Raw genomic sequence first — 57,671 nt, 5'->3', positions numbered from 1 at the left:
GACGAGGCTGCTGATCGCCGACTGGACATCCTCCGACAAGCCGAAGGCCTTGGCGACTTCGCGGCCGGCCGAGCGGGTCCGGTAGGTGGTCACCCCAGCCGTCAGCCCGGCATGTTCTCTCTTGTAGGTTCTGTAGATGAACTGGATGACCTCTTCGCGCCGATCGTGCTCGAAATCGACATCGATATCCGGCGGTTCGTCACGATCCATCGAAATGAAACGGTCGAAGAGCAGCGTGCTCTTTTGAGGATCGACTTCCGTAATTTCGAGGCAATAGCAGATGACCGAATTTGCCGCCGATCCGCGCCCTTGGCACAGGACCTTGAGGTCATAACGGGCGTGATGGATGATCCTGTGAACCGTCAGGAAATAGGAGGCATAGTTCTTATCGCCGATGAGTTTTAGCTCATAATCGATCTGCTTCGCCACCTTGGCCGGGATACCCTCGGGATAGCGCCTTGCGGCTCCCGCCCGCGTCAGCCTCTCGAGCGTCTCCTGCGGCGTTTCGCCGGGATCGTTTTCAGGCGGATAATTATGCTCCAACTCCTTCAGCGAAAAGGTCAGTTTGCCGAAGAAGACCTGGGTATTTTCGATCGCACCAGGATAGTCCCGGAAGATCCGGACCATTTCACGTGAATCCTTGAGGTAGCGCTCGGCATTCGGCGCCAGCAGGAATCCGGCTTGCGCGATCTGCACATGCTCCCGGATCGCAATCACCACATCCGAAAGCGGCCGGCGTTCGGGATGGTGGTAAAGCGGCTGATTGGTCGCAATCAGCGGCACGCGATTGCGCGCCGCAAGCATGGCAAGCACCGCAAAGACCTGCCTGTCGCGGCCGTCATAGGCTGGCGCCAGCGCCATAAAGAAATCCTTGCGGAACCGTCTGCGAAACCGTTCCAGATAATCTTCCAGCGCCGACTGGCCCTCCTGATGATCGATAAGGGTGCGATCGGGAACCAGTGCGAGCATCATCTCGTCCCCCCATTCCATCAGCTCCGCTTCCGTCAGGATGCAGTTCCCCTTGACCGCTTCTTCCTTCAGATTGCCGGCGCTGAGAAGACGGCAGAGATTTGCCCAGCCCCGCCGATTGCGTGGGTAGGCGAGGATATCCGGCGTGTCATCTGAAAAGACCAGGCGGGCGCCCGGCTGAATCCGGATGGGCTCGAGAATCTCTTCCCGTTTCCCTTCCTTCTCCGCCTTGGCCAAGATCGCCTCTCTGTTCCTGTATCTCTCTTCGAGCTGCAGCGCCTGCGCATGCGCCCTGACCACGCCGGCAACCGAATTCCGGTCCGCAATGCCGAGACCGCCAAGCCGGAGATGAGCGGCCTGCACGACCATCTCTTCCGGACCGGAGGCGCCTTCGAGAAACGAAAAATTCGTCCTCACGCCGATCTCGAAAAATGCGGACCCGCTCTTCATGCAAACACACCGTGTATGAACCAGCGAGGATCGAGTTCGCGGCCATAAAAACCGCGACGATAGATCCAGAAGCGATGTCCGGTCTCGTCCTCGATGCGGAAATAGTCGCGCGCCTCGGCGTCATCCCCATCGATCCACCATTCCATGGCGATCCGTTCCGGCCCTTCGCTTCTTGCCACCTGATGCTGCAAGCGCCGCCAGCGGAAAATCTGCGGCGGACCATCGGGCACTTCGGCAAGCATGATCTCGACCGGCTCCGGCGTGGCGAAGAGCCGCAGCGGGCGCTCTTGGCGGAAAGGAAGCTGGATATCCTGCGCCGCCATCCGCTTGGGAAGACGATCCATCACGGGAACGGTGATGACGGCGCGTTCCGGCACGTGGCTCTCGCGGAGCTGGAAGCTTTGCAGGCAATCCGCACCCAGCCGGGCCGAGACCCGGTCGACGAAAACAGAAAGCGAGATCTCTCCCTGACGGTCGCCCTCGAAATCACCCTGCGCCTCATTGAAGGGATCATGCCGCAACACATTCAACCGCAGGATTTCGAAACCATAGCCCGCATCGAGATCGTCATAAACCGCCTGCAATCGCTCGGAAAAAAGCCCGGCAATGAATTTTGGTTCGCGAAGCGGCTGCGAAGCGCCGACGGCGATACGAAAAACCCTGCCGTCGACGCGGAACAGCACCAGTTCGAACACCCGCCCGCCAATCCCCCGCGTCTCCAGCGACGGCTGCAGCGATATGGCGACCTGCCGGGTGACGGCAAGGATCTGTTCTTCCGTGCCGATCGGCTCGATCAGGCGGCTTTCGGCCGAGAGGCTGGCGACAGGACGCCGCGGCGAGACCGGCTCCTCCTCGCGTCCCAGCGCCTGGTCGAGACGCAGAAGCAGTCCTGCGCCGAACCGGCGGGTCAGCGGCGCGCGCGGTGCATCGATGACGTCGCCGACATATTTCAGGCCAAGCTTCCTCAGCGCATCGACGGTTTGTCCTTCCAGCCGCAAGGCTGCAACCGGCAAGGACATCAGCACCTGCTCCGCCTCCTCGTCTTCGATCACGCCGCCTTGCCCGAAGCGCGACGCTGCCCAGGAAAGGCCTGGTGAGGATGAGATGGCGCCACGCGCATCGATCCCCATATGAAAAAGCCGCGACAGCACATCCTTGAGAAGCGCCTTTTCCCGCCGAAGAGATGGGCGCAGCCGCTAATGTCGAGAAACAGACCGTCCTTGCCGTCGAACGCCACCAGCGGCGTATAACGGTCGCACCAGTCGGCAATGGCCTCCAGCAACCGGCGGTCGGCTGCCGGATCGTCTTCGGCGACCTCGAGCGTTGGGTACATGGCGCGCGCTTCGGCAACGCCCTGATCCTTTTTCAGCCCCAGCCGCTCTGCCAACTCGTCCAGCGCCGTCAGCCGCATGGCATTGTTGAGCTTGCCGGAACAGACGATAGGCGGTGCCTCAGGACGCCCTGTCGAACGCCAGGAGAGCCCCCATCGCCTGCGGGCGATGCGGTCCGTTGGCAGATGCGGAAAGCTGAGCGCCAGAATACGCTGACGGCTCGCCTGGAGGACGAACGAGGTTTGGCTCGGCGAGAGGGAGAAATTCGCGTTCATGGGGGTTCCACTCCAGAAAAAAGCAGAGCGGGGCCGGATTACGGCCCTTCTCCAGCGTGAGACGGAAAATCGGATTGCCGATGCTGCCGGAAAGCTTCGATTCCCCCGGCAACGGCCGCAGAGCGGATGGACCCGGTTCGACATGCAGACGGAAGGCCGCACTGCTTGCCTCCTCCGCCCCGGCCTGGCGGACAAGAAAGAGCGGACGGCGGGCAGCACGCGCCCGAAGACTGAGCCTGCGGCTTTCGGTCAGGCCGAAATGGGCGGGATTGCCGCGCACTTCGAAGATGACGGCCGAGAAGGCAGCGCTTTCCAACGCGGTTTCCACCAGCCAGAGCGCCTCGTCCAGCTTGCGCGGCGCCGCATGGAGAAACCGCTCCGGGCTCAGCCCGAAATCCCGCAGCCCGGGAGCATAGGGACGACCGGCCTCCAGCGTGCCGACGGCATCGCCGATCCAGAGCAACGGCAGAAGCCTGCCGGCATCTGCTTCCTGCTTCTGCAGTCGCGCGGCGACAGCCATCGCCAGCCCGCTTGCCGCACCGGCATCACGCGACAGAGCGGAGCGGAATTCGGTGATCGCATCGAGGGGCAGGCCGCCTTCCAGCGCCTCGTCAAGACACTCCACCCCAAACGCCAGCGGCGGCAGACTGCATCTCCGAGCTGTCTTTCCCCCTCTGCCAAGGCTTCCCGCTCCGCTGCCGCAAGCGCCGGCGCGGGCTTCCCCTCCAGTTTGGCGATGGTTTCGCGGAGCGCAAAAAGCCGCTCGCGCGCCAGGGCGTGCTGCGCCATGGCGTTCTCCAATCCGTATTGTTCCTGTTATGTTCTTATAGATTCCAGAGAGCTAATGAAGAGTCAACGGCCATTTTCTATGAATTTATTCCTGCCTTTGATTCCGCACTCGAAAATCGGCGATAAAGGTTCTATATGGGCCCGCAAAGGAAGGAATATTCATGGCCCGCATAGACCAGAGCGATGATTGGCGGGACCGCCATGCGCCGACGATCAGCACCTTCGAGTCGCTGGCCATGGAGGCCTATAGCCATCTGCCGGATGAGTTTCGCCAGCTGACGACCAACCTTACGATCGAGATCGAAGATTTCCCCGATGACGATGTTTTCGAGGACATGGCGCTGGAAACCCCTTTCGATCTTCTCGGTCTTTTCGAGGGCAGGGGTATTTCCGAACGTTTCACGCTGGAAACCGGCGAGATGCCGAACCGCATCCGCCTCTACCGGCGCCCCATTCTCGATTACTGGGCCGAGAACGACGAGACGCTCGGCGATATCATCACCCACGTCCTGATCCACGAGATCGGCCACCATTTCGGGCTGAGCGACGACGATATGGAGCGGATCGAGGCAAGCGCCGAGGAAGCCGCCGAGCGCTAGCGCATCGGCCCCAAAATCGGAATCGATTTTCGGATAGCACGATGCGTAGATTCAAACTGTTACAGCGTCCTTTGCGCGTCTGAAGACGCGCGGCGCTGTAATACATGTCGCCCGGAAAGTGTGCAGCGGTTCCGGGATAACGACGTGCACAAACAAAGAGCTGAAGCCGTGCTTCCGGCAGGACGCGTTATTGCTCGGAGAGCTTTATCTCGGGATGGTAATCCTTGCCTTCGACCGTCTTGACGACGGCCTGGCCGCACTGCATCGCGCCGGTTGCGGCATTGAAGGCATAGGTCGGCGAGCCCTCCAGCGACCAGCCCTTGTTGAGGGCGGCGGTGACCTTGTGGCAGAAGGAAGCATCGTCGGGACCGGTCAGGAAGCGGTAGAGTTTCATCAGGCGGGCTTTCTTGCAGAAATCAGGCGAGCTTTATGAACCAGAGCTTCGGCTTGGACAAGATGCAGCCGCTCGATCATCCGCCCGCCTGAATTGATGACATTCAGCCCCTGGGAAGCCGGATCGGCAAAGGCAGCGATGATCGCCTCCGCCTCCGCAATCGCTGCCGGATCCGGGCCGAAATGCCGATTGGCGGCCTCGATCTGGGTCGGATGGATCAGCATCTTGCCGGCAAAACCCATGGCCCGGCCCTGCAGGCATTCGGCATCGAACCCCTGCTCGTCCCTGAAGTCGTTGAAGACGCTGTCGATCGCATCGAGCCCGTAGGCGCTGACCGCCAGGACGACCTGCATCAGCCACGGCACGAGATAGGTTCGTCCCGGCTGCGGCAGGACGCCTGTTTCCTTGCGCAGATCATTGAGCCCGACGACGAGGCAATCGAGCCGCGAGCCCGGCGTGCGGCCGGATTCGGCGATCGCTCCAGCATTCAGCACGCCGCGCGGCGTCTCGATCATCGCCCAGATGCGCAGTTCCTCCGGCGCATCTGAATCGGCGAGCAGATCGCCCATATCGGTGATATCCCGAGGTCCGTCGACCTTGGGAAGCAGAACGGCGTCGGGCAAAAGCGCCTTGACCAGATCCAGGTCCGCCGGCCCGAATTCGGATGACAAAGAATTGATGCGGATGATCCTCTCCCTGCCCTCAAGCGGCGGGCCGGCAAAAAAGGCGCGCAGATTTTCCCGCGCTTGCCCCTTCTTCTCGGGCGAGACGGAATCCTCCAGATCGAAAATAACCGTATCGCAATCAAGCGAATGGCTTTTTTCGAGCGCCCGGAGATTAATGGAGGGCACGCTCAGCACCGAGCGGCGCAGATTTAACGAACGGCGAGGGATGGTTTGGCTCATCGATCATTAGTGCCAAGCTTCGCAAAGCCCGGCAAGACAACAAAAAGCCATGCTTGCCTTGCAGAGAGGAAAAAGAAGGACCACATTCCTTTCCGAAGAAAGGTCTAAAACCCATGCAGAACATTCGCTCCATCTTCTTCATGCTTGCCGGCGCCACCGTTTTCGTGGCCATGCTGCTTTTCACCTTCTCGGTGACGCTTGCCGTCGGCGGTATCCTGACCGTGCTGATGGTCGGACGTGCGCTATCGATGAAGATGAAGCCCGCTCCGGTGCGCGCCAAGGCAAACAATGGCCAACGCGAAATGCGCATCTGGAACGACGGCCGCGGCACGATCATCGATCTCTGAACGGCTCACGCTTAAAAAACCTGACTGACACTGTCGCATCATGCTTCCATCATACGTCTTAGAAGCAGCCGAGCATTCTGCCGGCGCTTCAAAACGAATGGAGGAAGAGCATGGATGCGACGGAAAACAATCCGGTCAAGATGCCGCCGGTCAAGAATGGCCTGCTGCCCTATCTGACGGTCGGCGGTGCTGTGAAAGCCGCGGAATTCTACAAAAAAGCTTTCGGCGCCGAAGAAGCCTATATCGTACCGGTCGACGAGAGTGGCCGGACGATGCATGTGCATCTCTACATCAACGGCAGCTCCCTCATGCTGTCGGATGCCTATCCCGAATACGGCCATCCCTTCAAAGGCCATGAAGGCTTCGCTATCCAGCTGGTTATCGACGATATCGATTTCTGGTGGGATCGCGCCGTCGCTGCCGGCGCCGAAGTCGTCATGCCGGTCGAACTGATGTTCTGGGGCGACCGCTACGGCCAGCTTCGCGACCCGTTCGGTGTCGTCTGGGGCCTGAACGCACCGACCAAGTAACGGCACATACGCAGAGGGCAGGCCGCGCGAAACGTCGCGTGGCTGCCTTTTCCAAAGATTCTCCTTCATTTCGGCGGAAAACTGGACTAGATGCAAATTCAGAAAGTAGATTTGCTGAAATGGAGCATGGGTCATGGATAAATTCGTGAAGCTCACGGGCGTTGCTGCGCCACTGCCGGTCGTCAACATCGACACCGACATGATCATTCCGAAGGATTATCTGAAGACCATCAAGCGCACTGGCCTCGGCACCGGCCTTTTCGCTGAAGCCCGTTATAATGAAGACGGCTCCGAAAATCCGGATTTCGTGCTGAACAAGCCGGCCTATCGCGACGCCAAAATCCTGGTCGCCGGCGACAATTTCGGCTGCGGTTCCTCGCGCGAGCACGCTCCCTGGGCATTGCTCGATTTCGGCATCCGCTGCGTGATCTCCACCAGCTTCGCCGATATTTTCTACAACAACTGTTTCAAGAACGGCATCCTGCCGATCAAGGTCAGCCAGGAAAATCTCGACAAGCTGATGGACGACGCCTCGCGCGGCTCCAACGCCATCCTGACCGTCGACCTTGAGAATCTCGAGATCACCGGTCCCGATGGCGGCTCGATCAAGTTCGATCTCGACGAGTTCAAGCGCCACTGCCTGCTGAACGGCCTCGACGACATCGGCCTGACGCTGGAAAAGGGCAAGGCGATCGACAGCTTCGAAAAGAAGAACGCCGCTTCGCACCCCTGGGCTGCTTAAGCCATCCAACTGGTGATCGATCAAGCCGGGCCTTCGCCCGGCTTTTTCTTTGATATCAGGTCAGAGAAACTTCTCTTTCCAGAGCCGCAGCTTTTCGAGCGATACGCCGATGCCGCCGCAGACTTCGATCAGCGGATTGTCAAAGCGGGCAAACAGCTCGGCATGCACATCGGCAACGGCAAGTGCTGCACCGCAGGCCGGCTCGACCAGAATGCGCTGCGCATCGGCAAATTTCAGACAGGCGGCAACCGCATCGGCGTCGCTGACGAGAACACTTTCGATCGGATGCTGTTTCGGCAAGTCGAAGACATGCTGCGCCACCTGCCGCGCGCCGAGCGACGTGGCAATCGAGGTGATGGCGGGCAGGGTGATACGTTCATTCGCCTTGAGGCTGGCGTTCAGCGAGGCCGCCCCTTCGGTTTCGACGGCAATGACAGGCACATCGGCAAGCCCATTGCGCTTCAACCCCTCGACAATACCGGCAAGCAGCCCGCCGCCGCCGACGCTGGTGACGACGCAATCGAATTTTGCACCCTTCGCCACCACCTCGTCGATCAGCGTCGCATGACCATCCCACAGAAGCGGATGGTCGAAGGGATGCACATAACTCGCCTTGCGGCTCTCCGCGAGTTCGACGGCATGGGCATTGGCTTCGTCGAAAACCGACCCGTGGACGAGGACATTGGCGCCCGTTGCGGCGATCGTCTGCCGGACATCGGCCGCCGTCGTTTCCGGCACGACGATGGTGACCGGCACGCCGAGCGCCCGGCCGGCATAGGCCGCGGCAATACCGGCATTGCCGCCGGACGCACAGAAGATCTCGCGCGCGCCATTTTCCACTGCGTGCTGGCAAAGCCGGCCGACGCCGCGCAGCTTGAAGCTGCCGGAAGGCTGCAGCGCATCGAGCTTCAGCCAGAGCCGCTTGCCGCTGGCGCTGTAGTCAGGCGCTGTCTGAACCAATGGCGTATCGAGATGGAGCGGTGCTAAAGGCATGGGAAACATCCGGGGACATGGAAGGTAAGATGCCGTTCTAGCCTGTTTGCAAGCGCAGGAGCAATCATCACGACCGAAACCGAAGCGTACCGATTCACTGCTTCTCTCGCTTGAAATGCCCATTTCCGGGGTCTAAGAAACCGCAACTTGTTTTTCCAGGAGGGTTTCATGACTGTGCGCAATCTTTTCCTGCTGCCGGGTGACGGCATCGGTCCCGAGGCGATGGGCGAGGTCCGCAAGATCATCGCCTATATGAACGAGGCGATGGGTGCCGGTTTCGTCACCGACGAAGGCCTTGTCGGCGGCTCCGCCTATGATGCGCATGGCGCGGCGATCTCCGAAGCCGATATGGTAAAGGCGCTTGCCGCCGATGCCGTTCTCTTCGGCGCCGTCGGCGGTCCGAAATGGGATAGCGTTCCTTACGAAGTGCGCCCGGAAGCCGGCCTGTTGCGGCTGCGCAAGGACCTTCAGCTGTTTGCCAACCTGCGTCCCGCCATCTGCTATCCGGCCCTTGCCTCGGCCTCATCTCTGAAGCCGGAACTGGTCGAAGGTCTCGACATCCTGATCATCCGCGAACTGACCGGCGGCGTCTATTTCGGCGAGCCGAAGGAGATCATCGATCTCGGCAACGGCCAGAAGCGCGGTATCGACACCCAAGTCTACGACACCTACGAGATCGAGCGCATTGCCGGCGTCGCCTTCGAAATGGCCCGCACCCGGCAGAACCGCGTCTGCTCCATGGAAAAGCGCAACGTCATGAAGTCGGGCGTGCTCTGGAACCAGGTGGTGACCGAGACGCACAAGGCGAAATATTCCGACGTCCAGCTCGAACATATGCTGGCCGATGCCGGCGGCATGCAGCTGGTGCGTCAGCCCAAGCAGTTCGACGTCATTGTCACCGACAATCTCTTCGGCGACATGCTCTCCGATGTCGCCGCCATGCTGACAGGCTCGCTCGGCATGCTGCCGTCGGCCTCGCTCGGCGCGCCTGACGGCAAGACCGGCAAGCGCAAGGCGCTCTACGAGCCGGTGCACGGCTCGGCCCCCGACATCGCCGGCAAGGGCATCGCCAACCCGATCGCCATGATCGCCTCCTTCGCCATGTGCCTGCGTTACTCCTTCAATCTGGTGAAGGAAGCCGACGACCTGGAAAAGGCGATCGCCAACGTGCTCGACAAGGGCATCCGCACCGGCGACATCATGGCCGATGGCGCAAGGCAGGTCGGCACCGTCGAGATGGGCGATGCGATCCTTGCCGAGTTCAAGACGCTGTCAGCCTGATATATTTCACGTGAAACATGGGCCCTCCGCATGACATGCGGAGGGCTGTTTATGCGGGGAGCGCGAGCCGCAACCCGCTCGGTCGATTTCTCCGAAACGGACTATTCTCGGCCGCAATCTCGTGTATTTTTGCGCCGGATTTCAGCGAGCGCCTATCCCGGTAATAAGCGCGCCCTCGACGCGTCTTTCGGGCGCGCGGCGCTCAAGGGCGAATTCGAACGGACGATGGCAATGCGGGCATTTTGGGCTTCCCTGGACAGGCGCTGGCGCCGGAGCGGCGTCGGCATGCCGCCATTGCGTTGGAAGGCCTGCCTCTTCATCACGCTCAATGCCGTGATCCTCTCCATGCTGCTCTTCGATGCACCGATCGGCGCCAGCGAAGTTCCCGCACCGGTGAAGCACCTCGGCGAGATGATGACCGGTTTCGGCGATTCCGCCTGGCTGATCTTTACCAGCATCCTGCTGTTCTTTCAGGGCAGGGCGGGCTACAAGCTGGTGAAGACGGCGCGCTCCAAGGCGCAGGCGCTCTATGTCAGCTGGATCGGCGCCTATCTCTTTGCCACCGTCGTCTTCTCCGGGCTTCTCGCCAATCTGCTGAAACGGGCGATCGGCAGGGCCCGTCCCGACCATTTTTACGACTACGGCATGTTTTCCTTCACGCCCTTTTCAGGCCATGCCGCTTTCGAAAGTTTCCCCTCCGGCCATTCCACCACGGTCGGGGCCTTCTTCGCCGCCTTTGCCCTGTTGTTTCCGCGCTACCGCGTTCTCTTCATCGCCGGCGCCATCTGGCTCGGCATGACGCGCGTCATGGTCGGCGCCCACTATCCGAGCGACGTCATTGCCGGCCTTGCCTTCGGCGGCTGGTTTTCGCTGCTGACGGCGATCGTCTTTGCCCGCTGCGGCTTGCTCTTCAAACTGGGGCCGGATGGCTGGCCGATTGCGAAACACTTCTTCCCCGACATGAAAAAGCCCGGCGCCTTGTAAGCGCCGGGCCATTTACCTCAAGCGCTGAAGCGCCGCTCAGTCCATAGCGTGGATATCTCTGTTCTTCGTTTCCGGCAGGAAGATCAGGCCGATCACCAGGGTGATCGACGCAAAGACGATCGGGTACCAGAGACCGTAATAGATATCGCCCGCGGCAGCGCTCATCGCGAAGGCCGTCGCCGGCAGCAGGCCGCCGAACCAGCCGTTGCCGATGTGATAGGGCAGCGACATGCCGGTATAGCGAATGCGGGTCGGGAAAAGCTCGACCAGCAGAGCGGCGATCGGGCCATAGACCATCGTTACATAGAGGACGAGCACGAACAGGATCGCAATCGTGCCGATCCAGTTGACGCGGGCGGGATCGGCGGTCATGGCGAAAGCGCCGCCATTGGCGACGTTATAGACCGCCATGTCGGTGACGCCATTGGCCTCATCCGCCGTCAGCAGCTTGGTCTCGACCAGCTTGGCCGCCGGCATGGTTTCCTTCTCGCCGGCACGCACGGTATCGGCATTCAGCGACAGTTCCGGATTGGCTGCGATGAAAGCATCGAGCTTGGCATCCGGCACCTTGGCGGCGCCGCGCTTCAGCGGATAGCCGGCATCGTGGAGCGCGATATTGACGCCCTTTTCGAAAGCCGCGGTCATGCCCTTGGCCTTGTCGCCGGCGGCAACGACGTCGAAGCTCGGGATCGTCTCGTTGCCGACCTTTACCGTTGCCGGCTGACCGGCGGGACCGGACACGACATCATAAGGCACCGAGTTCTTTGTCAGGAACGCCGTCGCCACGTCGCAGGAGCTGGTGAACTTCGACGTGCCGGTCGGATTGAACTGGAATTTGCAATCCGCCGGATCGGCCGTAACCGTTGCCCGGATCGAGGCCTGTGCTTCGGCAAGCGCCGGGTTGGCCGTCCAGGTCATCGCCTTGAACAGCGGATTATACGTTACCGCCGCGATGAGAAGGCCTGCCATGATGATCGGCTTGCGACCGATCTTATCGGAGAGACCGCCGAAGATGACGAAGAACGGCGTGGCGAGGAAGAGCGCGATGGCGACCATGATGTTGGCCGACTGCAGGTCTACCTTCAGCACGTTCTGCAGGAAGAACAATGCATAGAACTGGCCGCCGTACCAGACGACCGCCTGGCCCATGGTGGCGCCGAGAAGCGCGATGATCGCAATCTTGGCGTTTCTCCATGTCCCGAAGGCTTCGGTCAGCGGCGCCTTGGAGCCCTTGCCTTCCGCCTTCATGCGCTGGAACGCGGGTGATTCGTTCATCTTCAGGCGGATCCAGACGGAAATGCCGAGCAGGACGACCGAGACCAGGAACGGAATGCGCCAGCCCCAGGCAGCAAATTGAGCCGCACCCATCAGATATTGAACCAGAACGATGACGATCAGCGACAGGAACAGGCCGAGCGTCGCCGTCGTCTGGATCCATGAGGTGAAGTAGCCGCGGCGCCCGTTCGGCGCGTGTTCGGCGACATAGGTTGCCGCACCGCCATATTCACCGCCCAGCGCCAGACCCTGGAGCAGGCGCAGTGCGATCAGGATGATCGGGGCTGCGATGCCGATGGTGGCGGCACCCGGCAGGATGCCGACGAGGAAGGTCGACAGACCCATGATCATGATCGTCACCAGGAAGGTGTACTTCCGGCCGACCAGATCGCCGAGACGGCCGAATACCAGCGCGCCGAACGGGCGCACCAGGAAGCCGGCGGCAAAGGCAAGCAGCGTGAAGATGTTGCGCGTCGCCTCGGGATATTGGGTGAAATAGGTCGCGCCGATATAGGTGGCGAGCGAACCGTAGAGATAGAAATCATACCATTCGAAAACGGTGCCGAGCGAAGAAGCGAAGATCACCTTCTTCTCTTCGCCGGTCATCGGACCGGCCTTCGCGCCGTCGATGCTTGCGACATTTGCCATTGTCTGTCCTCCACAGAGTGATGAGCACGCGCGCGACCTACTCTCCTCAAAGCAGACCCCTGGCCGCGACACGCCTGACGAGAGTGTGCCAGAAACGGCAGATCAAAAGAGAGATGCTTTGGGATTATGACTTTAGTCTAATGGCAACGCGCTTGGCAGGCAGCCGAGTCGTCAGCCGGCCTGGTTACGCTCTCAGCGCCTGCGCCGGCGATTGCCGGTAGGCGAGCACCGCCGGCAGCGCGGCCAAAATTGTCGCGAAGACGAGCAGCACCGCCGCAAGCCCGGCGTCTTCACGGGCGAAACCGACCGGCATGGCGATCCCGCTCGTCTGAGAGAACATGCCAGACAAGGTCAGCGCCGCAGCGTAACCGAACGTGAAACCGAGCCCGATGCCGACGGCCACCAGGAAGAAGAATTCCAGCCAGACGATGCCGAAAATCGCGCCGCGCGGGGCGCCGAAAGCCCGCAGCGCGCCGATCTGGCGCCGGCGTTGGCCGATATGGATGACCGTGACCAGCACCAGCGAGGCGGCGACGAGCGCTTGCGCGCCGGCGGCGACCGCAACAAGGATCTGTTTGGCGTCGCCGAGCGTGCCGTAGAGATTGGTCAGCACCTCGCCGGGGAAAACGGCGACGGTATTGCCGCTGCGATACTCCTGCCGCAGCTTATAGGCGTCGGCTATCGTCTTCGGCTTGACGAGGATGGCGGGAAGGCCGGGAGCATCCGCAGCCCACTTCTCGTCGATCACGGCATCCGGGTCGATTTCGCCGTGATGCTCATGTACATCGTGACCGGCGCCTTCATGCTCATGATCGTGTCCAGCCTCGCCTTCATGCTCTTCCGCCCCCAGACCATGGATATGCCAGACGGCCTGGATCGGAACCAGAATGGCCCGGTCCCAGGCCGTGCCGGTCGGCCGCAAGCGGCCGGCGACGTGATAGACGAGTTCGGTGTGGGTCTCGCCGCCTTCTTCCGCCACGCCATGCATCGGCTTGATCTCGGCCCCGAGCGGTAACTTGACCGCAGAGCCGATCACCGCTTCTCCCTCGCGGGCGAAAATCCTGCCCTCGGCAAAGCCGCCAGACAGGTTCTCCGCCAACGTCACCGTCGTGCCGACGATCGGATAGCCGGAGAAGGAATCACCGAAGCCGATCGGCGCCGCCCAGTCGACGCGGGGATCGGCGGCAAGCCTGGCCAGCACATCGCCCGGCATCAGCGGCAAAGGCGAGGGCTGCAGGAAAACGGAGGACAGCACGAGCTGCGTCTCGCTGCCGCCGGCGCCGATGACGAGATCGAACTTGTCGGCAGCGCGTGCGCTGCCGAGACGAAGCGCCCGCTCCTGCAGCACGACGCAAACGCCGAGCGCGGTCGCAAGCGCCACCAGCAGCACGACCACCAGCGACCCCGCCCAGAGGCGGCGAAGATCGGAAAAGATGAAACGGATCATATAGCCTCTCCCGCCGTTGCCGCGGAATCGTTGCTGACCCGGCCGGAACCGAAGGTGATACGCCGGTCGAGGCGGCCGGCAAGGCGCTGATCGTGTGAAACGACGATCAGCGTGCTGCCTTCGGCAAAGGCGAGATCGAGGATGAGATCGCCGACAGCCTCGCCGCTTTCGGCATCGAGGCTTGCCGTCGGTTCGTCGGCAATGATGACGCCGGGCTTGCGCAGCAGCGCCCGGCCGATCGCCACGCGCTGCATCTCGCCGCGCGACATGGTTTCGATCTTCTGGCCGGGGCGGGAAAGACCGACCGCGCTCAAAAGCGCATGCGCCCGCTCAATGACATCAGCCGTGGCGACACCCGCAAGCCGCGCCGGTAAAAGCACGTTCTCCAGCGCCGACAGGCCGGGAAAGAGATGAAATTCCTGCATGACCAGGCCGATATTGGCGGCACGGAACCGGTCGCGCCGGCTTTCGGAAAAACCAGCAATATCCTCGCCGTTCCAACGGATGCGGCCCTGGCGCGTCCGTTCCAGCCCGGCAACGATATTGACGAAAGTGCTCTTGCCGGATCCGGACGCGCCTGTAATGGCAACCCTGCTGCCGGCATCGATCGACAGGCTAGTGATTGCCAGCGCCGACGAGGACAGGCCTGGGAAGGTGACATCTAGGTTTTCGATATTGAGAGCGAGCATATCGGTTCAGACGGCGGAATATTCGGCCCGGCGGATCCGCAGCAGGCTGACGAAGCCGGTGTCCGGGTCCGTCCAGGAGCCATATTCCAGCATGCCGCGCACTTCGATCGTCTGGCGCGGCTGCACGAAGGTCTGTTTCTCCCCGAGATAGACGACGACGATATTATCCGGCCAGTCCGCATCCGAGGAGCAGAAGGGGCAGAGCGACATCGGCATCTCGGTGAGCACAAAGAACTGAGCCTCGGCCTTCAGGGGCGGCGCCATGAAACCTTTCATGCTGATTTCCTGCCCGGCAAGGCGCTTCACCTTGTCGGAAAATTCAAGGCCGAGCACGCCGAACTTGCCATAAAGCTCATCGAAACTGATCACGGAACCTGCTGCAAAACTCGGGCGAGCAACAGCGGCGAAAGCCAGCGTGCCGATGGCGCCGATCAGGCCGCGGCGGCTGAGATGCAGCGAAGGGAGCTTTTCCATGGCGATCTCCAAGAATTAAATCCCGGCCGCTGAACGGCCGGGACCATGATCGACGAAACAGGCAAAGCCGGCAAGCGACTGCCGGATCGGCCTCAGATCAATTCGTCTGCTTGGCGCCGAGAGCGAAGGTGTCGGCGAGCACGCGATAGACGTCGCTCTGTTCCATATAGCCATGGAACTCTTCAGAACCCGGACCGGCCGACTGCAGGACGACGTCGTCGACCGCATGGACGCCGCTGTCGCCGGTCTTCGGAATATTGCCCTGCACGAAGACCGCGCCGGGAACATCCTTGTACTGCTCGTTGGCGACATATTCCTTCTTTTCGTTCTGGACAGCCGGAACGAACGGACCATCGAGCTTCGGACGGAAGGTCTCGTAGTGGTCAGGGCCGTTGTTGGCGCTCAGGAACAGGCGACGGCTGACGTCGATCTTGTCAGGGTAACCGTCGCCGTTTTCGTCCTTGTAGTTCGGGAAGCCGGCTTCCGCATAGGTGCCGACCTTTTCGCGCATTTCGGTGCCGGGCTTGTCGTCATCGACGGTGCCGATGATCGATACACCGTGGGTGTGGTCGCCGGTGACGACGATCAGCGTGTCCGGATGGGCCTTCTGGAATTCGCGGGCAACGCCGATGGCCTGGTCGAATTTGATGGTTTCGAAGACGGCGCGATCCCAATCGAGCGGATGCGACATCTTGTCGATCGAGGAACCCTCGACCATCAGGAAGAAACCGTCCGGATTCTTGGAGAGGCGGTCGAGCGCAACCTTGGTCATGGCGACGAGACCCGGCTGGTTCGGGAACTTGTCGACGGTGCCCTTCTTCAGGAACTCGCGATCGAGCGTGACGTCCATATTGCCGGTGTGGAAGAGACCGAGGAGATTGCCTTCGGCCGATGCATTGGCGGCGAGCTCGTTCTTGTCGGTCGCAAGCTTGTAGCCGGCATCCTGGAACAGCTTAATGTAGTCCTGGTTGTCCTTGCGCTTGGAACCGGCGACCTCTTTGCCGAGGAAATAGGCCGAGCCGCCGCCGAGCAGGACTTCCGGCTTGACGTCGAGCAGCATGCCGACGACATCGGCCTTGTCGTTGCGGTTGCGGGTATGGGAAACGACGGCAGCCGGCGTCGCGTCTTCGACTTCGGCGGTTGCGACGATGCCGATCGACTTCTTCGTCGTGCGGCGAACAGCTTCCGCGAAGGTTTCGACGCGCGGGTCATCGAGCGAGGCCGGGGTGCGGTCCGCGTAGACGCCGAGCGCGTTGACGGCGGTCTTGTGGCCCGTCATGTAGGCCGACATGGTATTGGCGGAGTCCGTGGAGACGGCATTCGTCGAGGAGGTGCCGATGAAAGCCATGCGATCGAGATCGTCCATGTTCAGGCGGCCGTTCGCCTTGCCCTCGGTCATGCCCTTCGACATGATGCGGGCAGCGGTGCGATGCGCGACGGAAAGACCGTCGCCGAGCAGGAAGATGATGTTCTTGGCCTTCGGCTGGGCCGCGGTTTCGTAAACATTCCAGGTGACGGACTTCGTTTCGTCGCCGGCAGCAACCTCGACCTTGTAGGCGCCGGGAGCGGAGATCTTCAGGCCGCGCAGCAGCAGAGCGGAACCGAGAGCCTTATCCTCTTTGCCCTTTTCCAGTTCGACGAACTGCGCCTCGCCGCCGAGGACGGTCTTGTAGTCCTGGCCGTTGACCGTGATCTTCACGTCTTCGGGCTTGACCTGCTTGTTGAGTTCGACCTTGAAATCGAACGGCGAACCGGCAAGAATCGTGGCGCGATCGAGCGGATAGACCGTTGTCGCCTGAGCCGCGCCCGCAAGCATGGTGGTGGCCGCAAAGGCGGCAAGAAGCGTACGCATGGAAAACCCCCGTTTTCGTTGCAGTCATTAAATAACCGAGCCGGGATACCTCCCGGGGATGACAGCGGCATGACAAAACGCCGCAGCGTCGTGGCTGCCGCTTTCGCCTGCAGGCTCCGAGCGCAAAAACCTTGACTCCTGTGGAAAACCTTCTAAGAGCAACAGCGGAAAAGGAATCTCCATGGTTCGCGACGAACACGCCATTGCTGACCGCAATGACCGGGCACGGGTTGCCGGGGTGGATATTGCCGTTCCGGTTTCTGCCAAAACCAAGGCCAAAACGACGACGAAAACCGTCTGACGTCTCTGGCCTGCCGCTCTCTCCCCGGCTCGGCTGGGGACAGGAAGACGCGATCCGTCGCGCCTTTCCCCTCACCGGACAAGAGGAGAGAAGAGAAAGAGAGCTTGAGAAATGGGTTTCAAAGTAGCAATTGCGGGAGCAACCGGAAATGTCGGCCGGGAGATGCTCAACATTCTCTCCGAACGCGGCTTCCCCGCCGATGAGGTCGTGGCGCTCGCCTCCGCGCGTTCGCAGGGCACCGAGGTTTCCTATGGTGACCGGACGCTGAAGGTTTCCAATCTGGAGAATTACGATTTCTCCGACACCGATATCTGCCTGATGTCGGCCGGCGGCGAAATCTCCAAGAAGTTTTCGCCGAAGATCGGTCAGCAGGGCTGCATCGTCATCGACAATTCCTCGGCCTGGCGTTACGACGCCGACGTGCCGCTGATCGTGCCGGAAGTGAACCCGGACGCCATCAGCCAGTTCACCAAGCGCAACATCATCGCCAACCCGAATTGCTCGACCGCCCAGCTGGTGGTTGCGCTGAAGCCGCTGCATGACTTCGCCAAGATCAAGCGTGTCGTCATCTCGACCTACCAATCGGTCTCCGGCGCCGGCAAGGACGGCATGGACGAGCTCTTCAATCAGACGCGCGCCGTCTTCGTCGCCGATCCGATCGAGAACAAGAAGTTCACCAAGCGTATCGCCTTCAACGTCATCCCGCACATCGACGTCTTCATGGAAGACGGCTACACCAAGGAAGAGTGGAAGGTGCTGGCCGAGACTAAGAAGATGCTCGACCCGAAGATCAAGGTGACCTGCACGGCAGTGCGCGTGCCTGTCTTCATCGGCCATTCGGAATCCGTCAACATCGAGTTCGAAAACGAGATCACCGCCGACCAGGCCCGCGATATCCTGCGCGATGCACCAGGCTGCCTCGTCATCGACAAGCGTGAGGACGGCGGCTACATCACGCCTTATGAATCCGCCGGCGAGGACGCGACCTACATCTCGCGCATCCGCGAGGACGCGACGGTCGAAAACGGCCTCAACATCTGGGTGGTCTCCGACAACCTGCGCAAGGGCGCCGCATTGAACGCCATTCAGATCGCCGAGCTGCTGGTCAATCGCGGCCTCGTCAAGCCGCGCAAGCAGGCCGCCTGATACGATTTGTAAACCATAAGATGTTAAAGCCCTGCTCGGTGAGCGGGGCTTTTCCGGGGCAAATCAACTGTATAAGCGCTCGCTAAAAGGTGATCGTGACAAAATCGTGAGTGGCTGGCATTCTCTTGCCCGCCTGAAAACTATGCAGATCGAGAGCGGGGTTTCTCAATGCGCATGAAAAAGTTGTTTCTGGCGGCCGCTGCGGCAATGGGCGTCCTCCATGCGGTACCGGCGTTCGCGCAAGGACCGCAATGCGGCAATACCAGCGCCGGCTTCGAGGCCTGGGTTGCCGATTTCAAGCAGACGGCAGCAGCCAATGGCGTCAGCCAGGCGGTTCTGAGCCGCGCCTTTGCCAACGTCAATTACAACAAACCGACGATCGCCGCCGACCGCGGCCAGAAGAGCTTCAAACTCTCCTTCGACGCCTTCATGCAGAAGCGCGGCGGTGCCGCCGTCATCTCCCGCGGCCGCAGCATGAAAGCCGCCAACCAGGCGCTTTTTGCCTCGATCGAGCGCCGTTTCGGCGTTCCGGCCGGCCCGCTAATCGCCATCTGGGGCATGGAGACCGGTTTTGGCAGCTATATGGGCAACCAGCACACGCTGTCGGCCGTTTCGACGCTCGCCTATGACTGCCGCCGTTCGGACTATTTCACCGACCAGCTCTATGCCGCGCTCCAGCTCGTCTCCGAGGGTTATCTGAGCCCGCAGGCCAAGGGTGCTGCCCACGGTGAAATCGGCCAGACGCAGTTTCTGCCGCGCAATGTCGTGCGCTTCGGCGCCGACGGCGATGGCGATGGCCGAGTTGACATGGTCGGTTCGCGTGCCGATGCACTGGCCTCGACGGCGAATTTCCTCAAGGGCCATGGCTGGCGCGCCGGCGCCGGCTATCAGCCCGGAGAGCCGAATTTCGTCGCCATCCAGGGCTGGAACGCCGCCAGCGTCTATCAGCAGGCAATCGCTTATATCGGCCAGCAGATCGACGGCAAATAGGTCTTCTTCGACAACGATACCCGAAAACGCCGCTGGGACATGCGGCGTTTTTTATATGCGGGAATCAAAGCCGCCGCCGGAGGCCGTCTTGCGGCGCTCCTCCTGCGCCGGGACGATTGGCCCCGAAACGACACAATTGCGGCCGGAGGCCTTGGCGGCGTAGAGCGAGAGATCGGCGCGTTTGACCAGATCCTCGAAGTTCCGGTTGGCGGCTTCATTTGCCCGGCCGGCACATCCGAAACTTGCCGTCACCCTGAGAACCTCGCCACTCTCCAAGGGGATTTCCGCCGCCTCGATCGCCAGCCGCACGCGCTCGGCAACGATTGCCGCATCGTCGGGCGTCGAATCCGGCAGGAGCGCCAGGAACTCCTCGCCGCCATGACGGACCAGCAGATCGAAGGAACGGAAATTCGCGCGCGCGACGCCCGCGACATGCCGGAGCACGGCATCGCCAGCGTCATGGCCGTTGATATCGTTGATCTTCTTGAAATGATCGAGGTCGAAGAGCACGACGGAAATCCAGCGTGATCCGTGCTCGGCCTGCGTGAGAAGCGCCGATGCGGCAAACTCGAAGCCGCGCCTGTTGTAAAGGCCGGTCAGGAGATCGGTCTGGGCCGCGTTGCGCAACTCGCCGACCAGCGTCTCCCGGTCCCGCGTCAGCCGATCGATCAGGCGCAGACCCCTTGCCGCCAGCATCATCACCAAGGTCGCGAGGATGAGCAAGCCGGCGCACAGCGCCAGGATCCGCGTCTGGTGTATATGCGAACGCGTCGAAAAGTTTTCGCCGGTCTCGTGAATATCTCTCGCCGCCTCGATCATTTTCTGTTGCAGGAAAGTCATGCGTTCGCTCTGCGCAGCCGCCCAGACGTCGCGCACCTCAGGCGTCGGCCGCGATCCGGCGAGAATGGCGTCGGTGATCGCATTCGCCTTCACCTGGTCGCGGCGACCGAGATAGGCAACAATGTCGCGTACGATCGGCGCCGCCGAATGGAAGACCATGTGATCCATGCCCTCGCCGATCATGACCTTGCCCTGCACGAACAGCTCCACCGGAAATCTGGCGGACACGCCCTGGTCAAGGTAACGGCTGCCAATGCCGGTGATCAGCCTCTCCCCATAATAGGTCAGCATGATGCCCATCAGCTGGTTGGATTTCTCCAGCAGCACCGGGTCGCTGATCAAGGGTGAAAGCGCATCGACGACGGCAAGCTGCTTGAGAGCTGCGTACCAGTAGATCGACCCGGGATCGCTGCCGACATAACGGCCCTGGTCGACGGCGCCGCGCGCGGCGACGATGCGGCTGTAGGCAAGGCTGAGAATCGACAATTCTTCCGCAAGCCCTTCATCGAGCGTATCGCGGGAAGGCAGGCTGGCATAGAAGGCAAGGCGCTCGTCATCGAGCGTTGCCCGGCTTTTCTGCATATCAGCGGCAGTTTTGCTGCTCGGATGCGCGAGATAAATGCGAGTGGCACCGATTTCGCTCAGGATCTCCGTGGCGGCGATCGACCCGCCACGGGCAAGAACGTCGGCGAACTGCCGGTCTTTCTCGAGATCCCTGTATTGGTTGACTGAAGCCCGTATGACGACGACGCCTTCAATGAGCATGAAGACGAAGGGCAGCATGATGGCGGCCAGGATAACCCTTTTGATGGTCTCGAACTTCATCGCCAATCGCCACGGTACTCAAAACGTCGGTCGTGCGCGACCAATTGACGCCAATCTTAGCAGCAATTCTTAATAAACTGATAAAGCGGCAGATCCCTAGATTTGGGGACGAATGAAGTCACGTGTCTCGGCGTCCATCACCCAGAGTTCGCCGGTCGAAATATCGAACCACGCGCCATGGAGATGCATTTTTCCCGCTTCCTCGAGTGCCTTGATGTCGGGAAAGCTTCTGAGATTTTCGATCGAATTGCGGATCGAGACACGCTCCAGCGCCGTCTGCCGCTCTGCGGCCGTCATCACGTCATTACTCTGGATCTGCTCGGCAGCGGGCTTGACCAGCGACATCCAGCGGCCGATAAAATCGCCCGGCGACAGCGGCTCGGCATTGGGATCGAGCGCGGCGCGGATGCCGCCGCAGCGGCCGTGGCCCATCACGACGATATCCGAGACCTTCAGCGCCTGCACCGCAAATTCGAGCGCGGCCGACGTCGAATGGAAATGGCCGTCCGGCTCGTAGGGCGGCACCATGTTGGCGACGTTGCGGATAACGAAGAGCTCACCCGGGCCGGCATCGAAGATCAGCTCCGGTGCGGCACGTGAATCCGAACAGGCAATGACCAGCGTGCTCGGACTCTGACCGTTTTCGGCAAGCAGTCGATACCTGTCGCGGGCATCGGCATAACGCCCGTTCATGAAGTTGCGGTAACCGTCCAGAAGGGAATTTGGAAAACGCTGCATGCTTCTGGATTAGCGCGCGCGGAAGACAAGATCAACTGCTGCACTGCAAAATGAGTACATTGACGGATGCGTCATTTTTTCCGCCGCTGCGCCGGGTGCACGAGCCGGCGCATCTGCACCATGGCCATCGGCGTCGAGAGGCTGGACGCATCGCTCGCCAGCATCAACTCGTTGCTGCCGCGCTTGACGGCGCGTGCCAGCACCTCGAAGACGCTTGCTGTGGCAAGCTGAAGCGCCTTTTCGTCCTCGAGACCGGAAAGCAGGCGCGACAGGAAGACGGCAGCCAGCAGGTCGCCGAGACCGTTCGGCGGGTTTTCGACGACGCGGTGCTCGGCAAGAAGCGCGTGACGGCCGGAAAGATAGAGATTGCCGGTACCCCCTGCCATCATCGGCACGGCCGAGGTGACGAGCATGCGCGACGGCCCGAGCGCCAGCGCCGCCTCCATGATCGCGCTGTTGTCGTCAAGTGCTGCCCCGGACAGCCATGCAAGTTCGTAGCGGTTCGGCGTCGCCAGCGACGCGAGTGGGATCAGATGGTCGCGAATGGCCTCGGCGGTCGCCTCCGGCACGTAGAGACCGCCGAGATCACCCATGACGGGGTCGCAGACATAGAGAAGCTCGGGATTATCTTGCCTGAGCGCGGCGATCAGCCGAGCCACGGAGCGCGCCTGGGCGGCATTGCCGAAATAGCCCGAAAGCACCGCCTTGACTTCGCCGATCCAGGGCGCCCGGATCAGATCGTCGATCGCCGCGTCGAAATCCGCTTCCGCAAATGTAAGCCGCGTCGAGCGGCCGTGGCCGGGATGCCAGGGCAACACGATGGTCGGCATCGCCCAGACCGGATGACCAAGCGTCTCCAGGGCAAAGACGGCCGCCCGGTTTCCGACCGAGCCGCGCACCACATGGCTGGAGATGACGATGACTGCGCCCGCTGCATTTTCCGACATGAGACAAGATCCGAATGATGACCGCGTTTGATGATCTTTTTGACGCCACGCTGTCAACCGTTCTTCACGTGAACATGGAAATGTGCCGCGGAACGAAAAACAAAAAGAGGATCCTTCCGTTCGTTTTGGCCATGAAATCGGAAAAATCTCTGACAATTTCCCATTTCCAGCGTCAAAAAAGCATCAATACGATCCCTCAAGGCCGCATTTTAGAGATTTTTTCGCGAAATCTTCTGCTAGCTTGCAGAAAACCAGTCCATTGCGGGAGGCGATTCATGGCTGCCAGAAACAATCCGAAACGGGAAAAGCAGATCGAAAGCGCGCGCAAGATCGCCAAGGCGACGGGCGAAGCGCATCTCGATCCGGAAATTCTCTTCGGACGGGCCAGCAATGACGATCTCGAACTCTATACGCCTGAGATGCTGGCGCTCTCCGCCGTGCATTCGGCAAAGGAACTCGCCGCCTGGAACGGCAAGGCGCCCCGCGTCGGCATCGACACCATCGCCGATGTGACGCCCGGTGGCATTGCCGTTTCGGTGCTTTCGGTCACTGATCGGAACATGCCTTTCCTGTTTGAATCGGTCATGGGTGAAGTGACGAGCACCTATCGCGATCTGTTCATGGCCGTGCACCCCATCCTGGTCATGGAGAAAGGTAAGGCGCCTGCGCTCTATTCCGCCGATCACCCGAGCGACCCGGCCAACCGCGTCAGCCATATCCAGCTCCATATTGCGCCGCTCAACTCCGACCAAGCCTCTGATCTCGTCAAACGCATCGAAACCGTGCTCGAGCAGGTCCGCCTGTCGGTGTCCGACTGGAAGCCGATGCTCTCCAAGATCGATGGGGTGATCGCCGAGCTTTCAGCCAATGGCGCCAGCCGGAAGAAGGCTGATCGCGATGAAGCCGTCGCCTTCCTGACATGGCTTCGCGACGAGAATTTCACGTTCCTCGGGATGCGCGAATATGTCTATTCCGGCAAGGGTTCCGACGCCAGGGTCGAACGCGACAAGGGTACCGGCCTCGGCATTCTCTCCAATCCCGATGTGCTCGTGCTGCGCACCGGCAAGGATGCCGTGACGACGACGCCTGAGATCCTTGCTTTCCTCGACGGTCCCGACTTCCTGATCGTCACGAAGGCGAATGTGAAATCCATCGTCCATCGCCGGGCCTATATGGATTATGTCGGCGTCAAACGCTTCGACGCCGACGGCAACGTCACCGGCGAGCTGCGCATCGTCGGGCTTTTCACCTCGACGGCCTATACGTCGCTCGCCTCGGAAATCCCGCTGCTGCGTTCCAAGATCGAGAAGGTGAAGGAACATTTCGGCTTCGACCCGATGAGCCATTCCGGCCGCATGCTCGACAACACGCTGGAATCCTATCCGCGCGACGACCTTTTCCAGATCGACACCACGCTGCTTGCCAGTTTTGCCGAACAGATCAACGACCTCGCCGACCGGCCGCGCGTGCGCGTCCTGCCGCGCATCGACCATTTCGACCGCTTCGTCTCGGTGATCGTCTACGTGCCGCGCGAGGAATATGACTCGATCGTCCGCGAAAGGATCGGCACCTATCTGAAGACCGTCTATGACGGTCGTGTCTCCGCCTATTACCCGGCTTTCCCGGAAGGCGGCGTGGCGCGCGTGCATTTCATCATCGGCCGCTCCGGCGGCAAAACACCGCGCATTCCGCAGTCAAAGCTCGAGCAGGTGATCCGCGAGATCACCGCCCGCTGGGATGACCGTTTCGAGGCGCTGGCCGGACCCAAGGCACCGAAGATATCAGTCGACCAGGCCTTTCAGGATTCCTTCACGCCTGAAGAAACCGTGGCCGATCTCGCCGATATCGTTGCCTGCGCCGCCGGCGAGCCACTTCGCATCGAATTCTACCATCGTCAGGAAGAGCAGAGCCGCACCCTCTCGCTGAAGATTTTCCACGCCGGCGGCCAGCTGGCGCTGTCGCGCCGCGTGCCGCTGCTTGAGAATCTCGGCTTCAATGTCGTCAGCGAACGCACCTTCGACATCGATGTACCGGCGACAGACGGAGAAACGAAACTCGTCGTGCTGCACGATATGGAACTCGAGGCCCGCAACGGCGGCGACATCGATCTGCAGCGTTACGGCTCCGCCCTCGAGGAAGCTTTTGTCGCCGCCTTCGCCGGCACGATCGACAATGACAGCTTCAACCGGCTGATCCTCTCGGCCGGGCTCTCGGCGCGCGAGACGAACGTGCTGCGCGCCTATGCGCGTTATCTCCGCCAGGCGGGCATCGCCTATTCGCAGGATTATATCGCCACCACGCTCGACAAATATCCCGGTGTCGCCGCCGCCATCTTCCGGCTCTTCCACGACACGCTCGATACCCGGCTTTCCGAAAAGGCCCGTGTCAAGAAGCTTGCCGACCTGCATCAGGCGATCGAAGTCGAGCTTGCCGACGTGCCGAGCCTTGACGACGACCGTATCCTGCGCCGCTACGTCAATATCGTCGATGCGACGCTTCGCACCAATTATTTCCAAAAGAATGCCGATGGATCGCCGAAGCCGATGCTGGCCTTCAAGCTTGATCCGCACTTGGTCGACGGGCTGCCGCAGCCCAAACCCTTCCGCGAGATGTTCGTCTACGGCGTCGAAGTCGAAGGCGTGCACCTGCGCTTCGGCAAGGTGGCACGCGGTGGCCTGCGCTGGTCGGACCGCGCCGAGGATTACCGCACCGAAGTGCTCGGTCTCGTCAAGGCCCAGCAGGTGAAGAACGCGGTCATTGTGCCGGTCGGCGCCAAGGGCGGTTTCTATCCGAAGAAGCTCCCCGTCGGCGGCAGCCGCGACGAGATCTTCAACGCCGGCCGCGAGGCTTACAAGACCTATATCCGCACGCTGCTGTCGATCACCGACAATATATCGGGCGCCGAGATCGTGCCGCCGAAGGATACGGTCAGGCTCGACGGCGACGACCCCTATTTCGTGGTCGCCGCCGACAAGGGCACCGCGACCTTCTCAGACACCGCCAATGCGCTGGCGCAGGAAGCCGGCTTCTGGCTGGACGATGCCTTCGCCTCCGGCGGCTCGGCCGGTTACGACCACAAGAAGATGGGCATCACCGCCCGCGGCGCCTGGGAAACCGTCAAACGCCATTTCCGTGAAATGGACATCGACATCCAGACGACGCCCTTCACGGTCGCCGGCGTCGGCGACATGTCGGGCGACGTTTTCGGCAACGGCATGCTGCTCTCTCCGAAGATCCGGCTGATAGCCGCCTTCGACCACCGCGATATCGTCATCGATCCTGATCCCGATATGGAAAAGACACTCGCCGAACGCCAGCGGCTCTTCGACCTGCCGCGGTCAAGCTGGCAGGATTTCAACAAAAGCGTGCTCTCCAAGGGTGCGATGATCATCTCCCGCGCGACGAAATCGGTCACGCTGACACCGGAAGCGGTGGCCGCCATCGGCATCGACAAGGCCGTGGCCACGCCCTTCGAAATCATCACGGCGATCCTGAAGAGCCCGGTAGACCTGCTCTGGTTCGGCGGCATCGGCACCTATGTGAAAGCCCCGTCCGAAACCGATGCCGAAGTCGGCGACCGCGCCAACGACCCGATCCGCGTCACCGCGGTTGAGGTGCGCGCCAAGGTGATCGGCGAGGGCGCAAACCTCGGTGTCACCCAGAAGGGCCGCATCGCCTACGGTCTCAAGGGCGGACGCTGCAACTCCGACGCCATCGACAATTCGGCCGGCGTCAACACCTCGGACGTTGAGGTCAACATTAAGATCGCACTGGCGGCCGCCATGCATGACGGGCGCCTGACTCGGGCAAAACGCGACCAGCTTCTGTCTTCGATGACCAGCGAAGTGGCGAGCCTGGTGCTGCGCAACAACTACCTGCAGTCGCTGGCAATTTCATTGACGGAACGCAAGGGCACGGCAAACGGCCTGGAGCTTGGCCGTTTCATGAGCGTGCTCGAGGCGGCCGGCCAGTTGAACCGGAAGGTCGAGACGCTGCCGGACGAACAGACGCTGGCCGAACGCTATACCGCCGGCAAGCCGCTGACGCGACCGGAAATCGGCGTGCTGGTATCCTATGCCAAGATCGTGCTCTTCGATGCGCTGGCCGCCAGCGATCTGCCGGATGACCCCTATTTTACCGCGACGCTTTTGAATTATTTCCCCGTCAAGATGCAGAAGTCGAACGCCGGCGATATCGCCGGTCATCGCCTGAAGCGCGAAATTGTCGCGACGGTGCTTGCCAACGAAGCGATCAACCGCGGCGGGCCGAGCTTCACCGTTGCCATGATGGATGCGACGGCGGCTTCGGCACCGGAAGTGGTGCGCGCGGCAATCGTTGCGCGCGATGGTTTCGACCTGACCCGGCTCTGGGCCGAAACGGATGCGCTCGACGGCCGGATATCCGGCGAAATGCAGAACCGTATCTACGAGGAAATCAGCCATAGCTTTACCGTATTGACGCGCCTGCTGTTGAAGACCGCGATGACCAAGTCGGATATGGCCGAAGTGATTAGCCGGCTGCAGGCCGCTCTGAAGAAACTGAAGCCCGCCTTTGCCGAACAATCGGCCGGCGATGCCGCGGCGCGCCAAGCCGAATATACCCAGGCGGGCGTGCCCGAAAAGCTCGCAGCCGAGATCGCCAACCTCCAGACCTTCGCGCTCGTGCCTGAGATCATGCAGATCGCCGAGCGCACCGGCGAGCCCCTGGTGCGCGCCGCTGAAAACTACTTCGCAGTATCCCAGACCTTCCGGATTGCCCGGCTGCTGGCGGCGGGTGGGCGGATCCTCACCTCCGACCATTACGAGAACCTGGCGCTTGCCCGCAGCATCGACCAGATCGCCAGCGCAAGACGCGACATCGTCATCTCGGCGCTGTCCGATCACGGCAAGGAAAAGCTCCCGGTTCAGGCCTGGCATGCCCAGGATCGCATCCGCATCAACCGGATCGTCGAAGAGCTATCGAGCCTCAGCGACGGCGGCGATCCCAATCTTGCGCGTATTACCGTTGCTGCAGGTATCCTGACCGATCTTGCGCGCGACCGGGCGAGGTGAGACAGTCCGCGGAAAAGGAGCGGATGTTGAATCGCATCGACTGGACAGGAACGCAGCCGCCGAAAGCCACGGAGAAGGGCATCTGGGGGTGGATGTTCTTCGATTGGGCAGCCCAGCCCTTCTTTACCGTGGTCACCACCTTCATCTTCGGTCCCTATTTCGTCTCCCGTCTGACCGATGACCCGGTTTCCGCGCAGACGACGTGGAGCAACATGGCGACGATCTCCTCGGTGATCATCGCCCTGCTCTCGCCCATCCTCGGCTCGATCGCCGACCAGTCCGGCGCACGCAAGCCCTGGATCGGCTTTTTCGCGGTCATCAAGATCGCGAGCCTTTTCTGCCTGTGGTTCGCAGCCCCCGGCTCGCCTGTTCTTTATCCGGTCATTTTCATGATCCTCGCCTCGATTTCGGCTGAGTTTTCGATCGTCTTTAACGATTCGATGATGCCGCGCCTGGTCGCCAAACACGAGGTCGGCAAGCTGTCCAACACAGCCTGGGGGCTCGGTTATCTTGGCGGCATCATCGTGCTCATTGCCGTCGTGACGCTTCTGGCGGCGAGCCCGGAGAGCGGCAAGACCATCCTCGGCCTCGAGCCGCTCTTCGGTCTCGATCCTCGGACCGGAGAGGATGCACGCATCACCGGGCCGATTTCGGCCGTCTGGTATCTGATCTTCATCCTGCCGATGTTCTTCTTCACGCCGGATGTCGGCAGAGGTCTTCCGTTCGGCCCCGCCGTCCGCGCCGGCCTGCGGGAAGTGAAAAACACGCTTGGCGAACTCAAGGAACGCCGCGGCATACTGAGATTTCTCATCGCCCGGATGATCTATCAGGACGGGGTCAACGGCCTGCTGATCCTCGGCGGTATCTTCGCCGCCGGCATGTTCGGCTGGGCAACGATCGAGATCGGCATCTACGGCATCATCCTCAATGTCGTCGCGATCTTCGGTTGCCTGATCGCCGGCCGCATCGACAAGGGTGTCGGTTCGAAGGTGACGGTCGTCATCAGCCTGACCATGCTGCTTCTCGCCACGATCGGCATCATTTCGACAGGACCGGGTTACACCCTGTTTGGCCTGCTGCCGCTGCCGACGGCGGATTCCGGCGGCCTCTTCGGCACTGCGGCGGAAAAAGCCTATATCCTCTACGGCCTGCTGATCGGGTTCGCCTTCGGGCCGGTGCAGGCCTCGTCGCGCTCCTATCTCGCCCGCAGCGTCAGCCCTGAAGAGGCCGGCCGCTACTTTGGCATCTACGCGCTTTCGGGGCGCGCCACGAGTTTCATGGCGACGCTGCTCTTCTCGCTGGTGACCTATATGAGCGGATCACCGCGGCTTGGAATGGCCACGCTGATCCTGTTTCTCGCCGGCGGACTGGTGCTCCTGATCCGCACGCCCTATCCGGCCGACCGCGCATAGACGCCCAATTAGTGCCGGAAGTGGCGCATACCGGTGAAGACCATGGCGATGCCATGTTCATTGGCGGCATCGATGACCTCCTGGTCGCGCATCGAACCGCCCGGCTGGATCACCGCGGTCGCGCCTGCGGCGATCATCGACAGGAGACCGTCGGCAAACGGCAGGAAGGCTTCGGAGGCGACTGCCGAGCCATGCGTCATCGGCACTGCCAGGCCAAGCGCCTTCGCGGCTTCTTCCGCCTTCAGCGCGGCGATGCGGGCGGAATCGACGCGGCTCATCTGGCCGGCGCCGATGCCGGCCGTCTGGCCGTCCTTGGCATAGACCACGGCGTTCGATTTCACGTGCTTGCCGATCTTGAAGGCGAACTTCATATCGTCAAGCTCCTGCGCGGTGGGCGCGCGCTTGGTGACGACCTTGAGCTCCAGATCCTCGACCATGCCGTTATCGCGGCTCTGGACCAGCAGGCCGCCGGAAACGGTCTTCGCTGTCAGGCCCGCAGCACGCGGGTCTGGCAGGCCGCCGGCCGACAGCAGCCGCAGGTTCGGCTTGCGAGCGATGATCGCCTTCGCTTCCTCGGTCACATCAGGCGCGATAATCACTTCGGTGAAGAGCTTGACGATCTCTTCGGCCGTTTCGGCATCCAGCGTCCGATTGAGCGCGATGATGCCGCCGAAGGCGGAAACGCTGTCGCAGGCAAGCGCCCGCCGATAGGCCTCGACCAGGCTCGACCCGGTGGCGACGCCGCAGGGATTGGCATGCTTGATGATGGCGCAGGCCGGCGCCTTCTCGGGCAGGAACTCGGCGACCAGCTCGTAGGCGGCATCCGTATCGTTGATATTGTTGTAGGAGAGCTGCTTGCCCTGGAGGAGGGCAGCCGTGGAAACACCCGGGCGCTTCTCGCCGGTCACATAGAAGGCAGCCTTCTGGTGTGGGTTTTCGCCGTAACGCATCTCTTCCTTCAGTGCACCGCCGATAACGCGGTGGCGCGGCGTGTCGATCGACAGCGCTTCTGCGAACCAGTTGGAAATCACGGCGTCATAGGCCGCGGTGCGGGCATAGGCCTTGGCGGCCATACGCTGGCGGAAGGCATAGGCCGTCTTGCCGGCATCGGCGGAAAGCTGCTCCTTGAACTCGGCATAATCGTTGGGGTCGGTCAGAATGGTCACATAGGCATGGTTCTTGGCCGATGCGCGGATCATCGCCGGGCCGCCGATATCGATATTCTCGACGGTGGTGGGATAATCGCCGCCGGCCGCGCGCACTTCCTCGAAGGGATAGAGGTTGATGACGGCGAGGTCGATGGCCTCGATGCCGTGGGTCTTCATCGCCTCCTGATGTTCGCTATCGTCCCGGATCGCCAGCAGGCCACCATGCACCGTCGGATGCAGCGTCTTGACCCTCCCGTCCATGATCTCGGGAAAGCCGGTGATCTCGGAGACATCGGTAACGGCAAGGCCGGCGGCGGCGATCGCCTTGTAGGTGCCGCCGGTCGACAGCAGCCGTACGCCTCGTTCCGACAGTGCCTGGGCGAGTTCGACGATCCCGGTCTTGTCGAAGACGGAGAGGAGGGCGGTCTTGATTTCGACCTTGTCGGGGGCGGGGATCTTCTTGGAAATGACGGCCATGAAACCTTCTCCGTTCGGGCTTCGGGAGACATCCGCTTGGTTTAGAGCAGGATTCGGATTTCAGGCCGGCTCGGGCCTAAGATCATCCTGCTCCAGGACGCTCGCATTCTGAGGCCGCGTTAGCACAGCTTCGCCGCCGCGCAAACAGGTGCTATCCCTTGCGGGACAAAAACCAGCGGATTTCCGTCTTCTCGGCAAGATCGAAGTCGATTTCGATCTGGTCCGAGCCGCAAATGCCGGAGCTGTCGGCAAAGAATATGTCCTCGGTGATCAGCACTTCATTGCCGGGCGCCGAAAACAGCCAGCTTTCGCCGTCCGGCGCCGTCAGCAGCACGGACTCCCGTCGCTCTGCTGCAGGACGATGGAGGGATGGATATGAAAACGGGCGACGGCCTTCAGGGGCTCGTCATGCTCAGATCCTTCCCGGACGACGAGCCGGTCGCGCCCGGTCACGATCGAGCCTGCGCCATTGAGTGTCAGCTCACGCTCGTGCAACACCCCAAACACCCTGAGATAACCGTCATGGCTGAGTTTGATGCCGTCGCGTCCGTCCTCCGTTTCGGCGCGCTCGACGGTGACTGTTCTCACCGGTTCGGTAATCGCGTGATTGAGGAAGGGCGAGGGCGAAAAGCGGCTGGACGAAGTGTCGTTCAAAATAACAGTCGAATGCGCCGCCGTCGTGCGCGCCATCTGGACATAGCGGTGCCCGGCAAATTTCGGCGAGCCCGAATTGATGATGAAGCGGTGGCGGCCGGACGACATTTCGAAGGAGAGGCTTCCGGCATGCACGGTCCGCAACGCGCCTCCTGAAGGCGGCGTGCCGGCATCGGCAATGATGACTGTTTTTCCGCCGGAAAGCCGCTGATAGCGCGACTGCGGCAAAGCCTTGAACGGCTGGCCGGCGGTCTCGTCATATCTGAGCACCGAGATCAGCTCGTTTGCCAACGTTGATGTCGCCCCGTTGAACAGCGCCAGATCCCCGTCCTGATGGCGAAAGAACCGCAGCGCCGGATAGATGCGGTCTATGCCGGAGATCAGCTTCTGCGGCAGGTCATGGCCGAGATTGACATAGGTTTGTCTCAACGGCAGCAGATCGAGCAGCAATTCCAGGCCGACGCGCGGATTGCGCGAGATATGGCCGCCATCCGGCAAAATCTGGCTATCGAATTCGCGGTCGAGCGCCTGTGCTGCCTTTCTGAGCGTCGATGCGCGGGCAGGCATGGCGACGGAGGCCATGGCGAGCGCGATACGCAGCCGAAACAGCTCCAGGCCGCCAAGCGTATAGGGCGCCATGCGGTGCAGGAACCTCACCTGGAAGGCCAGCGACTTCATGAAGCGGCGATAAAAGCCACGGTCGGCATTCTGCAGCACCACCGGCGAATGCGAGAGCCAGGCTATGACGCGCTGCGCGGTGACGTCGATCTCCCATGCAATCCCCTCCATGCGGCCGGCATGGATGGAAAGCCAGCTGTCGACGATCGCGCGGGCAGCGGCCGAACTGCGCTCCGTCTTGTTCGCTCGGATATGCCGCAGCCAACCGAAGCTGTGAAGGCGGATCGCGAAGGGGCGCGAAGGCAGGGTAAAGGTGAAGGGTGACTTTCCACTCGTTTCCAGCATCCGCCCGGCCAGCAGAAATCGTCCGTTGAGGATCTCGTCGGCCACATGCGAATCGATGCTGCGGAGATCGGTCGGCGCGACGATCAGACGCTCGGGCACGTTGATCGAATGGCGGAAGAGCTTTAGGCGCAGCAATGCGACGCGGCGCAAGGCGCGCCGCCAAGCCTCCCGAACATACATGCTCGCAAAACGCCGACCGGACTGCATATTCTATTGTCTATTGACCCTCGTGGTTAAGAATAGGTGAAAAGCGGCCGATTTCATCGCCCGCAATGAATTAATTCGTAACAATGTTCGAATATACGCAAATTAACGTGTTTCGCCCGCGGTCAGGCGCGATGTAAAGCGTCTTGCGTGGGCAGACGTGGCACGACGCGCGTGAGCCCGCAATCAGGCCACGCGCCGCAGCATGGCGGCATAAAAGCCGTCGAGACCGGAGGCGATGCCATCGGGCATTTTTAGCATGGTCGGAAGCGTGCGGAATTCGCCGAGCGGCGTGATCGCCGCTTCAAGGCCGGGCCAGTCGCCGGCATCGATGCGAGCGCGCTCGATCTCATCCGTGTCGGCAAGAACGCGGGCAACGACCTCCTCGCCTTCGGCGGGATCCAGCGAACAATTCGAAAAAACCAGAGTGCCACCCGGCTTCAGCAATGTCAGCGCATGACGCAGCAGCCGCTCCTGCAGCGCCGCCAGCCTGCCGATATCCTCGGGTCCCTTTGTCCACAACACATCGGGGTGCCGGCGTGTTGTGCCAGTGGAAGAGCAGGGCGCATCGAGCAGGATTGCATCGAAACGCTCGGCCGGTTCGAATGTCGTCAGGTCCGCCGCGATCGTCTCTGCTTTAAGGCTGAGCCGGTCGAGATTCGACCGCAGCCGTCTCAGCCGGCTTTCCGACTGGTCAAGCGCAGTGACCGCACCGCCGGCAAGAATGAGCTGCGCCGTCTTGCCGCCGGGCGCGGCGCAGAGATCGGCGGCGCGCTTGCCCGAGAGATCGCCGAACAGTCTGGCCGGAATGCTTGCGGCCGCATCCTGCACCCACCACGCGCCCTCATCGAAGCCTTCAAGCGACGGGATGCCGCCATCGAAAGCCGCGAGCCGCACACCGCCGGTCGGCAGTGCAACGCCGTTCAGCCGCTTTGCCCAGCCTTCGGCATCCGACTTGACGGTCAGGTCGATTGCGGCCGGTTGGAGCTGGGATTCCGAAATCGCCAGCGCCGCGTCCCGGCCATAGGCTTTTTCCAGCTTGGCGATGAACCAGGCCGGCATCGGCGCGACCTTGCCGATTTCGGCGAGCACCTCATCTTTCTCGCGGCCGAGCCGGCGAAGAACGGCATTGACCAGCTTGGCAAAACGCCGGTTGCGCGGATCCTGATTGGCCTGCTCGACGGCAAGATCGACGGCCGAATGGTCGGGCACATCGAGATAGAGGATCTGTGCGGCGCCGATCGAAAGCACATGCTGCAGCGCCCGTGCCCCCTCCGGCAGCGGCGATTCCAGCAGCGAACCTATGGCGGCATCGATACGCGGCAGATGGCGCAGCGTCGTGTTCAGGATGGCGCGGACAAGCGCCCGGTCGCTTTCGCCAAGCGCCCGATAGGCCGGATTGCCGTGTTCATGATCGAGGGCACCGTCGAGCGGCAGTTTGCGATCGATGACGGCGCCGAGAATTTTTGCCGCCGCGGCCCGTGCCTGCAGGCCAGGTTTTACAGGCACGGATCGCTCGGCGGAGGGCCTATGCTTGCGGAATGGTTTCTTCGTGCCGTCTGAATTCAAGACCATGGACCTTTTGGCGGTTGCGAACCACCGCGACCAAGACCCGTATCCGGAACAGAGCGCGATTTGCGCGACGGAGTAGCAGCCCGAACCGGCGGCGTCGAGACGTTCATGCCGCCCTGCGCCATGTCCTGCAGCGCAGCGATGCGGTTTTCCGTGTTCGGATGCGTGGAAAACAGATTGTCCATGCGCTCGCCGGAGAGCGGATTGATGATGAACATATGCGCGGTCGCCGGGTTGCGCTCGGCATCCTCATTCGGCACGTGAGCGGCGCCGCGCGCGATCTTGCCGAGGGCGGAAGCAAGCCAGAGCGGATTGCCGCAGATCTCGGCGCCGCGGCGGTCGGCCGAATATTCGCGCGTCCGGCTGATTGCCATCTGCACCAGCATGGCCGCAAGCGGCGCCACGATCATCGCGACGAGGACGCCGACGAATCCGAGGGGATTGTTGTTGTTTTCCCGGTTGCCGCCAAAGAAGAAGGCGAAGTTGCCGAGCATCGAGATCGCCCCGGCAAGCGTTGCCGTGATCGTCATCGTCAGCGTGTCGCGGTTCTGAATATGGGCGAGCTCATGCGCCATCACACCGGCGACCTCCTCTGGAGACAATGCTTGGAGCAGGCCGGTCGAGGCGGCGACGGCGGCGTTCTCGGGATTGCGGCCGGTGGCAAAGGCATTCGGCTGCGGGCTGTCATAGAGATAGACCTTCGGCATCGGCAGGCCGGCATTGCGGGCGAGATTGCGCACGATCGCAAAGAACTCCGGTGCGTTGCGCTCATCGACTTGCTGGGCGCGATAGGCCGAAAGCACCATGCGGTCGGAATTCCAATAGGAGAAGAAATTCATGCCGGCGGCAATGACGAAAGCAATCATCATGCCGGCGCGACCGCCGATCAGAAAGCCGACAAACATGAAAAGCGCCGTCATGAAGGCAAGCAACATGGCAGTGCGGACGAGGTTCATTGCGGATCTCCATCTCCGATTTCGCCGGCGCAAGCTTTCAATCGCGGCACCGGCACATTATGATTTGGTTATTAACCAGCCATTTTCAATATTTTCGGGCAGGAGATGCCATGCAGGACGCCGATAACGACAATAGCCAAACGCCGACTGCCGAGGCATCGCAGCCGCGCAAGATGCTGTCCCCGGCTGCCAAACGTGCGCTTGCCGAAGCCGAGGAGCGGCGAAAGAACCAGAAGCCGCTGGAGCTGCCACCGGAAACCGGCGGCCGCGGCGGCGCCGAGCCGGCCCGCTTCGGCGATTACGAGATCAATGGCCGGGCGATCGATTTTTAGGTTTTCTCGTCTCGGTCGGGAACTGACACGCGAGGTGCTGGACGGAATGGTCGATCGTTGCCGAAGAATCCGGCTAACGTCACCTCGCGGGCAATCTTCTCTTACAGCAATATGAGGAGCCGCCGGCCACGCCTCCAAATGTAGGAAGTGAGCCGCCCCAGAACCCGATAGGCTGGAGCGGCTCGCTATATCAGGCCGTCGCCTTGTTTTGCCGGTTGGCGATCAGATCGTCGACGACGGCCGGATCGGCGAGCGTCGAGGTATCGCCAAGCGCGCCGAAATCGTCTTCGGCGATCTTGCGCAGGATCCGGCGCATGATCTTGCCGGAACGGGTCTTCGGCAGGCCGGGCGCAAACTGGATCTTGTCGGGTGCGGCGATCGGGCCGATTTCGGCACGCACATGTTTCACCAGTTCCTGGCGGAGCGTGTCCGTTCCTTCGTGACCGGCCATCAGCGTCACATAGCAATAGATGCCCTGGCCCTTGATCGGGTGGGGGTAACCGACGACCGCGGCTTCCGAAACCAGATTGTGCGAGACGAGTGCGGATTCCACCTCCGCGGTGCCGAGCCGGTGGCCGGAGACGTTGAGCACGTCGTCGACACGGCCAGTGATCCAGTAATAGTCGTCCGCATCGCGCCGGCAGCCGTCGCCGGTGAAATACTTCCCCTTGTAGGTGGAGAAATACGTCTGGATGAAACGGTCGTGATCGCCATAGACCGTGCGCATCTGGCCCGGCCAGCTGTCGGTGATGCAGAGATTGCCGTCGGCGGCCCCTTCCAGCACCTTGCCTTCATTGTCGACCAGCTGCGGCTTGATGCCAAAGAACGGCACTGTCGCAGAACCGGGTTTCAGATCGATGGCGCCGGGCAGCGGCGTGATCATATGGCCGCCGGTTTCGGTCTGCCACCAGGTATCGATCACCGGGCAGCGCTTGTCGCCAACGACATTGTAATACCACTCCCAGGCTTCCGGATTGATCGGTTCACCCACAGTGCCGAGCAGGCGCAGCGATGAGCGCGAGGAGCGCGTGACGAAATCGTCGCCGGCCCCCATCAGCGAGCGGATCGCTGTCGGCGCGGTGTAGAAGATGTTGACCTTGTGTTTGTCGATGACTTCCCAGAAGCGGCCCTGATCGGGGAAATTCGGAACACCCTCGAACATCAGCGTCGTTGCGCAGTTGGCGAGCGGCCCGTAGACGATATAGGAGTGGCCGGTGACCCAGCCGACATCGGCGGTGCACCAATAGACGTCGCCGTCATGATAGTCGAAGACATATTCATGCGTCATCGCCGCATACACGAGATAACCGCCGGTCGTGTGCAGCACGCCCTTCGGTTTGCCGGTCGAGCCTGACGTATAAAGAATGAAGAGCGGGTCTTCCGCCTTCATCTTCACCGGCGGGCATTCCGGCTTCACCGTGGCGATTTCCTGGTGATGCCAGAGATCGCGGCCCGGCGCCCAGCCGGTCTTGCCGCCGGTGCGGCGCACCACCAGCACCTTGCTGACATGCACATGTTGGCGGGCGGCGATATGGATCGCCGTATCGGTATTGTCCTTCAGCGGCACCGGCTTGCCGCCGCGCAGACCTTCGTCGCAGGTGATGACGAAGGTGGATTCACAATCGACGATACGCCCGGCGAGCGCCTCGGGCGAAAAGCCGCCGAAGACCACCGAATGCACCGCGCCGATGCGGGCGCAGGCGAGCATCGCGTAAGCCGCTTCCGGGATCATCGGCATATAGATGGTAACGCGATCGCCCTTCTTGACGCCATGCTTCTTCAACACGTTCGCCATCCGGCAGACATGTTCGTAGAGTTCGTTATAGGTGACCTTCTTGTCGATATAGGGATTGTCGCCCTCCCAGATGATCGCTACCTGGTCGCCGTTGGTCTTGAGATGCCGGTCGATGCAATTATAGGAGACGTTGGTCTGCCCGTCTTCGAACCACTTGATCGAAACCTTGCCGGTAAAGGACGTGTTCTTGACCTTGGTATAGGGCTTGAACCAGTCGATCCGTTTGCCGTGTTTGCCCCAGAACTTGTCCGGGTTCTCGACGCTTTCCTCGTACCATTTCAGGTACTTTTCCTTATCGATCAGGGCGCGCGCCTTCACCGGCTTCGTGACCGGATAGATCTTCTCCGACATGCAACTCCTCCTCATGGGACATGCGACGGGCTGCCTGAGTTTAGGGCCCGGATTTCAAAACACGGCAATTCATAGCAGCTCGCATCGTGGCGGCAATTAGACAAAGGTCATTTCATTCCGGAAGAATTGCAATTCTGCGACAGTGCGGTTATATAGCGCCATATTTCCCGGACATTGTGGTGACAATCCACGGACCGCGACCGGCGCGGACGATAGAAGGACTATATCCATGGCTCAAACACTGCTCATGCCGAAGGCGACCGCCATCTGGCTTGTCGACAACACGGCACTGTCTTTCGATCAGATCGCGCAGTTCTGCAAACTGCATCCGCTCGAAGTCAAGGCGATCGCCGATGGCGAAGCCGCGCAGGGCATCAAGGGCCTCGACCCGATCTCGACCGGACAGCTCTCCCGCGACGAGATCGCCCGCGCCGAAGCCAATCCGAACCACAAGCTGAAGCTTTCCGAACCGAAGGTGCGGGTGCCGGAATCCAAGCGCCGCGGCCCGCGTTATACGCCGGTTTCCAAGCGTCAGGACCGTCCGAACGCCATTCTCTGGCTCGTTCGCAACCATCCGGAGCTGAAGGACGCGCAGATTTCCCGCCTCGTCGGCACGACGAAATCCACCATCGAGCAGATCCGCGAGCGCACCCACTGGAACTCCGCCAACCTGGCGCCGATGGATCCGGTAACGCTCGGCCTTTGCAGCCAGATCGATCTCGACATGGAAGTGGAAAAGGCTTCCAAGGGCCGTCCGTTGCCGACCGCCGCCGAGCTTGGCGCGACGCTCCAATCGGCCCAGGAAACCGAGCGCCTGACCCCGAGCTACGAGCGCGAGGAGGAAAAGGAAAAGGAAATCGATGCCGACGCCGTCTTCCGCAAGCTGAGTTCGTTGCGCTCGGCGCCGAAGGACGAGGACGACGACGATCAGTACTGAGAGATCGACGATCTGATAAAAAACCCCGCCGGTATGAGCTGACCGGCGGGGTTTTTTGTTGCGGATTAGCTGCGGAACAGGGTGAGGATGTTCTGCGCCGAGCTGTTGGCGATCGACAGCGACTGGACGGCGAGCTGCTGCTGCGTCTGCAACGCCGACAGCTTGCTCGATTCCTCTTCCATATCGGCATCGACCAGGCGGCCAATGCCGGAGTCGATCGAATCATGAAGACCGCTGACGAAATTTTCCTGCAGCTGGATACGGGTCGAGATTGAGCCGAGAGCCGAGCCGGCGGCCGTCATGGCACCCAAAACCAGTTCGACGCCGGTCAGGGCTGAATCGAGCTGGCCCTGGGTGAAACCGGTAATATCGAGATCATAGATCGACGCCATGACGATGAAGGTGCCGCCATAGGTTCCGTTGAAGGCCGTGCCGATGATCCCGCTTGATGTCTCGATCGCACCGGTGCTCGTCATGCCGAAGAGCACATTTCCAAGCGATCCCGAATCGAGCACATAGTCCGTCGTCTTGACCGAGACGGCATTGCTGCCATCACGCACGAAGGAGGAAACCACGCTCTTCGTGCCGTCGGCGCCGGCGACCCAGTTTTCACCGGAGAAAGACGCCGATTGGGCGATGCTGAGCAGCTGTTCCTGCAACTGATCGAGCTCCTGCTGGATCTTCGTCTTGTCGACGCCCTTTTCCGTGGCGGCAACGATCTTCGCCTTGATTTCACTGACGATGTCGAGCGCGCTGTCCATGGCCGAATAGGCGGTGTCGACCTTGGCCGCGCCAAGTCCGAGCGCGTCGGAGACGGCCGAAAGCGCCTTGTTGTCAGAACGCATGGTCGTAGCAATCGACCAGTAGGCAGCATTGTCGGCTGCCTTCTCGACACGATAACCCGAGGAAACGCGACCCTGGGTGTCCTTGAGGCTGTCGTTTACGCCGCGCAAAGTCTGCAGCGCTGCCATGGCAGCGTTGTTGGTAAGGATGCTTGTCATGATCCGTTCCACAATCTTTGGAGAAAGGGCATTCCGGACTACAGCGCCGCGCGTCTTTCAGACGCGCAAAGGACGCTGTAGCACTTCAACTGCTGCATAATTTTGCCCTTAGATCGATTCCGATTTAAGGAATTATGCAGTAGGCCGGTAACGGCGACCGCGTCATGCAAAGCCTGCTATACAAGCCATTGCCGTTAACAAACCCTTGCATCACATGGTTAACAATTCCTCAATTGGGCTTAAGGAATGTGTAATTTCACATCGGCAGAGAGCCCAAACCACGCCGGCGCAGCGCCTCGGCAATTTCCTCCAAAATCGTTGGATCATCAATAGTTGCGGGCATTTTCCAAGGTATGCCGTCGGCGATTTTCTGCATCGTGCCGCGAAGGATCTTGCCGGAGCGCGTCTTCGGCAATCGGTTAACGGTGATGGCCATCTTGAAGGCGGCGACAGGCCCGATCTGATCGCGAATCATCGCCACCACCTCTGATTCGATCGCCGTCACCTCGCGCAAAACATTCCGTTTCAGCACCAGGAATCCACATGGCACCTGACCCTTCAACCTGTCGATCACGCCGATGACCGCGCATTCGGCGACATCGGGATGACGCGCGCAGACTTCCTCCATCGCCCCGGTGGAAAGCCGATGACCGGCGCAATTGATGATGTCGTCGGTGCGCGACATGATGAAGAGATAACCGTCCTCGTCGATATAGCCGGCATCGGCCGTCTTGTAGGTGCCGGGAAACTCGTCGAGATAAGCCGACCGGAAACGGTCGTCCGCATTCCAGAGGGTCGGCAGGCAGCCCGGCGGCAAGGGAAGCCGTATGACGATATTGCCGAGCGTTCCCGCCTCGATCGGATGGCCGGCATCGTCGAGCACGGCGATATCATAGCCGGGCATTGGCAGCGCCGGCGAACCGTGCTTGACGGGAAGGGCGCCGAGGCCGAGCGGATTGGCGGCAATCGGCCAGCCGGTCTCCGTCTGCCACCAGTGATCGATGACCGGGATGGCGAGCATGCGCTCCGCCCATTTCAGCGTCTCCGGGTCCGCCCTCTCACCGGCGAGAAACAGCGCCCGCAGATCCGGCATGGGATACCGCCGCATCAGTTCCCCGTCGCCATCCTCCCGGCGGATCGCGCGGAACGCCGTCGGCGCGGTGAAGAGCACCCGCACGTTATATTCCGATACAACGCGCCAGAACGCGCCGGCATCCGGGGTGCCGACCGGTTTTCCCTCGAAGATCAGGGTGGTGACGCCCGAGATCAGTGGGGCATAGACGATGTAGGAGTGCCCGACGACCCAGCCGATATCCGAAGCCGTCCAGAAGACCTCACCCGGCTTCAAGCCGTAGATATTCCGCATCGACCAGTTGAGCGCGACCAAATGACCGCCATTGTCGCGCACGACGCCCTTCGGCTGGCCGGTGGTGCCGGAGGTGTAGAGGATATAGAGCGGGTCGGTTGCCTTGACTGGAACACAGGCGATCTCGGCTCCGCGATGCTGCGCCACCGCCGCCTCGAAATCCTGATCGCGGCCGCTGACGAGATCCGCCCGGAGTTCCGGCCGCTGCAGCACCAGACAGCGCTCCGGCTTCGAGCGCGCCAGCATGAGCGCCTGGTCGACAAGGGGCTTATAGGCGACGATGCGGCCGGGCTCGAGCCCGCAGCTCGCGGTGATCACCAGCTTCGCGCCGCAATCATCGATGCGGGCAGCGAGCTCGCTGGCGGCAAAACCACCGAAGACGACGGAGTGAACCGCACCGATGCGGGCGCAGGCGAGCATCGAAAACACCGCCTGCGGGACCATCGGCATATAGAGGATGACGCGATCGCCTCCGGCGATCCCGAGGTCAAGCAGCGTCGCGGCGATGGCCTTCACTTCGTCAAGGACTTCGTCGTAAGTGAAACGGCGCTTCTCGCCGGTCATCGCACTGTCGAAGATAACCGCCGTCTCGCCACCGCGCCCGGCAGTCACATGACGGTCGAGGCAATTGTGGCAGGTATTGGTTTCAGCTCCTGAGAACCAGCGGCCATAGACGCCTTCATCGGGCGAAAATACCCGCGCCGGCGGTTTGAACCAGTCGATATCGGCGGCGGCTTCGCGCCAGAAGGCTTCGGGATCCCGTTTCCAGGCAGTATAAGCCTGATGATAGCCGTTCTGCATCTGCTCCTCCCCAGGATATGCAAGCCTCGATCTCAATCTAGGCGGCAGTGGGGGGAACGGGAAGCCCGACCAAAGCAGAGTATCAGCGGGCGCCGAAAATTGCCGATCCCACGCGCACGCTGGTGGCGCCGAAGGCAATCGCTGTCTCGTAATCGCCCGACATGCCCATCGACAGTTTTTCGACGCCGCATTTGAATGCGAGTTTTGCCAGCAGGGCGAAGTGCGGTCCGGGATTTTCCTCCGCCGGCGGAATACACATCAGACCCTCGATGGAAAGGCCGAGTTCTTCGCGGCAAAGGGCGACGAAGGACGCGACCTCTTCGGGAGCAATGCCGGCCTTCTGCGGCTCGAGCCCGGTATTGACCTGGACATAGAGCCGCGGCCTCTTGTCTTGCCGCTTCATCTCCTCGGCAAGCGCGCGGGCGATCTTTTCCCGGTCCACCGTCTCGATGACATCGAAAAGCGCCACCGCATCCGCCGCCTTGTTCGACTGCAGCGGTCCGATCAGGTGCAGCACGATATCCGGCCGCTCGGCCTTCAGCGCCGGCCACTTGCCCTGGCTCTCCTGCACCCGGTTCTCCCCGAAGACGCGCTGCCCGGCGTCGATAGCCGGGCGGATCGCCTCCGCCTCGAAGGTCTTCGACACCGCGACGAGCTGAACGGAACCCGCAGGGCGGGCTGCCTGGCGTTCACCAGCCGCAATCCGCGACCGCACGTCGTTCAAGCGCTCTTGAAGTTCCATCGTTCTGCCTCGACATACCAGCATGAAAGGATCGGCAATGAACTAACCAGCCATTCTGTGCTTGCCAAGACCCGCTCTCGCGAAATCGCCCGGCCAGGACGAAGATCGGCCGCTTGTACCGCCTGCAAAACTTGACGCTACCGTGGTTTCATGGTGAAGGTCTCGACCAACCTCCCCTGATTTTCCGGAATTCGAATACCATGGCCACCGAACGTTATAATCCGCGCGATGCCGAGCCCCGCTGGCAGCAGAAATGGAACGAAGACAAGGTCTTCGAGACCGACAATTCAGATCCGCGCGAAAAATATTACGTCCTCGAAATGTTCCCCTATCCGTCGGGGCGCATCCATATGGGCCATGTCCGCAATTACGCCATGGGCGATGTCGTCGCCCGCTACAAGCGCGCCCGCGGTTACAACGTGCTGCATCCGATGGGCTGGGACGCTTTTGGCATGCCGGCGGAGAACGCCGCCATGGAGCGCGGCGTGCACCCGGCGTCCTGGACCTACCAGAATATCGGCTCGATGAAGGCGCAGTTGAAGGCCATGGGGCTTTCGCTGGACTGGAGCCGCGAATTCGCCACCTGCGACGTCGAGTATTACCAGCACCAGCAGCATCTCTTCCTGGATTTCCTGGAGAAGGGCCTGGTCTACCGCAAGCAGTCGAAGGTCAACTGGGATCCGGTCGACAATACCGTGCTCGCCAACGAGCAGGTGATCGACGGCCGCGGCTGGCGGTCCGGCGCGCTGGTCGAACAGCGCGAACTCACGCAATGGTTCTTCAAAATCACCGATTTCAGCCAGGATCTGCTCGACGCGCTGGATACGCTCGACCAGTGGCCGGAAAAAGTGCGCCTGATGCAGAAGAACTGGATCGGCCGCTCGGAAGGCCTGACGATCCGCTGGGAGATCGTGGCGGAAACGGCACCCGCCGGGGAGACCGAGATCACCGTCTATACGACCCGGCCGGACACGCTGTTCGGCGCCTCCTTCCTGGCGATTGCCGCCGATCATCCACTGGCAAAGGATGCCGCCGCAAGGAATGCCGATATCGAGGCCTTCTGCGAGGAGTGCCGCCGCGCCGGCACCTCGCTCGCCGCCCTCGAGACCGCCGAGAAGAAGGGCATGGATACCGGCATCCGCGTCCGCCATCCGCTCGATCCATCCTGGGAGCTGCCCGTCTACGTCGCCAATTTCGTGCTGATGGATTACGGCACCGGCGCGATCTTCGGCTGCCCCTCGGGCGACCAGCGCGACCTTGATTTTGCCAGGAAATATGGCCTTTCGGTTGTGGCCGTCGTCATGCCGAGGGATGGCGATGCGGCGAGCTTTTCCGTCGGCGACACGGCCTACGACGGCGATGGCGTGATGATCAATTCGCGCTTCCTTGATGGCAAGACGACGGAAGAAGCCTTCAATATCGTGGCCGACCGGCTGTCGGCCGCTTCGCTCGGCAATGCGCCGCAGGGTGAGCGCAAGGTCAATTTCCGTCTGCGCGACTGGGGCATTTCCCGGCAGCGTTATTGGGGCTGCCCGATCCCTGTCATCCATTGCGATGATTGCGGCGTCGTGCCGGTGCCGAAGAAGGACCTGCCGGTCAAGCTGCCCGACGACGTCACCTTCGACCAGCCGGGCAATCCGCTCGACCGTCATCCGAACTGGCGGCACGTCTCCTGCCCAACCTGCGGCAAGGATGCCCGCCGCGAGACGGATACGATGGATACGTTCGTCGATTCGAGCTGGTACTTCACCCGCTTCACCGCCCCATGGGAGGGAAAGCCAACCGATCCTGAGGCGGCTAACCGTTGGCTGCCGGTCGACCAATATATCGGCGGCATCGAGCATGCGATCCTGCACTTGCTCTATTCCCGCTTCTTCACCCGCGCCATGCGCGAAACCGGCCATGTCGGCGTCACGGAGCCCTTCAAGGGCCTGTTCACGCAAGGCATGGTGGTGCATGAAACCTATAGCCGCGGTGCCGGCGGCAGCCGCGAGTGGGTAGCGCCGGCCGACATCCGCATTGAGGAGATCGACGGCAAACGCCGCGCCCTTCTGCTGACGACCGGTGAGGAAATTGCCATCGGCTCGATCGAGAAGATGTCGAAATCGAAGAAGAACGTTGTCGATCCCGACGATATCATCGCCTCCTATGGCGCTGATACCGCCCGTTTCTTCGTTCTGTCCGACTCTCCGCCGGAGCGCGATGTCATCTGGTCCGAAGCCGGCGTCGAAGGCGCCCATCGTTTCACCCAGCGCCTGTGGCGGCTGATTTCCGAAGCCGCGGCTGCGCTTTCCGCCGTCGCGCCTGCGCCGGCAACCGAGGGGAAGCACTGTCGATCTCGCAGGCCGCCCACAGGACCCTGAAGGCTGTCGAGAACGATTATGACAAGCTCTGGTTCAACAAGGCCGTTGCCCGTATCTATGAACTGGTGAACGCGCTGGCGGCGCCGATGACGAGGGTTGCGGCGGGCGAGGGCGATACCACCTATCGGGCGGCAGTGCGAAATGCCGCAGAGATCCTGATCCAACTCGTCGCCCCGATGACGCCGCATCTGGCTGAGGAATGCTGGATGGCACTCGGCAATGAAGGGCTGCTTGCCCGGACCGGCTGGCCGCAATACGACGAAACGCTCGTCATCGAAAATGATGTCGTCCTGCCGGTCCAGATCAACGGCAAGAAACGCGCTGAATTGACAATTTCTCGCGACGCAGATCAGAATGCCGTCACCAACGCCGTGCTGGATCTGGATGCGGTGAAGAACGCGTTGAACGGACAGGCACCGAAGAAGATCATCGTGGTTCCCCAAAGGATTGTGAACATTGTCGTCTGATATCGCTTGCAAGCTGGCTCGCAACGCCGGCATCGCCATGATCCTTGCCTCCGCGGCTTTTCTCTCTGCCTGCCAGGTCCGGCCGCTTTATTCGGAAAATTCCGGTCTCATCGAAAAGCTTGCCGCGGTCGGCTTTTCCCGGCAGGCAGCCGGATCGAGCAGCAGGTCCGCAATCATCTGATCTTCATGGCGTCGCGTGGTGCCGGCGAACCTGAAAAACCGGATTATCAGGTCGACTTGCACGTCACTTCATCCGTGGCCGATACGCTGCTTACAGATTCAGCCGATACGTCGCGTGCCGGTCGCGTCACCGTCAGCGTTACCTACACGCTGCGCGCGGCAACCGACAACCATGTCATCAAGGCCGGCAGCCGCTCGACCACGGCACTGGTGGATTTCCCTGACCAGGAGTTCGCCAAGCAGCGGGCAATCCGCGATGCCCAGAACCGCGCGGCGGACCAGGTGGCGGAATTCGTCGGGGCCGATATCGCCGCTGCGCTCAGCCGCTGAGGGCGGGGATGTGGCGGAGATCAAATCCCACGAATTCGAAACCTTCCTGCAGAAATCGGCGCGGAACTATCGGATCTTCGTCATTTATGGGCCCGACCGCGGTCTGGTGTCCGAACGGGCCGCTCAGCTGGCCGGTAAGACCGGTGTGGCCCTTGATGATCCCTTCTCGCTGACCAAACTCGATATCGGCGACCTGCAGAAGGATCCCGGACGGTTGGTCGACGAGGCCCAATCTATCGGATTGTTCGGTGGTGAGAAGTTGATCTGGATCCGCGGCGCCGCCAATGAGAAATATCTTGTCGACCCCTTGGCGCTGCTGGCCGAAAAGCCACTCGAAGCCACCCGTCTGATCGTCGAAGCCGGCGATTTGAAGAAGGGTTCGCTGCTGCGCAAGACGGCTGAGAGCGCGCGATCGATCATGACGATCCCGTCTTATGCCGATGACAGTCGCGCCCTGAACACTCTGATCGATGCCGAATTGAATGCGGAAAAGCTCGGCATCACGCCGGCCGCCCGCCAGGCGCTGATTGCCTTGATCGGCGGCGACCGCATCGCTTCACGCAACGAGGTGCGCAAGCTCGCGCTCTATTGCCGTGGTTTCCCGACGGTCGAAGAACATCACGTTACCGAAATAATCGGCGACGCCAGTGCGATCTCCGTTGACGATGCCGTCGACGCCATTTTAAGTGGCGATCTCAACGGTTTTCTGCACGCAATGCAGAAGATCAGCAGCTCTAAAACCGCGATCTTTCTTGTGTTGCAAGCATGCCTCAAGCAGTTTCAGCTTCTCGATACAATGCGGGCCGAAATGGAAGAAAAACGCCTGCAGGCGCCTCAGATCATGCAGACGATGGGCCGCCATTTGCATTTCCGCCGCAAGCCGATTATCGAACAGGCGCTGCGCCAGTGGACCGCGGAAGCCATCGCGCGTGAATCCAATCGTCTGCAGGCCGCCATTCTGCAAAGCCGCCGGCGACAGGTGCTGGAAGATAGCGTTGCGATGCAGACGCTTTTGTCCACGACCCTTCAATCCGGCCGCAAATCCGCCTGACCAAACCTCGTCAATACATGTCGTTATCCCGGAACTGGTGCGCAGTTCCGGGAACTTGCATCAACGCCTTTCGAGCAAACGGCAGATTTCTTCGAGCTGCTCCAGTGACTTGTACGAAATTTTGATCTGGCCACCGCTCGTCTTGTGATTGATCGCAACATCGAGACCGAGTGCATCGGACAGCGTCCGCTCCAAGGCCAGCGTGTCTGAATCCTTCTGATCTCGCCGCGAGGCGGCCAGCTGCGGCTCGGATTGAGCTTTGATATTGTTTTGCGCCAGCTTTTCTGCATCGCGCACCGACATGCCTTTGGCAACGATGGTGCGAGCAAGACCCGCTGGATCCGGCGTCGAAACCAGTGCGCGCGCATGCCCGGCCGACAAGCTGCCAGCGGCCAACAGATCACGAACCGGATCGGGCAGTTTCAGCAGCCGCAGCGAGTTTGCAACATGGCTGCGGCTCTTGCCGATGATTTCGCCGAGGTCGTTTTGCGTATAACCATATTCCGCGATCAGCTGCTCGTAACCCAGGGCCTCTTCGAGTGGATTGAGATCGGCGCGCTGTACGTTCTCGACAATGGCGATCTCCAGCGCCGTCTTGTCATCCACGTCCCGGACAATAACAGGGATCTCGATCAGCCCAGCCAGTTGGGCGGCGCGCCAGCGTCGCTCGCCGGCGATGATCTCGTATCGGTCGCGGTCCATCGTCCGCACGACGATCGGCTGCACGATACCGTGCTGTCGAATGGAGCTGGCGAGATCGTGCAGTTCGGTATCATCGAAGAAACGACGGGGATTGCGCGGATTGCGGCTGACGAACTCGATCGGGATCATTCTATCAGCACTGATCGTCCGCTCGGCTTCCACCGGAACAGGCTGATCCATTTCACCAATCAGCGCCGCAAGGCCGCGGCCCAATCGCCTTTTCGATACATCGTCATTCATGATCCAAACTCACCCCTGCAATAATAACTATGCTGCCAGCCTCTGGCGCTCGCGTTGAATGACCTCCGACGCAAGCTGCAGATAGGCCTGGCTGCCGGCGCATTTCAAATCATAGAGAATGGCCGGTTTGCCGTAGGAGGGCGCCTCGGAGACCCGAACGTTGCGCGGAATTAACGTGTGGTAAACCTTTTCGCCAAGATGTGTGCGCACATCGTTGACCACTTGCTGGGCAAGATTGTTGCGCGCATCGAACATCGTCAAGACGATTCCCTGAATATCCAGGCGCGGGTTAACCGTCCGGCGAACTTGGCTGACGGTCTCGAGCAATTGGCTCAACCCCTCCAGGGCGAAGAATTCACACTGCAGCGGTACCAGCACCGAATGGGCCGCCGCCATCGCATTCATTGTCAGCAAGTTGAAGGAGGGTGGGCAGTCCAGGAGAATATACGAAAATGCCATGGCTTCGGGCGACGACAGCGCCTTGCGCAATTTGAACACCCGATCGCTCTGCTGCGAAATCTCCATCTCGACACCGAGCAGATCCATCGTCGAAGGAACGATGAAGAGATTGGGCACGGCGGTCTCGAGTGTCACTTCGGTGATTCCGTGCTCGCCGATCATCAGGTCGTAGGAGGATAGCTTGCGATCTCGACGGTCGATGCCGAGGCCAGTGCTGGCATTTCCCTGCGGATCGAGATCGACGATCAGGACACGCTCGCCAATAGCAGCGAGCGCCGTTGCCAGATTGATAGCGGTAGTCGTTTTGCCAACGCCACCCTTTTGATTTGCGATGGTGATAATCCGATGTCGTTCGCCAGCCATTGCCGCAATATCCGATCTGTTAAACCAAGCGCCGGAGATTCGATATTTCCAGAATGACAGATTCCTGCTCGACGGCGCTACTATGTTCTAACAGATCGAATTCCCACCGACCACGTGCTTTGTCGATTTCCCTCAGGTAATCCCGGCCTTTATGAAAAAAGCCGCGGCAATCTTTTTGGCCCAGCATCCAGTGAGCGGAATATCCGAGCAGTCCGTCAAGGTCGGCGAGCGCCCGGGCCGAAATCGCCCCGCATCTACCGATCTCTGCATGGGCATCTTCGATCCGGGTGCTGTGCACGCTCCCGCGAGCATTTGTTTCCCGCAACGCCGTCCGGAGAAAGGCGGCCTTCTTATGATTGCTCTCGACCAGATGTACCCATCCGTCCTGCAGCTCGGCCAGAAAGATCGCCGTAATGACACCGGGAAAACCGCCGCCGCTTCCGAGGTCGGCCCAGATAACCGGCTTGGGATGGATTTGAAACACTTGGCTGCTGTCGGCGATGTGCCGGTTCCAGAGATCGTCGAGTGTCGACGGCGCCACCAGGTTGATGGTTTTTGCCCACTTCTGAAAGAGCGCCGCGAAGTGTTGAAGCCGTTCCTGTGTTTCACGTGAAACACGTAAGCCGTTTAATTCCATTCTCACTCTCAATATATTGTATCTAGGCGCTATATCGCTCGGAAGTGTTGCGTCGACGCAGGTGCACGAGCAATAGTGCGATGGCCGCAGGCGTCATTCCTTCCACGACTGCGGCCTGGGCAATATTGAAAGGCCGCGCAGCGCCGAGCTTTGCCTTAAGCTCGTTCGAAAGCCCGGAAAGCGCCGCATAGTCGAAATCAGCCGGGATATACCGTTCCTCGTCGCGCTGCTGATCGGCAATCGCCGCGGCCTGCCGATCGAGATAAACTGAATAGCCCGCTTCGATTTCCAATGCCTCCGTGACTTTCTCGGAAATCGTTCCAAGCTCATCAGGCCACACTTTTCGCAGGACATCGAAATCATAGTTCGGATAGGAGAGCAAGTCATAGGCCGTTCGGCGCTGGCCGTCGAGATTGATGTTCAAACCGACGCGGCGCGCCTCGTTCGGCGTCACGGTCAATGACTGCAGCAGCACCCGTCCCGCTTCGATCTCTGTCTGATATCGTGTGAATCGCCGTTTTCGTTCACCGCTCACACATCCAAGCTGTATCGCCAACGGCGTCAGGCGCATATCGGCATTGTCAGCCCTGAGCGTCAGCCGATATTCCGCACGCGACGTAAACATTCGATACGGTTCCGTAACGCCGCGGGACGTCAAGTCATCAATCATCACCCCAATATAGGAATTCGTGCGGCTGAAATGAAACGGATCCGAATCGCTGCTTCGCAACGCAGCATTCAGCCCCGCGGCCAAACCCTGGGCGGCCGCCTCCTCGTAACCCGTGGTGCCATTGATTTGACCCGCGAGAAACAGACCTCTCAGCCGTTTGACCTCAAGCGAGCGCGTCAGCTCCCTCGGATCGACATGATCATATTCGATCGCGTAACCTGGCTGAATAATTCTCGCCCTCTCGAGACCGGGAATCGTCTTGATGAATTCAGCTTGGACCTCTGCTGGCAGAGATGTTGAGATCCCATTCGGATAGACAGTATCATCGTCCAAACCTTCAGGCTCAAGAAAGACCTGATGTCCGTCCCGCTCTCCGAACTTGACCAGCTTGTCTTCGATCGACGGACAATAGCGCGGACCCACGCCTTCGATCTGGCCGGAATACATGGCCGACCGCATGATGTTGTCAACGATGATGCGATGTGTCGCCTCGGTCGTCCGGGTGACCCCACATTTGATCTGCGGAGTGGTAATCGCATCGGTCATCAGCGAGAAGGGGGTAAGCTCCTCGTCGGCCCCCTGGCGACCAACGGCCTGCCAGTCGATGGTCTTTCCATCCAGTCGCGCCGGTGTCCCGGTCTTCAGCCGTCCCAGCCGCAATCCAAGCCTGGCCAGGGTAGCCGACAGCCCGATCGACGGTGCTTCGCCCACGCGGCCAGCCGGCGTCTTTTCTGAACCGATATGAATGAGGCCGCGAAGAAAGGTCCCGGTCGTCAGAACAACGGCCGCCGCTCCAAGCATGCGACCATCCTGCATGATCACCCCGGCCACGCGGCCATCGACGACCTTCAGATCAAAGGCGTCACCTTCGACGATATCCAAACCGGCAGTGGCTTCGATCGCCGCCAACATCGCCAGACGATAAAGTTTTCGATCGGCCTGGGTCCGCGGTCCGCGTACGGCCGCGCCTTTTTCTTGTTCAGCATCCTGAACTGGATACCGGCGACATCGGCGACGCGCCCCATGAGCCCGTCCATCGCGTCGATCTCGCGAACCAAATGGCCCTTGCCGAGCCCGCCGATTGCCGGATTGCAGGACATCACCCCGATCGTATCGCGTCTATGTGTCACCAAAGCGGTTTTGGCGCCAAGGCGCGCGGCCGCACTGGAAGCTTCCGACCCCGCATGGCCACCACCGATCACAATGACATCATAGACATTATCGGTCATACGATACTCCAAATCTACCCGTCGTTTCAGGTGAAGCCGCGGCATAAACCCCGGTGTTTCACGTGAATCACTTGCCGATACAAAACTCTGAGAAGATCACGCCGAGCAGCTGCTCGACATCCACTCTCCCGGTGATTCTGCCCAAATAGTCCGCAGCAATGCGAAGCTGCTCGGTCCGCAGCTCCAGATTGACATCTGTCGCCGAAATGGCGTTCTCAAGTGCCGCCAAACATTTCGCTAGCGAATCCTTATGCCGCTGGCGGCTTGGGATTGCCATGGACAGGCCGGTAAACCGCGTGCCGACGCTGTTGCCGATCACCTGCCGCAATTCCGACAAGCCGTCACCTGTTGTCGTCGATATCTGCAGGTCGTAATGACCCGAGATCACATCCACAAGATCCTTCTTCGTGCCGACAGTAACATGTGGCGCAGCCTGGTCCAAGTCGTCAGGGAGCAGGGGGTTCGTCATGTCGACCAGCAGCAAGACGAGATCGGCATCTCGCAGCGCGACACGGGCGCGCCGCACGCCCTCCTTCTCGACCCGGTCATCCGCCTCGCGAAGACCCGCCGTGTCATAGAGCTTGATCAGGTAACCATCAATATCCAGATCGACCTGAAGGACATCGCGGGTGGTTCCGGCGATATCCGTGACAATCGCCACCTCGCGTCGCGCGAGAGCGTTCAGCAGGCTGGATTTCCCCGCATTCGGTGCCCCGGCGATGACCACCTTGAAGCCGTCCCGGATAATCTCTCCCGCCGACGCTACCGACAGGTGCTGCCCGATATCATCGCGCAGCCGTTCCATGTCAGCCCAGACCATGTCGGATACCGAGCCTGGAACATCATCCTCATCGGGAAAATCAAGTTCCGCCTCGATCAGCGCGCGTGCACGCGTTAATCGTTCCGCCCACGAATCGTAAATCAAGGAAAGACCGCCAGCACTCTGTTCGACCGCAAGGCGCCGCTGCATCTCGGTTTCTGCGCCGATAAGATCGGCCAGGCCCTCAACCTCGACGAGATCAAGCTTGCCGTTTTCAAAAGCGCGGCGGGAGAACTCGCCCTCAACCGCCATTCGAACGCCCGGGATTTCATTAAGGGTCTCAAACAATGCCGCCAGCACAGCTTTGCTGCCGTGCAGCTGCAGTTCGGCGACATCTTCGCCGGTAAACGAGCGTGGCCCAGGGAAAAACAGTACGAGGCCGCTGTCGATCTGGCGGTTGTTACGAGTTCCGAATCGTTCGACGCGCTGCATATCGGGCTGCCGGAACCGATCCGACGAGCGTAGCCAATATGTCCTTGGTCAACGGGCCGCTGATTCGAACGACCGACACACCTGAGGGTGTGGCACCGCTCGATAGCGCATAGATCGTGTCATACAGCATGGCCATATCGCCTGTTTCGGTTCGACCCCGAATCGATCCTGCCAAACAGAAAAGCTGGCGACATCGTCGGATGCCTCCAGCTTCTATAGGATGAATCCGGCTAAGGATTATGTATTCATCGAATCGAAGAAGTCGGAATTGTTCTTCGTCTGCTTCAGTTTGTCGATCAGGAATTCGATCGCATCGGTCGTGCCCATCGGCGCCAGAATGCGACGGAGGACAAAGATCTTCTGCAGATCCTGCCGCGGAACAAGCAGATCTTCCTTACGCGTGCCGGACTTCAGGATATCCATCGCCGGGAAGATACGCTTGTCGGCAACCTTGCGATCGAGGACGATTTCCGAGTTGCCGGTACCCTTGAACTCTTCGAAGATGACTTCATCCATACGGCTGCCGGTATCGATCAGCGCCGTGGCGATGATCGTCAGAGAACCGCCTTCCTCGATGTTGCGGGCCGCACCGAAGAAACGCTTCGGCCGCTGCAAGGCATTGGCATCGACACCACCGGTTAGAACCTTGCCTGAGGAGGGAACGACCGTGTTGTAGGCACGGCCGAGACGGGTGATCGAATCGAGCAGGATGACGACGTCGCGGCCGTGCTCGACAAGGCGCTTCGCCTTTTCGATGACCATCTCCGCCACCTGGACGTGACGCACCGCCGGTTCGTCGAAGGTCGAGGAGATGACCTCGCCGCGAACGGAGCGCTGCATGTCGGTCACTTCCTCGGGTCGTTCATCAATCAGAAGAACGATGAGATAGCATTCCGGATGGTTTGCCGTGATTGAATGGGCGATATTCTGCAGCAGCACGGTCTTACCGGTGCGGGGCGGCGCGACGATCAGTCCGCGCTGGCCCTTGCCGAGCGGCGCCACCAGGTCGATGACGCGCGGCGACAGATCCTTGGAAGTGGGAATCTCGAGTTCCATCTTGAAGCGCTCGTTCGGATAGAGCGGCGTCAGATTGTCGAAATGTACCTTGTGACGGATCTTTTCCGGATCGTCGAAATTGATGGTGTTGACTTTCAGCAGCGCAAAATAGCGCTCGCCTTCTTTTGGTCCGCGGATCGGTCCTTCGACCGTATCGCCTGTTTTGAGCGAGAACCGGCGAATCTGCGAGGGGGAGATATAGATGTCGTCCGGACCCGGCAGGTAGTTTGCATTGGCCGAACGCAGAAAACCGAAACCATCCTGCAGAACCTCGACGACCCCTTCGCCGATAATTTCGACATCCTGGCTGGCAAGCATTTTGAGGATCGCAAACATCAGCTCCTGCTTGCGCATCGTGCTGGCATTCTCGACCTCGAGCGATTCGGCGAAAGCCAAAAGATCCGTCGGGGATTTGCTTTTAAGTTCCTGAAGCTTCATTTCAGCCATGAAGTGACCAATACTCTTTTCAATTTTGAAGGGGAAAGGCGATGTTGGGTCGTATTCGGTACTGCGAAAGGGCTCGCAGACGACTGAACTCTACACACATGCCACGTAGATGAGTTGCGCGGAAAATAGCGACTCGCAATCGCCGCCGCAAGAGGGCTGCTTAAAATGAAGCAAATTTAACCTCAGGGCGATTTTCCCCTCAGAACGGCTTCACCACGACGAGAATCACGATCACGATCATCAGCAAGGTCGGCGCCTCGTTCATGAAGCGCCAATAGCGCGCGGAGCGGCGATTTTCATCTCGCTCGAAGGCTCGGACCGCCCGGCTGAAAAACATATGAACACCGGTCAGCAGCACGACGAGGCCGATCTTAGCATGCAGCCAGCCGCCCTGGAATCCATAGACCGACCAGGCGAGATAGAGGCCGAAAAGCCATGTCAGCATCATCGCCGGCGTCATGATGATCCGAAGCAGCCGGCGCTCCATCACCTTGAAGGTTTCCGATTGCACCGAGCCCGGTTCGGCATCGGTGTGGTAGATGAACAGCCGCGGCATATAGAACAACCCGGCCATCCAGGAAATCACCGCGATGATGTGGAGCGCCTTGATCCAGAGGTAGAGATTATCAGGGTTCCAGGCGAAAAGCCCGACCGCCATCAGCGCGAAGAAAACCAGCGCAAAATGGGCGCGCCGGCGGGCATAAGCGCCGGGTCTGCGATCGGTCTGCCTTTCCATCGTCACTTCGCACTCCGCACACGATCGACCAGCAGGCGCACATGCTCGGGGTCGGCCTGCGGCGTGATGCCGTGGCCGAGATTGAAGATCAGCGGTCCTTGGCCGAGATGCTGCAGAATATCGTCAATACCTTCTTCCAGGGCCCGGCCGCCGGCAACGACGCGCATCGGATCGAGATTGCCCTGCACCGGTCCGTCCCTCTGAAGTTCGGCGGCAAAGGCCAAAGGCACCGACCAGTCGAGGCCGATCGCATCGGCGCCCGTCTTCTGACGATAGTTCTTCAGCTGGTAACCGGCGCCCTTTGCGAAGGCGATGATGCGCGCATGCGGCCGCTGCGATTTGACCGAAGCGATCATTCGCGCAACCGGCCGGATCGCGAACGCCTCGAACTCCCTCTCGCCGAGAACCCCAGCCCAGGAATCGAAGATCTGCACGGCATCGGCACCGGCATCGATCTGAGCGACGAGATAATCAGCCGATACGTCGGCAAGCAGCATCAGCAGCTGTTCGAAGGCGCGGGGATGGTTGTAGGCGAAGAGACGGGCAGGGGCTTGATCCGGCGTGCCGTGACCGGCGATCATATAGGTCGCAACCGTCCAGGGCGCCCCGCAGAAGCCGAGCAGCGTCGTCTCATCAGGCAACTCCTGGCGCAGCCGCCGCACCGTTTCCAGAACCGGTCTGAGATAATCGACGACCTCTTCCCCGTTCAATCGCCCGATCCCGGTTTCGTCGATTGGATCCATCTCCGGGCCATGGCCCTCGGTGAACCGGACGTTCCGCTTCATTGCATCGGGAATGACCAGGATATCGGAAAACAGAATGGCGGCGTCAAAGCCATAACGCCGGATCGGCTGCAATGTCACTTCGACGGCATGATCGGGCGTATAGCAGAGATCGAGGAAGCTTCCGGCCTTTGCCCGTGTCTGCCGATATTCCGGGAGATAACGTCCCGCCTGTCTCATCAGCCAGAGAGGAGGAGGGGAGAGGCTTTCGCCATCGAGAACCCTCATGATCTTTCGGCGCGTGTCGCTCAAGCGCTTCTTCCCTATAAAAAATCAAAGATATTTTTAAAGGTTTCTATTTCTTAGAGTCGGTGTCTATCAAGGATTAATATCCATCCACTGCCGATGCCATTTGTCGCGTGCTGGCAAAAAATATCGGAAGGATTTCGCTATTTCATCGAAAGTTTGGGGAGAAACCGAATCTGAAAATGATTCCAAATCCTTCCGGAGAGACGATTTTTCTCGTCGCTGTGGATAAGCTGTGGACCCCATCTCGACAAATCAACCTCTTCCACATCGTCCACAGGGCCTGCGGAAAGCGATCCGCAAAATTCGAAATGTGGATAAGGGGGCATGTTTTCCCTTGCCGGGAGATGCCTCGCCGCCTTAGCTCTGTTTCATCCAGTCTTTTCAACAGGCAGTGGAAAATAGCGTGGAGAACAGAACGAACTTCTTTCATCTGCATCTGATTTCTGACTCAACCGGAGAGACTCTGATCTCCGCCGGCCGCGCCGCATCGGCGCAGTTCAGATCCGCGCAGCCGATCGAACATGTCTATCCGCTGATCCGCAACCGCAAACAGCTGCTGCCGGTTCTGCAGGCGATCGATGATGCCCCTGGCATCGTACTCTATACGATTGTCGACCGGGAGCTTGCGAGCCTGATCGATGAGCGCTGCGTCGAGATGGGTGTTGCCTCGGTGAATGTGCTGGAGCCGGTCATGAATGCGTTCCAGATCTATCTTGGCGCCCCATCGCGCCGTCGGGTCGGCGCTCAGCATGTGATGAATGCCGGATACTTCGCACGCATCGAAGCGTTGAATTTCACCATGGATCATGACGATGGCCAGATGCCGGATGATTATAATGGCGCCGATGTCGTCATCATCGGCATCAGCCGCACGTCGAAAACGCCGACCAGCATCTATCTCGCCAACCGTGGCATCAAGACGGCGAATATTCCGATCGTTTATGGCGTGCCGCTGCCGGAGAGCCTGTTCACGACGACCAAGCCGCTGATCGTCTGCCTGATCGCCACCACCGACCGCATCTCCCAGGTGCGGGAAAATCGCATCCTCGGCGCGACGCATGGTTTCGATCGTGAACACTATACCGATCGCGCGGCAATATCCGAGGAGCTGAAATATGCCCGCTCGCTCTGCGCTCGCCATAACTGGCCGCTGATCGACGTCACTCGCCGATCCATCGAGGAAACCGCCGCGGCAATCGTTGCCCTGCGCCCAAAGCTGCGCTAAGCGCTGACCGGCAGCCGGTACGTCGAGGAGCCTATGATAACAAAACTCATCCTTGCATCGTCGAGCCCGTTTCGGCGGATGCTGATGGAAAATGCCGGCCTATTCTTTGAGGCGCATGCCGCGCGGATCGATGAAAGGGCGGTCGAAGCCCCGTTGGAAAAAGCCGGCGCTCAGCCGGATGCCGTTGCTCTCGTCCTCGCCAAGGCCAAGGCCCAAGAGGTCAGCAGCCGTTTCCCCGATGGCCTGGTCATCGGTTCAGATCAGACGATGTCGCTCGGCGATCGCGTCTTCCATAAGCCGACGGATATGGCCGAAGCGGCAAATCACCTCCAGACTCTTTCTGGAGCAACCCACCGCCTGAACAGTGCTGTGGCAATCGTCCGCAACGGGGCTGTGGTGTGGGAACATCTCGCCCATGCCGATCTAACCATGCGGCCGCTGACCGCGGATTTCATTGGGCGGCACCTGGCCCGTGTCGGCAACAAGGCGCTCTCCAGCGTCGGCGCCTATCAATTGGAAGGGGAGGGCATTCAGCTGTTCGAGAAAATCGAAGGTGATTATTTCACCATTCTCGGCCTGCCGATGTTACCGCTTCTGGAAAAATTACGCGACCTCGGAGCGATCGATGGGTGATTCACGTGAAACATTCGGGCCGAAAGCGTTTGTCACGGGCTTTCCGGTCAAGCATTCGCGCTCGCCGTTGATCCACG

General features: G+C 60.7%; 42 protein-coding genes and 7 pseudogenes (2 of these 49 running past the window's edge). 19 read left to right on the top strand and 30 right to left on the bottom strand.

Features of this window, described 5'->3' with window-relative positions; genetic code table 11:
- From MF410_RS19665 to MF410_RS19655, 3 genes and pseudogenes are all read right to left on the bottom strand, one after another.
- Nucleotides 1-1,419, bottom strand: the start of a protein-coding gene (locus MF410_RS19665; RefSeq protein ID WP_097625058.1) for an error-prone DNA polymerase. Its footprint begins 2,046 nt before the window's first position; 1,419 of the gene's 3,465 nt are visible here — the first part of the coding sequence; its start codon is at nt 1,417-1,419; its stop codon lies beyond the left edge, outside the window.
- Nucleotides 1,416-2,830: pseudogene (locus tag MF410_RS19660) on the bottom strand (DNA polymerase Y family protein). The gene MF410_RS19665 and the pseudogene MF410_RS19660 overlap by 4 nt, the downstream one beginning before the upstream one ends.
- A 40-nt stretch (nt 2,831-2,870) precedes the next feature.
- Nucleotides 2,871-3,814, bottom strand: a pseudogene (locus tag MF410_RS19655) (hypothetical protein).
- A gap of 161 nt (nt 3,815-3,975) precedes the next feature.
- Between MF410_RS19655 and MF410_RS19650 the strand changes: the two are divergent.
- On the top strand, nt 3,976-4,413 hold the full coding sequence (locus MF410_RS19650; RefSeq protein ID WP_003589582.1) for a metallopeptidase family protein: 438 nt from the start codon (nt 3,976-3,978) through the stop codon (nt 4,411-4,413).
- A 187-nt stretch (nt 4,414-4,600) separates the two neighbouring features.
- Here the strand turns inward: MF410_RS19650 and MF410_RS19645 are convergent, their stop codons facing one another.
- Together MF410_RS19645 and MF410_RS19640 are read right to left on the bottom strand one after the other, a co-directional pair.
- Nucleotides 4,601-4,807 (bottom strand): DUF1737 domain-containing protein, encoded by a 207-nt coding sequence (locus MF410_RS19645; RefSeq protein WP_003589581.1) that lies wholly within the window; start codon nt 4,805-4,807, stop codon nt 4,601-4,603.
- A complete protein-coding gene (locus MF410_RS19640) occupies nt 4,807-5,712 on the bottom strand; it encodes a CoA ester lyase (RefSeq protein ID WP_097625060.1) in 906 nt (301 codons plus the stop codon). The genes MF410_RS19645 and MF410_RS19640 overlap by 1 nt, the downstream gene beginning before the upstream one ends.
- A 113-nt stretch (nt 5,713-5,825) precedes the next feature.
- Here MF410_RS19640 and MF410_RS19635 point away from each other — a divergent pair, with 113 nt between their 5' ends.
- The 3 genes from MF410_RS19635 to leuD all read left to right on the top strand — a co-directional run bounded on the left by MF410_RS19635 (nt 5,826) and on the right by leuD (nt 7,331).
- Nucleotides 5,826-6,059 (top strand): hypothetical protein, encoded by a 234-nt coding sequence (locus MF410_RS19635; protein WP_003589579.1) that lies wholly within the window; start codon nt 5,826-5,828, stop codon nt 6,057-6,059.
- Nucleotides 6,060-6,169: 110 nt separating this feature from the next.
- Nucleotides 6,170-6,589, top strand: coding sequence for a glyoxalase/bleomycin resistance/extradiol dioxygenase family protein (locus MF410_RS19630; RefSeq protein WP_097625061.1), 420 nt, complete (start codon nt 6,170-6,172; stop codon nt 6,587-6,589).
- Nucleotides 6,590-6,722: 133 nt separating this feature from the next.
- The gene (leuD, locus tag MF410_RS19625) at nt 6,723-7,331 is read left to right on the top strand and encodes a 3-isopropylmalate dehydratase small subunit (protein WP_064841181.1); all 609 of its coding nucleotides are present in this window, start codon (nt 6,723-6,725) and stop codon (nt 7,329-7,331) included.
- Nucleotides 7,332-7,391: 60 nt separating this feature from the next.
- Here the strand turns inward: leuD and MF410_RS19620 are convergent, their stop codons facing one another.
- Complete coding sequence (locus MF410_RS19620; RefSeq protein WP_097625062.1) at nt 7,392-8,324, bottom strand: pyridoxal-phosphate dependent enzyme; 933 nt, start codon at nt 8,322-8,324, stop codon at nt 7,392-7,394.
- Between the two features lie 168 nt (nt 8,325-8,492).
- On the opposite strand from MF410_RS19620, the gene leuB reads away from it, so the two are divergent.
- Nucleotides 8,493-9,605 carry a 3-isopropylmalate dehydrogenase gene (gene leuB / locus MF410_RS19615; RefSeq protein ID WP_012559363.1) on the top strand — a complete coding sequence of 371 codons (1,113 nt, stop codon included), beginning with the start codon at nt 8,493-8,495 and terminating at the stop codon, nt 9,603-9,605.
- A gap of 231 nt (nt 9,606-9,836) precedes the next feature.
- Nucleotides 9,837-10,589, top strand: a complete 753-nt coding sequence (gene lpxE, locus MF410_RS19610; protein WP_179867095.1) for a lipid A 1-phosphatase LpxE — start codon at nt 9,837-9,839, stop codon at nt 10,587-10,589.
- A 36-nt stretch (nt 10,590-10,625) separates the two neighbouring features.
- On the opposite strand, the gene MF410_RS19605 is transcribed toward lpxE, so the two are convergent.
- The 5 genes from MF410_RS19605 to MF410_RS19585 all read right to left on the bottom strand — a co-directional run bounded on the left by MF410_RS19605 (nt 10,626) and on the right by MF410_RS19585 (nt 16,974).
- Complete coding sequence (locus MF410_RS19605; RefSeq protein WP_097625063.1) at nt 10,626-12,512, bottom strand: MFS transporter; 1,887 nt, start codon at nt 12,510-12,512, stop codon at nt 10,626-10,628.
- Nucleotides 12,513-12,696: 184 nt separating this feature from the next.
- Nucleotides 12,697-13,959 carry an ABC transporter permease gene (locus MF410_RS19600; protein WP_097625064.1) on the bottom strand — a complete coding sequence of 421 codons (1,263 nt, stop codon included), beginning with the start codon at nt 13,957-13,959 and terminating at the stop codon, nt 12,697-12,699.
- A complete protein-coding gene (locus MF410_RS19595; protein WP_239619982.1) occupies nt 13,956-14,648 on the bottom strand; it encodes an ABC transporter ATP-binding protein in 693 nt (230 codons plus the stop codon). The genes MF410_RS19600 and MF410_RS19595 overlap by 4 nt, the downstream gene beginning before the upstream one ends.
- Nucleotides 14,649-14,654: 6 nt before the next feature.
- The gene (locus tag MF410_RS19590; protein ID WP_097625066.1) at nt 14,655-15,122 is read right to left on the bottom strand and encodes a hypothetical protein; all 468 of its coding nucleotides are present in this window, start codon (nt 15,120-15,122) and stop codon (nt 14,655-14,657) included.
- Nucleotides 15,123-15,219: 97 nt separating this feature from the next.
- Complete coding sequence (locus tag MF410_RS19585; protein WP_239619980.1) at nt 15,220-16,974, bottom strand: alkaline phosphatase; 1,755 nt, start codon at nt 16,972-16,974, stop codon at nt 15,220-15,222.
- Nucleotides 16,975-17,068: 94 nt separating this feature from the next.
- On the opposite strand from MF410_RS19585, the gene MF410_RS36795 reads away from it, so the two are divergent.
- From MF410_RS36795 to MF410_RS19575, 3 genes are all read left to right on the top strand, one after another.
- Nucleotides 17,069-17,275, top strand: a complete 207-nt coding sequence (locus MF410_RS36795) for a hypothetical protein (RefSeq protein ID WP_097625068.1) — start codon at nt 17,069-17,071, stop codon at nt 17,273-17,275.
- A gap of 111 nt (nt 17,276-17,386) precedes the next feature.
- The gene (locus MF410_RS19580) at nt 17,387-18,421 is read left to right on the top strand and encodes an aspartate-semialdehyde dehydrogenase (protein ID WP_003589565.1); all 1,035 of its coding nucleotides are present in this window, start codon (nt 17,387-17,389) and stop codon (nt 18,419-18,421) included.
- A gap of 168 nt (nt 18,422-18,589) precedes the next feature.
- On the top strand, nt 18,590-19,411 hold the full coding sequence (locus MF410_RS19575) for a lytic murein transglycosylase (RefSeq protein WP_097625069.1): 822 nt from the start codon (nt 18,590-18,592) through the stop codon (nt 19,409-19,411).
- A 51-nt stretch (nt 19,412-19,462) separates the two neighbouring features.
- Here the strand turns inward: MF410_RS19575 and MF410_RS19570 are convergent, their stop codons facing one another.
- From MF410_RS19570 to pdxY, 3 genes are all read right to left on the bottom strand, one after another.
- Nucleotides 19,463-21,076 (bottom strand): GGDEF domain-containing protein, encoded by a 1,614-nt coding sequence (locus tag MF410_RS19570; RefSeq protein WP_239619977.1) that lies wholly within the window; start codon nt 21,074-21,076, stop codon nt 19,463-19,465.
- A gap of 96 nt (nt 21,077-21,172) precedes the next feature.
- Complete coding sequence (locus tag MF410_RS19565; protein ID WP_097625071.1) at nt 21,173-21,814, bottom strand: carbonic anhydrase; 642 nt, start codon at nt 21,812-21,814, stop codon at nt 21,173-21,175.
- Nucleotides 21,815-21,885: 71 nt separating this feature from the next.
- Nucleotides 21,886-22,761, bottom strand: coding sequence for a pyridoxal kinase PdxY (gene pdxY / locus MF410_RS19560; RefSeq protein ID WP_131710932.1), 876 nt, complete (start codon nt 22,759-22,761; stop codon nt 21,886-21,888).
- A gap of 275 nt (nt 22,762-23,036) precedes the next feature.
- Between pdxY and MF410_RS19555 the strand changes: the two genes are divergently transcribed.
- Entirely contained in the window at nt 23,037-27,812 is a 4,776-nt protein-coding gene (locus MF410_RS19555; RefSeq protein WP_131710933.1) for an NAD-glutamate dehydrogenase, read from the top strand.
- Between the two features lie 23 nt (nt 27,813-27,835).
- Complete coding sequence (locus MF410_RS19550; protein WP_097625074.1) at nt 27,836-29,224, top strand: MFS transporter; 1,389 nt, start codon at nt 27,836-27,838, stop codon at nt 29,222-29,224.
- A gap of 8 nt (nt 29,225-29,232) precedes the next feature.
- Here MF410_RS19550 and purH read toward each other — a convergent pair whose 3' ends face one another.
- The 4 genes and pseudogenes from purH to htpX form a co-directional block, all read right to left on the bottom strand.
- Complete coding sequence (gene purH / locus MF410_RS19545; protein WP_097625075.1) at nt 29,233-30,849, bottom strand: bifunctional phosphoribosylaminoimidazolecarboxamide formyltransferase/IMP cyclohydrolase; 1,617 nt, start codon at nt 30,847-30,849, stop codon at nt 29,233-29,235.
- Nucleotides 30,850-31,000: 151 nt separating this feature from the next.
- Nucleotides 31,001-32,673 (bottom strand): annotated as a pseudogene (locus MF410_RS19540) (heparinase II/III family protein).
- A gap of 183 nt (nt 32,674-32,856) precedes the next feature.
- Complete coding sequence (locus MF410_RS19535; RefSeq protein ID WP_239619974.1) at nt 32,857-34,245, bottom strand: RsmB/NOP family class I SAM-dependent RNA methyltransferase; 1,389 nt, start codon at nt 34,243-34,245, stop codon at nt 32,857-32,859.
- On the bottom strand, nt 34,236-35,198 hold the full coding sequence (gene htpX, locus MF410_RS19530; protein ID WP_097625078.1) for a zinc metalloprotease HtpX: 963 nt from the start codon (nt 35,196-35,198) through the stop codon (nt 34,236-34,238). The genes MF410_RS19535 and htpX overlap by 10 nt, the downstream gene beginning before the upstream one ends.
- A gap of 110 nt (nt 35,199-35,308) precedes the next feature.
- Here htpX and MF410_RS19525 point away from each other — a divergent pair, with 110 nt between their 5' ends.
- Entirely contained in the window at nt 35,309-35,530 is a 222-nt protein-coding gene (locus tag MF410_RS19525; RefSeq protein WP_097625079.1) for a DUF1674 domain-containing protein, read from the top strand.
- Nucleotides 35,531-35,720: 190 nt separating this feature from the next.
- Here the strand turns inward: MF410_RS19525 and acs are convergent, their stop codons facing one another.
- Nucleotides 35,721-37,676, bottom strand: a complete 1,956-nt coding sequence (gene acs / locus MF410_RS19520) for an acetate--CoA ligase (RefSeq protein ID WP_097625080.1) — start codon at nt 37,674-37,676, stop codon at nt 35,721-35,723.
- Nucleotides 37,677-37,905: 229 nt separating this feature from the next.
- On the opposite strand from acs, the gene MF410_RS19515 reads away from it, so the two are divergent.
- Entirely contained in the window at nt 37,906-38,613 is a 708-nt protein-coding gene (locus MF410_RS19515) for a DUF1013 domain-containing protein (protein ID WP_003589549.1), read from the top strand.
- Between the two features lie 65 nt (nt 38,614-38,678).
- Here the strand turns inward: MF410_RS19515 and MF410_RS19510 are convergent, their stop codons facing one another.
- From MF410_RS19510 to MF410_RS19500, 3 genes are all read right to left on the bottom strand, one after another.
- A complete protein-coding gene (locus tag MF410_RS19510) occupies nt 38,679-39,614 on the bottom strand; it encodes a flagellin (protein ID WP_097625081.1) in 936 nt (311 codons plus the stop codon).
- 256 nt (nt 39,615-39,870) lie between these two features.
- Entirely contained in the window at nt 39,871-41,781 is a 1,911-nt protein-coding gene (locus MF410_RS19505) for a propionyl-CoA synthetase (protein ID WP_131710934.1), read from the bottom strand.
- A gap of 82 nt (nt 41,782-41,863) precedes the next feature.
- Nucleotides 41,864-42,523 (bottom strand): YggS family pyridoxal phosphate-dependent enzyme, encoded by a 660-nt coding sequence (locus MF410_RS19500; RefSeq protein WP_097625083.1) that lies wholly within the window; start codon nt 42,521-42,523, stop codon nt 41,864-41,866.
- A gap of 200 nt (nt 42,524-42,723) precedes the next feature.
- On the opposite strand from MF410_RS19500, the pseudogene leuS reads away from it, so the two are divergent.
- The 3 genes and pseudogenes from leuS to holA all read left to right on the top strand — a co-directional run bounded on the left by leuS (nt 42,724) and on the right by holA (nt 46,914).
- Nucleotides 42,724-45,353, top strand: a pseudogene (gene leuS / locus MF410_RS19495) (leucine--tRNA ligase).
- A pseudogene (lptE, locus tag MF410_RS19490) lies at nt 45,343-45,863 on the top strand (LPS assembly lipoprotein LptE). The pseudogenes leuS and lptE overlap by 11 nt, the downstream one beginning before the upstream one ends.
- 10 nt (nt 45,864-45,873) lie before the next feature.
- Nucleotides 45,874-46,914: a DNA polymerase III subunit delta gene (gene holA / locus MF410_RS19485; protein WP_097625086.1), complete on the top strand. Its 1,041-nt coding sequence runs from the start codon at nt 45,874-45,876 to the stop codon at nt 46,912-46,914.
- Between the two features lie 60 nt (nt 46,915-46,974).
- On the opposite strand, the gene MF410_RS19480 is transcribed toward holA, so the two are convergent.
- The 8 genes and pseudogenes from MF410_RS19480 to hemE form a co-directional block, all read right to left on the bottom strand.
- The gene (locus tag MF410_RS19480; RefSeq protein ID WP_003589542.1) at nt 46,975-47,856 is read right to left on the bottom strand and encodes a ParB/RepB/Spo0J family partition protein; all 882 of its coding nucleotides are present in this window, start codon (nt 47,854-47,856) and stop codon (nt 46,975-46,977) included.
- 27 nt (nt 47,857-47,883) lie between these two features.
- Nucleotides 47,884-48,678, bottom strand: coding sequence for a ParA family protein (locus tag MF410_RS19475; RefSeq protein ID WP_097625088.1), 795 nt, complete (start codon nt 48,676-48,678; stop codon nt 47,884-47,886).
- 19 nt (nt 48,679-48,697) lie between these two features.
- Nucleotides 48,698-49,315 (bottom strand): 16S rRNA (guanine(527)-N(7))-methyltransferase RsmG, encoded by a 618-nt coding sequence (gene rsmG, locus MF410_RS19470; RefSeq protein ID WP_097625089.1) that lies wholly within the window; start codon nt 49,313-49,315, stop codon nt 48,698-48,700.
- Between the two features lie 22 nt (nt 49,316-49,337).
- Nucleotides 49,338-51,214, bottom strand: a pseudogene (mnmG, locus tag MF410_RS19465) (tRNA uridine-5-carboxymethylaminomethyl(34) synthesis enzyme MnmG).
- 67 nt (nt 51,215-51,281) lie between these two features.
- Nucleotides 51,282-52,602: pseudogene (gene mnmE / locus MF410_RS19460) on the bottom strand (tRNA uridine-5-carboxymethylaminomethyl(34) synthesis GTPase MnmE).
- 101 nt (nt 52,603-52,703) lie between these two features.
- Nucleotides 52,704-53,969, bottom strand: a complete 1,266-nt coding sequence (gene rho, locus MF410_RS19455; protein WP_003589536.1) for a transcription termination factor Rho — start codon at nt 53,967-53,969, stop codon at nt 52,704-52,706.
- A 199-nt stretch (nt 53,970-54,168) separates the two neighbouring features.
- The gene (gene hemJ / locus MF410_RS19450) at nt 54,169-54,705 is read right to left on the bottom strand and encodes a protoporphyrinogen oxidase HemJ (RefSeq protein WP_097625092.1); all 537 of its coding nucleotides are present in this window, start codon (nt 54,703-54,705) and stop codon (nt 54,169-54,171) included.
- Nucleotides 54,706-54,707: 2 nt separating this feature from the next.
- Nucleotides 54,708-55,739 carry a uroporphyrinogen decarboxylase gene (gene hemE, locus MF410_RS19445; protein WP_097625093.1) on the bottom strand — a complete coding sequence of 344 codons (1,032 nt, stop codon included), beginning with the start codon at nt 55,737-55,739 and terminating at the stop codon, nt 54,708-54,710.
- A 400-nt stretch (nt 55,740-56,139) separates the two neighbouring features.
- Here hemE and MF410_RS19440 point away from each other — a divergent pair, with 400 nt between their 5' ends.
- The 3 genes in view from MF410_RS19440 to MF410_RS19430 are tightly spaced (at most 33 nt apart) and all read left to right on the top strand, a layout consistent with a single transcriptional unit that may run on beyond the window.
- Nucleotides 56,140-56,961 (top strand): pyruvate, water dikinase regulatory protein, encoded by an 822-nt coding sequence (locus tag MF410_RS19440; protein WP_097625094.1) that lies wholly within the window; start codon nt 56,140-56,142, stop codon nt 56,959-56,961.
- Between the two features lie 33 nt (nt 56,962-56,994).
- Nucleotides 56,995-57,594: a Maf-like protein gene (locus MF410_RS19435; protein ID WP_097625095.1), complete on the top strand. Its 600-nt coding sequence runs from the start codon at nt 56,995-56,997 to the stop codon at nt 57,592-57,594.
- On the top strand, nt 57,587-57,671 hold the beginning of the coding sequence (locus MF410_RS19430; protein ID WP_097625096.1) for a shikimate dehydrogenase. 773 nt of this gene lie beyond the right edge of the window; 85 of the gene's 858 nt are visible here — the first part of the coding sequence; its start codon is at nt 57,587-57,589; its stop codon lies off the right edge, out of view. Before MF410_RS19435 ends, MF410_RS19430 begins: the two co-directional genes overlap by 8 nt.

The sequence above is a fragment of the Rhizobium sp. C104 genome (assembly GCF_022354505.1).
In the GTDB taxonomy this organism is placed as follows: domain Bacteria; phylum Pseudomonadota; class Alphaproteobacteria; order Rhizobiales; family Rhizobiaceae; genus Rhizobium; species Rhizobium redzepovicii.
This window is presented reverse-complemented; position numbering and strand designations above follow the sequence as displayed.

Coding starts and splice junctions, on each gene's coding strand:
- MF410_RS19580 (WP_003589565.1), top strand. CDS start 17,387: ATGGGTTTCAAAGTAGCAATTGCGGGAGCAACCGGAAATGTCGGCCGG.
- MF410_RS19645 (WP_003589581.1), bottom strand. CDS start 4,807: ATGAAACTCTACCGCTTCCTGACCGGTCCCGACGATGCTTCCTTCTGC.
- MF410_RS19480 (WP_003589542.1), bottom strand. CDS start 47,856: ATGAATGACGATGTATCGAAAAGGCGATTGGGCCGCGGCCTTGCGGCG.
- MF410_RS19475 (WP_097625088.1), bottom strand. CDS start 48,678: ATGGCTGGCGAACGACATCGGATTATCACCATCGCAAATCAAAAGGGT.
- pdxY (WP_131710932.1), bottom strand. CDS start 22,761: ATGTCGGAAAATGCAGCGGGCGCAGTCATCGTCATCTCCAGCCATGTG.
- MF410_RS19550 (WP_097625074.1), top strand. CDS start 27,836: ATGTTGAATCGCATCGACTGGACAGGAACGCAGCCGCCGAAAGCCACG.
- MF410_RS19565 (WP_097625071.1), bottom strand. CDS start 21,814: ATGCAGCGTTTTCCAAATTCCCTTCTGGACGGTTACCGCAACTTCATG.
- MF410_RS19535 (WP_239619974.1), bottom strand. CDS start 34,245: ATGGTCTTGAATTCAGACGGCACGAAGAAACCATTCCGCAAGCATAGG.
- MF410_RS19640 (WP_097625060.1), bottom strand. CDS start 5,712: ATGAGCCAAACCATCCCTCGCCGTTCGTTAAATCTGCGCCGCTCGGTG.
- lpxE (WP_179867095.1), top strand. CDS start 9,837: ATGCGGGCATTTTGGGCTTCCCTGGACAGGCGCTGGCGCCGGAGCGGC.
- MF410_RS19510 (WP_097625081.1), bottom strand. CDS start 39,614: ATGACAAGCATCCTTACCAACAACGCTGCCATGGCAGCGCTGCAGACT.
- MF410_RS19630 (WP_097625061.1), top strand. CDS start 6,170: ATGGATGCGACGGAAAACAATCCGGTCAAGATGCCGCCGGTCAAGAAT.
- purH (WP_097625075.1), bottom strand. CDS start 30,849: ATGGCCGTCATTTCCAAGAAGATCCCCGCCCCCGACAAGGTCGAAATC.
- htpX (WP_097625078.1), bottom strand. CDS start 35,198: ATGAACCTCGTCCGCACTGCCATGTTGCTTGCCTTCATGACGGCGCTT.
- MF410_RS19585 (WP_239619980.1), bottom strand. CDS start 16,974: ATGCGTACGCTTCTTGCCGCCTTTGCGGCCACCACCATGCTTGCGGGC.
- rho (WP_003589536.1), bottom strand. CDS start 53,969: ATGGCTGAAATGAAGCTTCAGGAACTTAAAAGCAAATCCCCGACGGAT.
- MF410_RS19500 (WP_097625083.1), bottom strand. CDS start 42,523: ATGGAACTTCAAGAGCGCTTGAACGACGTGCGGTCGCGGATTGCGGCT.
- MF410_RS19590 (WP_097625066.1), bottom strand. CDS start 15,122: ATGGAAAAGCTCCCTTCGCTGCATCTCAGCCGCCGCGGCCTGATCGGC.
- MF410_RS19600 (WP_097625064.1), bottom strand. CDS start 13,959: ATGATCCGTTTCATCTTTTCCGATCTTCGCCGCCTCTGGGCGGGGTCG.
- MF410_RS19515 (WP_003589549.1), top strand. CDS start 37,906: ATGGCTCAAACACTGCTCATGCCGAAGGCGACCGCCATCTGGCTTGTC.
- MF410_RS19605 (WP_097625063.1), bottom strand. CDS start 12,512: ATGGCAAATGTCGCAAGCATCGACGGCGCGAAGGCCGGTCCGATGACC.
- MF410_RS19635 (WP_003589579.1), top strand. CDS start 5,826: ATGCAGAACATTCGCTCCATCTTCTTCATGCTTGCCGGCGCCACCGTT.
- MF410_RS19570 (WP_239619977.1), bottom strand. CDS start 21,076: ATGAAGTTCGAGACCATCAAAAGGGTTATCCTGGCCGCCATCATGCTG.
- MF410_RS19525 (WP_097625079.1), top strand. CDS start 35,309: ATGCAGGACGCCGATAACGACAATAGCCAAACGCCGACTGCCGAGGCA.
- MF410_RS19435 (WP_097625095.1), top strand. CDS start 56,995: ATGATAACAAAACTCATCCTTGCATCGTCGAGCCCGTTTCGGCGGATG.
- rsmG (WP_097625089.1), bottom strand. CDS start 49,315: ATGGAATTAAACGGCTTACGTGTTTCACGTGAAACACAGGAACGGCTT.
- acs (WP_097625080.1), bottom strand. CDS start 37,676: ATGTCGGAGAAGATCTATCCGGTCACGAAGCCGGTGAAGGCGCGCGCC.
- leuB (WP_012559363.1), top strand. CDS start 8,493: ATGACTGTGCGCAATCTTTTCCTGCTGCCGGGTGACGGCATCGGTCCC.
- MF410_RS19595 (WP_239619982.1), bottom strand. CDS start 14,648: ATGCTCGCTCTCAATATCGAAAACCTAGATGTCACCTTCCCAGGCCTG.
- hemJ (WP_097625092.1), bottom strand. CDS start 54,705: ATGGAAAGGCAGACCGATCGCAGACCCGGCGCTTATGCCCGCCGGCGC.
- MF410_RS19505 (WP_131710934.1), bottom strand. CDS start 41,781: ATGCAGAACGGCTATCATCAGGCTTATACTGCCTGGAAACGGGATCCC.
- MF410_RS19620 (WP_097625062.1), bottom strand. CDS start 8,324: ATGCCTTTAGCACCGCTCCATCTCGATACGCCATTGGTTCAGACAGCG.
- leuD (WP_064841181.1), top strand. CDS start 6,723: ATGGATAAATTCGTGAAGCTCACGGGCGTTGCTGCGCCACTGCCGGTC.
- MF410_RS19555 (WP_131710933.1), top strand. CDS start 23,037: ATGGCTGCCAGAAACAATCCGAAACGGGAAAAGCAGATCGAAAGCGCG.
- MF410_RS19650 (WP_003589582.1), top strand. CDS start 3,976: ATGGCCCGCATAGACCAGAGCGATGATTGGCGGGACCGCCATGCGCCG.
- MF410_RS19575 (WP_097625069.1), top strand. CDS start 18,590: ATGCGCATGAAAAAGTTGTTTCTGGCGGCCGCTGCGGCAATGGGCGTC.